This window comes from Streptomyces odontomachicola, from assembly GCF_039605595.1.
In the GTDB taxonomy this organism is placed as follows: Bacteria; Actinomycetota; Actinomycetes; order Streptomycetales; family Streptomycetaceae; genus Streptomyces.
This window is the reverse complement of sequence record NZ_JBCFOK010000001.1, coordinates 390,256-446,643: the sequence shown is the minus strand read 5'-3', so window position 1 is coordinate 446,643 and position 56,388 is coordinate 390,256. Positions and strand designations below refer to the sequence as shown.

49 protein-coding genes and 1 tRNA gene (2 of these 50 cut by a window edge) are annotated in these 56,388 nt (G+C 72.7%); 25 read left to right on the top strand and 25 right to left on the bottom strand.

The window, feature by feature from the left end; all coding sequences use genetic code 11:
- The 3 genes from ABEE00_RS02125 to ABEE00_RS02115 all read right to left on the bottom strand — a co-directional run.
- A protein-coding gene (locus ABEE00_RS02125) for an SUKH-4 family immunity protein (protein WP_345743414.1) crosses the window boundary here: on the bottom strand, window positions 1-98 show its 5' portion. It extends 2,611 nt beyond the left edge of the window; 98 of the gene's 2,709 nt are visible here — the first part of the coding sequence; the start codon lies at window positions 96-98; its stop codon lies beyond the left edge, outside the window.
- 16 nt (window positions 99-114) lie between these two features.
- Complete coding sequence (locus ABEE00_RS02120; protein WP_345743413.1) at window positions 115-1,083, bottom strand: SMI1/KNR4 family protein; 969 nt, start codon at window positions 1,081-1,083, stop codon at window positions 115-117.
- A 155-nt stretch (window positions 1,084-1,238) separates the two neighbouring features.
- Window positions 1,239-2,033 carry a hypothetical protein gene (locus ABEE00_RS02115; protein ID WP_345743412.1) on the bottom strand — a complete coding sequence of 265 codons (795 nt, stop codon included), beginning with the start codon at window positions 2,031-2,033 and terminating at the stop codon, window positions 1,239-1,241.
- A 268-nt stretch (window positions 2,034-2,301) separates the two neighbouring features.
- Between ABEE00_RS02115 and ABEE00_RS02110 the strand changes: the two genes are divergently transcribed.
- Window positions 2,302-2,940 (top strand): YwqJ-related putative deaminase, encoded by a 639-nt coding sequence (locus ABEE00_RS02110; RefSeq protein ID WP_345743411.1) that lies wholly within the window; start codon window positions 2,302-2,304, stop codon window positions 2,938-2,940.
- Window positions 2,937-3,464, top strand: coding sequence for an SUKH-3 domain-containing protein (locus tag ABEE00_RS02105; protein ID WP_451918477.1), 528 nt, complete (start codon window positions 2,937-2,939; stop codon window positions 3,462-3,464). The genes ABEE00_RS02110 and ABEE00_RS02105 overlap by 4 nt, the downstream gene beginning before the upstream one ends.
- A 153-nt stretch (window positions 3,465-3,617) precedes the next feature.
- Here ABEE00_RS02105 and ABEE00_RS02100 read toward each other — a convergent pair whose 3' ends face one another.
- The gene (locus ABEE00_RS02100) at window positions 3,618-5,000 is read right to left on the bottom strand and encodes a sensor histidine kinase (protein ID WP_345743410.1); all 1,383 of its coding nucleotides are present in this window, start codon (window positions 4,998-5,000) and stop codon (window positions 3,618-3,620) included.
- Between the two features lie 310 nt (window positions 5,001-5,310).
- Here ABEE00_RS02100 and ABEE00_RS02095 point away from each other — a divergent pair.
- From ABEE00_RS02095 to ABEE00_RS02070, 6 genes are all read left to right on the top strand, one after another.
- A tRNA-Gln gene (locus tag ABEE00_RS02095) sits at window positions 5,311-5,382 on the top strand.
- 199 nt (window positions 5,383-5,581) lie between these two features.
- Complete coding sequence (gene glmU / locus ABEE00_RS02090; RefSeq protein WP_345743409.1) at window positions 5,582-7,063, top strand: bifunctional UDP-N-acetylglucosamine diphosphorylase/glucosamine-1-phosphate N-acetyltransferase GlmU; 1,482 nt, start codon at window positions 5,582-5,584, stop codon at window positions 7,061-7,063.
- Between the two features lie 97 nt (window positions 7,064-7,160).
- The gene (locus tag ABEE00_RS02085; RefSeq protein ID WP_345743408.1) at window positions 7,161-8,138 is read left to right on the top strand and encodes a ribose-phosphate diphosphokinase; all 978 of its coding nucleotides are present in this window, start codon (window positions 7,161-7,163) and stop codon (window positions 8,136-8,138) included.
- Between the two features lie 229 nt (window positions 8,139-8,367).
- Complete coding sequence (locus tag ABEE00_RS02080) at window positions 8,368-8,946, top strand: 50S ribosomal protein L25/general stress protein Ctc (protein WP_345743407.1); 579 nt, start codon at window positions 8,368-8,370, stop codon at window positions 8,944-8,946.
- A gap of 124 nt (window positions 8,947-9,070) precedes the next feature.
- Entirely contained in the window at window positions 9,071-9,679 is a 609-nt protein-coding gene (pth, locus tag ABEE00_RS02075) for an aminoacyl-tRNA hydrolase (RefSeq protein WP_345743406.1), read from the top strand.
- A gap of 135 nt (window positions 9,680-9,814) precedes the next feature.
- A complete protein-coding gene (locus ABEE00_RS02070) occupies window positions 9,815-10,339 on the top strand; it encodes a hypothetical protein (protein ID WP_345743405.1) in 525 nt (174 codons plus the stop codon).
- A 31-nt stretch (window positions 10,340-10,370) separates the two neighbouring features.
- Here ABEE00_RS02070 and ppc read toward each other — a convergent pair whose 3' ends face one another.
- The gene (ppc, locus tag ABEE00_RS02065) at window positions 10,371-13,058 is read right to left on the bottom strand and encodes a phosphoenolpyruvate carboxylase (RefSeq protein ID WP_345743545.1); all 2,688 of its coding nucleotides are present in this window, start codon (window positions 13,056-13,058) and stop codon (window positions 10,371-10,373) included.
- 449 nt (window positions 13,059-13,507) lie between these two features.
- Between ppc and ABEE00_RS02060 the strand changes: the two genes are divergently transcribed.
- Together ABEE00_RS02060 and ABEE00_RS02055 are read left to right on the top strand one after the other, a co-directional pair.
- Window positions 13,508-14,536, top strand: a complete 1,029-nt coding sequence (locus ABEE00_RS02060; RefSeq protein ID WP_451918476.1) for an acyl-CoA desaturase — start codon at window positions 13,508-13,510, stop codon at window positions 14,534-14,536.
- Window positions 14,533-15,201, top strand: a complete 669-nt coding sequence (locus ABEE00_RS02055; protein WP_345743404.1) for a TetR/AcrR family transcriptional regulator — start codon at window positions 14,533-14,535, stop codon at window positions 15,199-15,201. The genes ABEE00_RS02060 and ABEE00_RS02055 overlap by 4 nt, the downstream gene beginning before the upstream one ends.
- Before the next feature lie 72 nt (window positions 15,202-15,273).
- On the opposite strand, the gene ABEE00_RS02050 is transcribed toward ABEE00_RS02055, so the two are convergent.
- The 3 genes from ABEE00_RS02050 to ABEE00_RS02040 all read right to left on the bottom strand — a co-directional run bounded on the left by ABEE00_RS02050 (window position 15,274) and on the right by ABEE00_RS02040 (window position 17,227).
- Window positions 15,274-15,675 carry an RNHCP domain-containing protein gene (locus ABEE00_RS02050; RefSeq protein WP_345743403.1) on the bottom strand — a complete coding sequence of 134 codons (402 nt, stop codon included), beginning with the start codon at window positions 15,673-15,675 and terminating at the stop codon, window positions 15,274-15,276.
- 251 nt (window positions 15,676-15,926) lie between these two features.
- Window positions 15,927-16,337: a VOC family protein gene (locus ABEE00_RS02045; protein WP_345743402.1), complete on the bottom strand. Its 411-nt coding sequence runs from the start codon at window positions 16,335-16,337 to the stop codon at window positions 15,927-15,929.
- Between the two features lie 11 nt (window positions 16,338-16,348).
- On the bottom strand, window positions 16,349-17,227 hold the full coding sequence (locus ABEE00_RS02040) for a trans-aconitate 2-methyltransferase (RefSeq protein WP_345743401.1): 879 nt from the start codon (window positions 17,225-17,227) through the stop codon (window positions 16,349-16,351).
- Window positions 17,228-17,301: 74 nt separating this feature from the next.
- On the opposite strand from ABEE00_RS02040, the gene ABEE00_RS02035 reads away from it, so the two are divergent.
- From ABEE00_RS02035 to ABEE00_RS02020, 4 genes are all read left to right on the top strand, one after another.
- Complete coding sequence (locus tag ABEE00_RS02035) at window positions 17,302-17,799, top strand: MarR family winged helix-turn-helix transcriptional regulator (protein WP_345743400.1); 498 nt, start codon at window positions 17,302-17,304, stop codon at window positions 17,797-17,799.
- A gap of 123 nt (window positions 17,800-17,922) precedes the next feature.
- On the top strand, window positions 17,923-18,690 hold the full coding sequence (locus tag ABEE00_RS02030; protein WP_345743399.1) for an SDR family NAD(P)-dependent oxidoreductase: 768 nt from the start codon (window positions 17,923-17,925) through the stop codon (window positions 18,688-18,690).
- A gap of 57 nt (window positions 18,691-18,747) precedes the next feature.
- On the top strand, window positions 18,748-19,893 hold the full coding sequence (gene dgoD / locus ABEE00_RS02025) for a galactonate dehydratase (RefSeq protein WP_345743398.1): 1,146 nt from the start codon (window positions 18,748-18,750) through the stop codon (window positions 19,891-19,893).
- A gap of 105 nt (window positions 19,894-19,998) precedes the next feature.
- Window positions 19,999-22,050 carry a beta-galactosidase gene (locus ABEE00_RS02020; protein WP_345743397.1) on the top strand — a complete coding sequence of 684 codons (2,052 nt, stop codon included), beginning with the start codon at window positions 19,999-20,001 and terminating at the stop codon, window positions 22,048-22,050.
- 109 nt (window positions 22,051-22,159) lie between these two features.
- Here ABEE00_RS02020 and ABEE00_RS02015 read toward each other — a convergent pair whose 3' ends face one another.
- The 4 genes from ABEE00_RS02015 to galT all read right to left on the bottom strand — a co-directional run bounded on the left by ABEE00_RS02015 (window position 22,160) and on the right by galT (window position 26,664).
- Entirely contained in the window at window positions 22,160-23,089 is a 930-nt protein-coding gene (locus tag ABEE00_RS02015) for a LuxR C-terminal-related transcriptional regulator (protein WP_345743396.1), read from the bottom strand.
- 274 nt (window positions 23,090-23,363) lie between these two features.
- Window positions 23,364-24,551 carry a galactokinase gene (gene galK, locus ABEE00_RS02010; RefSeq protein WP_345743395.1) on the bottom strand — a complete coding sequence of 396 codons (1,188 nt, stop codon included), beginning with the start codon at window positions 24,549-24,551 and terminating at the stop codon, window positions 23,364-23,366.
- The gene (galE, locus tag ABEE00_RS02005; protein WP_345743394.1) at window positions 24,548-25,510 is read right to left on the bottom strand and encodes a UDP-glucose 4-epimerase GalE; all 963 of its coding nucleotides are present in this window, start codon (window positions 25,508-25,510) and stop codon (window positions 24,548-24,550) included. Before galE ends, galK begins: the two co-directional genes overlap by 4 nt.
- Window positions 25,507-26,664: a galactose-1-phosphate uridylyltransferase gene (gene galT / locus ABEE00_RS02000; RefSeq protein WP_345743393.1), complete on the bottom strand. Its 1,158-nt coding sequence runs from the start codon at window positions 26,662-26,664 to the stop codon at window positions 25,507-25,509. Before galT ends, galE begins: the two co-directional genes overlap by 4 nt.
- A gap of 290 nt (window positions 26,665-26,954) precedes the next feature.
- On the opposite strand from galT, the gene ABEE00_RS01995 reads away from it, so the two are divergent.
- Both ABEE00_RS01995 and ABEE00_RS01990 read left to right on the top strand, forming a co-directional pair.
- Window positions 26,955-28,625 (top strand): sodium:solute symporter family protein, encoded by a 1,671-nt coding sequence (locus ABEE00_RS01995; RefSeq protein WP_345743392.1) that lies wholly within the window; start codon window positions 26,955-26,957, stop codon window positions 28,623-28,625.
- 31 nt (window positions 28,626-28,656) lie between these two features.
- Window positions 28,657-29,010 carry a DMT family transporter gene (locus ABEE00_RS01990; RefSeq protein WP_345743391.1) on the top strand — a complete coding sequence of 118 codons (354 nt, stop codon included), beginning with the start codon at window positions 28,657-28,659 and terminating at the stop codon, window positions 29,008-29,010.
- Window positions 29,011-29,068: 58 nt separating this feature from the next.
- On the opposite strand, the gene ABEE00_RS01985 is transcribed toward ABEE00_RS01990, so the two are convergent.
- The 7 genes from ABEE00_RS01985 to ABEE00_RS01955 all read right to left on the bottom strand — a co-directional run bounded on the left by ABEE00_RS01985 (window position 29,069) and on the right by ABEE00_RS01955 (window position 39,295).
- Window positions 29,069-29,782 carry a response regulator transcription factor gene (locus tag ABEE00_RS01985; RefSeq protein ID WP_345743390.1) on the bottom strand — a complete coding sequence of 238 codons (714 nt, stop codon included), beginning with the start codon at window positions 29,780-29,782 and terminating at the stop codon, window positions 29,069-29,071.
- A 284-nt stretch (window positions 29,783-30,066) separates the two neighbouring features.
- Window positions 30,067-31,860, bottom strand: a complete 1,794-nt coding sequence (locus tag ABEE00_RS01980) for a hypothetical protein (protein WP_345743389.1) — start codon at window positions 31,858-31,860, stop codon at window positions 30,067-30,069.
- Between the two features lie 215 nt (window positions 31,861-32,075).
- Entirely contained in the window at window positions 32,076-33,923 is a 1,848-nt protein-coding gene (locus ABEE00_RS01975; RefSeq protein ID WP_345743388.1) for an ABC-F family ATP-binding cassette domain-containing protein, read from the bottom strand.
- A gap of 98 nt (window positions 33,924-34,021) precedes the next feature.
- The gene (locus ABEE00_RS01970; RefSeq protein WP_345743387.1) at window positions 34,022-34,876 is read right to left on the bottom strand and encodes a DMT family transporter; all 855 of its coding nucleotides are present in this window, start codon (window positions 34,874-34,876) and stop codon (window positions 34,022-34,024) included.
- Window positions 34,873-35,349 (bottom strand): YbaK/EbsC family protein, encoded by a 477-nt coding sequence (locus tag ABEE00_RS01965; protein WP_345743386.1) that lies wholly within the window; start codon window positions 35,347-35,349, stop codon window positions 34,873-34,875. The genes ABEE00_RS01970 and ABEE00_RS01965 overlap by 4 nt, the downstream gene beginning before the upstream one ends.
- A gap of 182 nt (window positions 35,350-35,531) precedes the next feature.
- On the bottom strand, window positions 35,532-37,190 hold the full coding sequence (locus ABEE00_RS01960) for a penicillin-binding transpeptidase domain-containing protein (RefSeq protein WP_345743385.1): 1,659 nt from the start codon (window positions 37,188-37,190) through the stop codon (window positions 35,532-35,534).
- 368 nt (window positions 37,191-37,558) lie between these two features.
- The gene (locus ABEE00_RS01955) at window positions 37,559-39,295 is read right to left on the bottom strand and encodes a dolichyl-phosphate-mannose--protein mannosyltransferase (RefSeq protein WP_451918475.1); all 1,737 of its coding nucleotides are present in this window, start codon (window positions 39,293-39,295) and stop codon (window positions 37,559-37,561) included.
- 79 nt (window positions 39,296-39,374) lie between these two features.
- Between ABEE00_RS01955 and rsmI the strand changes: the two genes are divergently transcribed.
- The 6 genes from rsmI to ABEE00_RS01925 all read left to right on the top strand — a co-directional run bounded on the left by rsmI (window position 39,375) and on the right by ABEE00_RS01925 (window position 45,427).
- The gene (gene rsmI, locus ABEE00_RS01950; protein ID WP_345743384.1) at window positions 39,375-40,241 is read left to right on the top strand and encodes a 16S rRNA (cytidine(1402)-2'-O)-methyltransferase; all 867 of its coding nucleotides are present in this window, start codon (window positions 39,375-39,377) and stop codon (window positions 40,239-40,241) included.
- Window positions 40,242-40,419: 178 nt separating this feature from the next.
- Complete coding sequence (locus tag ABEE00_RS01945) at window positions 40,420-40,746, top strand: hypothetical protein (RefSeq protein WP_451918474.1); 327 nt, start codon at window positions 40,420-40,422, stop codon at window positions 40,744-40,746.
- Between the two features lie 82 nt (window positions 40,747-40,828).
- Window positions 40,829-41,680, top strand: a complete 852-nt coding sequence (locus tag ABEE00_RS01940; RefSeq protein ID WP_345743383.1) for a TatD family hydrolase — start codon at window positions 40,829-40,831, stop codon at window positions 41,678-41,680.
- Between the two features lie 200 nt (window positions 41,681-41,880).
- Window positions 41,881-43,455, top strand: coding sequence for a ubiquitin-like domain-containing protein (locus ABEE00_RS01935; RefSeq protein ID WP_345743382.1), 1,575 nt, complete (start codon window positions 41,881-41,883; stop codon window positions 43,453-43,455).
- 104 nt (window positions 43,456-43,559) lie between these two features.
- Entirely contained in the window at window positions 43,560-44,417 is an 858-nt protein-coding gene (gene rsmA, locus ABEE00_RS01930) for a 16S rRNA (adenine(1518)-N(6)/adenine(1519)-N(6))-dimethyltransferase RsmA (protein ID WP_345743542.1), read from the top strand.
- Window positions 44,414-45,427 (top strand): 4-(cytidine 5'-diphospho)-2-C-methyl-D-erythritol kinase, encoded by a 1,014-nt coding sequence (locus ABEE00_RS01925; protein ID WP_345743381.1) that lies wholly within the window; start codon window positions 44,414-44,416, stop codon window positions 45,425-45,427. Before rsmA ends, ABEE00_RS01925 begins: the two co-directional genes overlap by 4 nt.
- Before the next feature lie 43 nt (window positions 45,428-45,470).
- Here the strand turns inward: ABEE00_RS01925 and ABEE00_RS01920 are convergent, their stop codons facing one another.
- Entirely contained in the window at window positions 45,471-46,259 is a 789-nt protein-coding gene (locus ABEE00_RS01920; protein ID WP_345743380.1) for an SDR family NAD(P)-dependent oxidoreductase, read from the bottom strand.
- 121 nt (window positions 46,260-46,380) lie between these two features.
- Between ABEE00_RS01920 and ABEE00_RS01915 the strand changes: the two genes are divergently transcribed.
- Entirely contained in the window at window positions 46,381-47,232 is an 852-nt protein-coding gene (locus ABEE00_RS01915; protein ID WP_345743379.1) for an arylamine N-acetyltransferase family protein, read from the top strand.
- Window positions 47,233-47,271: 39 nt separating this feature from the next.
- Here the strand turns inward: ABEE00_RS01915 and ABEE00_RS01910 are convergent, their stop codons facing one another.
- Both ABEE00_RS01910 and ABEE00_RS01905 read right to left on the bottom strand, forming a co-directional pair.
- Window positions 47,272-48,462 carry a serine hydrolase domain-containing protein gene (locus ABEE00_RS01910; protein WP_345743378.1) on the bottom strand — a complete coding sequence of 397 codons (1,191 nt, stop codon included), beginning with the start codon at window positions 48,460-48,462 and terminating at the stop codon, window positions 47,272-47,274.
- A 307-nt stretch (window positions 48,463-48,769) separates the two neighbouring features.
- Window positions 48,770-48,943: a hypothetical protein gene (locus ABEE00_RS01905; protein WP_345743377.1), complete on the bottom strand. Its 174-nt coding sequence runs from the start codon at window positions 48,941-48,943 to the stop codon at window positions 48,770-48,772.
- A gap of 206 nt (window positions 48,944-49,149) precedes the next feature.
- Between ABEE00_RS01905 and ABEE00_RS01900 the strand changes: the two genes are divergently transcribed.
- Together ABEE00_RS01900 and ABEE00_RS01895 are read left to right on the top strand one after the other, a co-directional pair.
- The gene (locus ABEE00_RS01900; RefSeq protein ID WP_345743376.1) at window positions 49,150-49,563 is read left to right on the top strand and encodes an SsgA family sporulation/cell division regulator; all 414 of its coding nucleotides are present in this window, start codon (window positions 49,150-49,152) and stop codon (window positions 49,561-49,563) included.
- 180 nt (window positions 49,564-49,743) lie between these two features.
- Window positions 49,744-53,208 (top strand): S41 family peptidase, encoded by a 3,465-nt coding sequence (locus ABEE00_RS01895; RefSeq protein WP_345743375.1) that lies wholly within the window; start codon window positions 49,744-49,746, stop codon window positions 53,206-53,208.
- Between the two features lie 201 nt (window positions 53,209-53,409).
- Here ABEE00_RS01895 and ABEE00_RS01890 read toward each other — a convergent pair whose 3' ends face one another.
- The 3 genes in view from ABEE00_RS01890 to ABEE00_RS01880 are tightly spaced (each overlapping or abutting the next) and all read right to left on the bottom strand, a layout consistent with a single transcriptional unit that may run on beyond the window.
- Complete coding sequence (locus ABEE00_RS01890) at window positions 53,410-54,294, bottom strand: SDR family oxidoreductase (RefSeq protein WP_345743374.1); 885 nt, start codon at window positions 54,292-54,294, stop codon at window positions 53,410-53,412.
- Entirely contained in the window at window positions 54,291-55,346 is a 1,056-nt protein-coding gene (locus ABEE00_RS01885) for an alpha/beta fold hydrolase (protein ID WP_345743373.1), read from the bottom strand. Before ABEE00_RS01885 ends, ABEE00_RS01890 begins: the two co-directional genes overlap by 4 nt.
- Window positions 55,346-56,388, bottom strand: the 3' portion of a protein-coding gene (locus ABEE00_RS01880) for a flavin-containing monooxygenase (protein ID WP_345743541.1). 529 nt of this gene lie beyond the right edge of the window; the window shows 1,043 of its 1,572 coding nt (coding positions 530-1,572); its start codon lies beyond the right edge, outside the window — the gene reads right to left on this strand; it ends in the stop codon at window positions 55,346-55,348. Before ABEE00_RS01880 ends, ABEE00_RS01885 begins: the two co-directional genes overlap by 1 nt.

Here is a 56,388-nt window from a genome sequence, read left to right as displayed (position 1 = left end):
TCGAACTCCCGCACCCGCACCTCGCGCTGCTGGTATCCGGGAACGTCCGCGTTCACCCAGCGCTCCGCGCGCTCCTGCGCCTGTGCGAAGGTCACCATCGCGGCCTCAGCCCCCTCAAACCCGGACGGCGCGTGCGAAGCCGCCGTCCACCATCAGGTTCGCCACGGTCTCCAGCTCGGGCGGGCTGCCCGCGAGCCGCAGCAGAAAGTCGTCGAAGTCGGCGCCGCAGGGCCGCAGGAACCGCTGCACCCGCTCCTGCACGCCGAGCCCGTCCTGGTCCCGTACGTCGTCGTACGCGCAGAACCACACCGAACCCGTGCCCTCGCCGCGCACCTTCACCGCGACCAGGCCGCCCTGCACGAAGGCGACGCCGAGGTAGTCCTTGGTGAGGTGGTCGCGCAGGCACTTGTTGATGTAGACGAGGTCGTTGACCGCCGCGTCCTCGCGCACGGTGAAGAACGGCTGGTCCACCAGCAGTCCCAGCTCCGGGTCGAGCGCGACGCCGCGCGGCGCGCAGCCGCCGGCCGCCTTGAGGAAGGCGCGGTAGGCGCCGGGCAGCCGGTACCCCAGCTTCTCCTCGACCTCGGCGAGCTGGCCCTCGCTCACCGGCGGCTCGTGCGGCACCTCGAAGTGCGCGGGCTTGGTCTCCTGGAGCGGCCTGGTGCCGTTCTTGGCGTGGTCGACGGAGGCCGTCGCCAGCCCGCCGTGGTGCCGCAGCAGCCCCTTGACCTCGACGGGGACCAGCTCCATGCGGCGGCTGTGCGCCACGTGGTGCCAGGTCCAGCCGTGCGGCGTCGCGGACGGCGGCAGGTCGGACCACAGCTCGTGGCCCGCGGCGTGCAGCGCCGCGTTGGCCGAGACGAAGTCGGTCAGCCGCAGCTCGTCGCCGCCGAACCCCTCGGGGGGCTCGGCGATTTCGGCGGCGGCGCGCGCGTACGGAGTGAAGACCGGGAAGCCGTGCTCGTCCACCCGCACACCCTGCGGGTGCCGCGCGGCCCTCACCGGGTCCGGGAAGTGCACGACCTGTCCCGCGTAGGCCCGGTTCGGCGGTGCGGCGGTGGTCCCGCTCCCACCTGTCGTCATGGCGGTTGCCCCCTGCTGCGTCTGGCTGACAGACGACAGCCTATGCGCACCGGTCCGGGCCAGTCACCGGCCCTCTGCGGCCCGCCGACCCGCAGGACCGCACAACCGGCGGCGGACGTTCCGCGCCGCCCACCGCCGCCCGGCGCCCGCCGGGCTCAACCGCGCGCCGCGTCCGCCAACTTGCGGTACTGCTTCTCCAGCACCTTGTCGGGCAGCGGCTCCGGCTTGCCCGAGACGCCCACGGACATGAAGGTCGCGGTGGACTCCCCGGCCCGCACCACCGTGAACACGGTCGGCGAATCCTTCCCCTTCACGTCCTTCATCGTGAAACGCACCGCCTCGTCCCCCACCCGCGGCGAGGTGTTGGGCTCGACGGAAAGACGGGCCTTCTCCCCCGACTTCCCCGAGGCCGCCTTCCCCGTGGTCCCCGTGAACCGGCCGCAGCTCTCGACCGCGCGCTTCAGGTCGGCCAGCCACTTCTTCGCCTCACCCTGCTTGTACGAGGCGAGCAGCACCTGCTGCACGGTGCTCCCGGTCCCCAGGTCGCCCTTCAGCACGGTGCCGCTCACATACGCGGAGCGGGCGCGCTCGGGGCGCGAGTCCACGGTGTCCGTCACGGGAGCGCACTCCGGCTTGTCGGCGGAGATCGTGTTGCGCTCGGGCAGCGCGTCCTGCTGGTTGCGCTGCGCCCGGTACCCCCGCACGTCCCCGTCCTTGAGGAGCGCGGCGGCCAACTGCCCCTTGGCCAGCGGGCGTACGGAGGCCCCGCCGCCGCCCTGCTGCCCGCCGTTCTTCCCTCCGGTGGCGGTGCCCGCGCCACCGCCGTCGCCGCCACCTTGGCTACCGGCGCCGTCCCCGCCGCCCCCGCAGGCCGCGGCCGACATCGCCAGGAACGGCACCGCCACGGCGGCGGTGACCGCCCGGCGGAACCGGAAGGAGGTCCTTCGCATTGCGCAACTCCCGTCTCACGAGGACGCCGACGCCCACTGGGACGTGGACGCCCCGGAGCTCGTTCCGTACCACATCCGTCCACCACCCCCGTAGCACGGTGCGTGGAATTCCCTCACCCACCCGTGACACGACGGTCGGCATGATCGACTCTCCGGGCACACTGCATACTTGGCGCGGCCCCCCCGACGGCACACACGGCAAGCAGGACAGACCAGCAGGACGGGAACAACGCACCGCACAGGGGCCGCCCGGGGAGGAAACACGCACATGCAGCACACCGCACCACCACCAGACACGGAAGCCGCCGCCCCCGAGGGGAGCGCGGGCACGCACGCCGCCGGGGCCGGCACGGGGCCGGACGACGGCGCGGAAGCCGGTGCCCCGACCGGTTCCCCGGCCGGCGCCTCGGACCCGCGCGCGGCGTGGTTCAGCGCGCCCGCCGACACGGCGCCGGTGCCGCGGCACCGCAGGGACGGCATTCTCCCCGCCGTCGCGGCCGCGCTCTCGGTGCGCGGCGAGACCCTGACCTGCACCGGCAGCAAGAGCGACCGGCCGCCCGAACTGCATCCCCTGGTGCAGGACTTCCTGGACACCCTCACCACCGAGCACCGCGAGCGCTGGACCGGGCGGTGCCCGGAGACCGTGCTGCTCTCCCGCCACCTGACCGCGGCCGAGGCGGCGCGCGCCGGGAAGCGCTCGGGGCGCAAGCAGGGCAAGGCGCCCAAGCCGCTCACCCATACGGAGGCGAAGAAGGCGCTGAAACACGCCAAACTCACCGCCCGGCACATCCGCGAGGACGGCGATCCGCTGCACGGCGGCTACTCCCCGCCCTGCCGTAGCTGCACCGCGCTCCTCACCCACTTCGGCGTGCGGGCCGTCGTTCCCACGCAGGAGGAGTCCCGTTGAGCGTGCCGCGCGACCGCAGCGCCGCGACCACCACCCGCTTCCCCGTCGCCGTCGACGACGCGCTGCACGCCGCCGGATGGCAGCCGGGCCGCTGGGACATGCGGCAGGCCGAGCACTGGGCCGACACCCTGCGCGGGCACACCACCGCCGCCGGGCACCTGCACACCGTGCTGCCCTCGGCCGTCGAGGTATGGGCCGAGTTCGGCGCGCTCACCATCGAACCCACGGGCCCCGGGCGGCACATCGCGCCCACCGCGCTGCGCATCGACCCGCTCTCGGGGCTGCACAGCGCGCGCACCCTCACCGACCTGGGCCGCGCCCTGGACACCGAGGTCTGCCCGCTGGGCACCGAACTCGCCGCCGAGGACGGCTCGGACGCCGCGCTGCTCGCCGTGGACCGCGACGGCCGCGTCTACGGCCTCGACCACACCGGCGACTGGTACCTCGGCCCGGACTTCGACAGCGCGCTCTCCGCCCTGATCACCGGCACCAGACCCCAGCGCCTCACCCCGTACGAGGACTGAGCGCGACCCCGTACGAGGACTGAGCGCGGCACCCCTCCGTACGGGACCTGCGCCCCCTCCGTACGGGACAGACGCCCGCTCCGTAAGGGACCTGCGCCCGCTCCGTACGGGACAGGCGCCCGCTCGTGCGCGACAGGTGTCCGGTCGATCCGCTCAGTGCGTCTCCGCCGCCTTGCCGTCCGGGATCACGGCCGACACCCGGAAGCCGCCGTCCTCCGTGGGGCCCGAGACGAAGCCGCCGCCCAGCGCCGAGATCCGCTCCCGCATGCCGAGGAGCCCGTTGCCGCCGCTGGGCAGCCCCGCGTCGGCCGCGGCGCTGTCGGCCGGCGGCTCGTTCTCCACCCGCACCGCGACCTCCTCCTCGCGCAGGGCCAGCCGCACCCGCGTACGCGAGCCCGCCGCGTGCTTGTGCACGTTGGTCAGCGCCTCCTGCACCACCCGGAACGCGGCGCGCTCCACCTGCGGCGCATACCCCCGCCGCTCCCCCTCGACGGACAGCTCGACGGTCATGCCCGCGGCCCTGGACTGCTCGACCAGCCCGTCGAGTTCGCCGAGCGAGGCCCCGTCGCCCGCGCTCTCCTCTTCGTACGCGGCATCGCCCGGGGCTGCCCCGTCGGAGTCGGAGACGGGGCGCGCCCCGTCGGAAGAGGGGGACGGCGAGGCGTCGCGCTGCGGCGTCTGCGCGTGTCCGTCGGACGCGGCGGCGGGCTCCGAGCGCAGCACCCCCAGCATCGTGCGCAGCTCCGTGAGCGCCTGCCGGCCCATGTCGCCGACGAGCCCGGCGTTCTTCGCCGCCTTGGAGATGTCCTCGCGGGTCTCCGCCTTGGAGGTCACCGCCTGGAGCGCGGCCGCGTGCACCACCATGAGGCTCACCCGGTGCGCCACCACGTCGTGCATCTCCCGCGCGATGCGGGTCCGCTCCTCGTTGCGCGCCCACTCGGCGCGCTCCTCCGCGCGGTCGGCGAGCAGCGCCAGCTCGCGCTCCAGGCCGTCGGCGCGCTCGCGCAGCGACACCACGAGCCTGCGCCGGGCGCCCACGTACAGCCCGAGCAGCGTCGGCGGGGCCGTCATGCCCAGCGCCATCGACACCGAGACCAGCGGGATGAACCACGTGGGCGGGTTGAAGTCCGGGTCCTGCCCGATGCTCTGGTGCACCCGCACCAGCACGATGATCAGAGCGCCCAGCGCCTGCATCCCGGTGAGCAGCGCGATGATGCGGCGCGGCACGTCGGAGACCGCCAGCGAATACAGCCCCACGAGGCCCAGCAGCATGCCCATCTCGGTCGGCGTCACCGCGATCGACACCAGCACGACGGCGATCGGCCAGCGCCGCCGCAGCACCAGCGTCGCGCCGGCGAGCACGCCCAGCGCGATCCCGAAGGCCACCGGCACCCCGGCCTGCCGCGCGAAGCCGACCCCCTGCGCCGCGCACTCGGCGGCCGAGAGCACCGCCAGCGTCACGTCCAGCACCATGCCCCGCGGCCGTTCCCACCACCACGGCCCCGACGCGGCAGGCTTGTCCCCCGTCACGGTCATAGGGCCCAGCGTACGACCGCTGTCGACCGCTTATCCGGGAGAGCTCCGGAAGGTCCGATACCGCCGCTACGCGCGCTTCGGCCCCCGTACGGTCCGGCCCGCGCACCGCTCCGCACCCCGTACGGGAACGGGAGCCCACCCCCTGCGGGAACGCGGGCGCGCGTCACGGAGGTTGCCCTGCGGGCGGCCCGTCGGCGGCCCGCCGGCGGAAGCTGATCATTACCGTCGCATCGGGGGCAGGTGGTGCGGCATAGTATGGGGAGCCACCTCGGACCGGCGGGCGTCTTGTCCGGTTTGGGGTTGCTTGCTATCCCCTGTGGTGTAATTGGCAACACTGCGGTTTTTGGTACCGTCATTCCAGGTTCGAGTCCTGGCGGGGGAGCCCTTCCTGGCGGGGAGCCTTCGATTCCCCTTCTCCCGCGCTCCGCGCGCACCGGGGCCGCTTTCACACAGAGCCCCTGACCGGCACCTTCCCGGCGCGCCGGCGGCCCCTTCGACGGCGCCGCCCCCAACTCCCCCCATACCCCCCGGTATCCTGCGGGTGTCATCCCCCGGAACCCCAGTAGCCGAAGGGCACCCCCGTGAGCGCCAATCGCCCGGCAGCCGTCGTCGTCCTCGCAGCGGGTGAGGGCACCCGCATGAAGTCGGCGACCCCCAAGGTCCTGCACGAGATCTGCGGCCGTTCCCTGGTCGGCCATGTCGTCGCCGCCTCCCGCGCCCTGCGCCCCGAGCACCTGGTGGTGGTCGTCGGGCACGCGCGCGAGCAGGTGGCCGAGCACCTCGCCGACGCCGACTCCGGTGTGCGCACCGCCGTGCAGCACGAGCAGAACGGCACCGGGCACGCCGTGCGCACCGCGCTGGAGTCGCTGACGGAGGAGGGGATCACGCTGGACGGCACCGTGCTGGTGACCGTCGGCGACGCGCCGCTGCTGCGCGCCGAGACCCTCCAGGCGCTGGCCGACACGCACGCGGCCGACGGCAACGCGGTCACGGTGCTCTCCGCCGAGGTGCCGGACGCCACCGGGTACGGCCGCATCGTGCGGGACCCCGAGACCGGCGAGGTCACCGAGATCGTCGAGCACAAGGACGCCACCGAGGCGCAGCGGCACGCCATCCGGGAGATCAACTCCGGCGTCTTCGCCTTCGACGCGCGGCTGCTGGACGAGGCGCTGGGCAAGGTGCGCACGGACAACAGCCAGGGCGAGGAGTACCTCACCGACGTGCTCGGCATCCTGCGCGGCGACGGCCACAGGGTCGGCGCCTCGGTCGCCGGGGACCACCGCGAGATCGCCGGGATCAACAACCGCGTGCAGCTCGCCGAGGCGCGCCGCGCGCTGAACGAGCGGCTGCTGGAGGACGCCATGCTGGCCGGCGTCACGGTGGTGGACCCCGCCGCCGTATGGCTGGACGTCTCGGTGACGTACGAGCCGGACGCCGTCGTGCACCCCGGCACCCAGCTCCTCGGCGAGACCCACCTCGGCGAGGGCAGCGAGGTCGGCCCCAACACCCGGCTCACCGGCACCGCCGTGGGCGCGGGCGCCATGGTGAGCAACACCGTCGCCGACCACGCGGAGATCGGCCCGGGCGCCAAGGTCGGTCCGTACACCTACCTGCGCCCCGGCACCCGGCTGGGCTCGCGCACCAAGGCCGGCAGCTATGTGGAGATCAAGAACGCCGAGCTCGGCGAGGGCACGAAGGTGCCGCATCTCTCGTATGTGGGGGACGCCACGATCGGCGAGCAGAGCAACATCGGCGCGGCCTCCGTGTTCGTCAACTACGACGGGGTCAACAAGCACCGCACGTCGATCGGTTCGCACTGCCGGACCGGCGCGGACAACATGTTCGTGGCGCCCGTCACGGTGGGGGACGGCGCCTACACCGCCGCCGGCTCGGTCATCACCAAGGACGTGCCGGCCGGATCGCTGGCCGTCGCCCGCGGCCAGCAGCGCAACATCGCAGGCTGGGTGGCACGCAAGCGCCCCGGCAGCGCCGCGGCGCAGGCGGCCGAGGCCGCCGAGGCGGCGGACGCGGCGGACGGGCGGCAGGATCAGAGCGGCGCCTGAGCCGACTGCATCACAGCGGACCGGGTACGCCTCCGTGTGGAGCGGGGCGTACGGTTAAGTGGCAGGCACGCGCAGCGGAACTCAAGGAGACAGTGCAGTGACCGGGATCAAGACGACCGGCGAGAAGAAGCTGATGCTCTTCTCCGGCCGCGCCCACCCTGAGCTCGCGGAGGAGGTCGCGAAGCAGCTGGGTATCGGTGTGGTCCCGACCAAGGCCTTCGACTTCGCGAACGGCGAGATCTATGTCCGCTTCCAGGAGTCCGCGCGCGGCGCCGACTGCTTCCTGATGCAGAGCCACACGGCTCCCATCAACAAGTGGATCATGGAGCAGATCATCATGATCGACGCGCTGAAGCGGGCTTCGGCGCGGAGCATCACGGTGATCGTTCCGTTCTACGGGTACGCGCGCCAGGACAAGAAGCACCGCGGCCGCGAGCCCATCTCGGCCCGCCTGATGGCCGACCTACTCAAGACCGCGGGCGCCGACCGCATCCTCACCGTGGATCTGCACACCGACCAGATCCAGGGCTTCTTCGACGGCCCGGTGGACCACCTCTTCGCGCTGCCGCTGCTCGCGGACTACGTGGGCGCCAAGGTCGACCAGGACAAGCTCACCATCGTCTCGCCGGACGCGGGCCGCGTGCGCGTCGCCGACCGCTGGGCGGACCGCCTCGGCGCCCCGCTGGCGATCGTGCACAAGCGCCGCGACCCCGACGTGGCGAACCAGGTCACCGTGCACGAGGTCGTCGGCGACGTGGAGGGCCGGATCTGCGTGCTGGTGGACGACATGATCGACACCGGCGGCACGATCTGCGCCGCCGCCGACGCGCTGTTCGCGAACGGCGCGGAGGACGTCATCGTCACCGCCACGCACGGCGTGCTCTCCGGCCCCGCGGCCGACCGGCTCAAGAACTCCAAGGTCAGCGAGTTCGTGTTCACCAACACGCTGCCGACCCCGGGCGAGCTGGAGCTCGACAAGATCACCGTGCTGTCGATGGCGCCGACGATCGCGCGCGCCGTGCAGGAGGTCTTCGAGGACGGCTCGGTCACCAGCCTCTTCGACGAGCAGGCCTGACCCCCGCCGCACCGGGTCCCGCACCCGAGATCGATTTCCGGACGGCCTCCTTCGCCGCGTAGACTCTCCGAGTCGCTCGGCGAGGGAGGCCGTTTCCGTGTCGGCGGACATGTTCCGCAGGGGTACGGAAGGGCTCATCCGTTATCGACGCGCGCTCCTCGTAGCCGCTGGTCCGTGAACGGACCGAGTGACACCGCACGTTGACACCACGACTACGAAGGAGCGGGACATGGCTGACGTCAACCTCACCGCCCAGGTCCGCACCGAGTTCGGCAAGGGCGCCGCCCGCCGTCTGCGCCGCGAGGAGAAGATCCCCGCGGTCATCTACGGCCACGGCCAGGAGCCGGTCCACGTCGAGCTGCCCAGCTACGACATGATGATGGCCCTCAAGACCCCGAACGTCCTGATCAACCTGGACATCGAGGGCAAGAAGGAGCTGGTCATCCCCAAGGCCGTCCAGCGCGAGGCCATCCGCCAGTTCCTGATCCACGTCGACCTGCTCACCGTGAAGAAGGGCGAGCAGGTCTCGGTCGAGGTCCCGATCCACACCGAGGGCGACCTCGGCCCGGGCCAGAACCTGCTGGAGAACGTGTACGTGGCCCTCCCGGTCGAGGCCGAGGCCACCCACATCCCCGAGTCGATCGCCGTCTCCATCGAGGGCCTCGTCGCCGGCGACAGCGTCCTGGCCAAGGACGTGAAGCTGCCGAAGGGCACCTCGCTGGCCATCGACGGCGAGGAGCCGGTCATCCACGTGCTCGCCGCCAAGGCCGACGAGAGCGAGGAGGGCGAGGGCGAGACCGCCGAGTAACGGCGCCCGCTCTTCGCAGCATCCGACGACTGCCGCCGCGCGCCGCTGCCGCGCGGCGGCAGTCGTGTATGTGTGTACGGAAACCCGCAGAGACCATCCGACAGAGACCGTCAGAGGACCGGAGATGACGAGCAACGCGACCGCCCCTTCACCGTCCGACCCCTGGCTGGTGCTCGGCCTCGGCAATCCGGGGCCCGGCTACGCGGGCAACCGGCACAACGTGGGCTTCATGGTCGCCGACCTCCTCGCGCGGCGGATGGGCGGGAAGTTCAAGTCGCACAAGTCGCGGGCCCAGGTCGTCGAGGGCCGGCTCGGGACGCCCGGGGTGTCCAGCCACCGCGTCGTGGTGGCCAAGCCGATGACGTACATGAACCTCTCCGGCGGTCCGGCCACGGCGCTCCGCGACTTCTACAAGCTCCCGACCGAGCGGCTGATCGCGGTGCACGACGAGCTGGACATCGACTACGGGGTGCTGCGGCTCAAGCTGGGCGGCGGCGACAACGGGCACAACGGGCTGAAGTCGATCACCAAGTCGCTGGGCCGCGACTACCACCGCGTGCGCTTCGGCGTGGGCAGGCCGCCCGGCCGCATGCAGGTGGCCGACTACGTGCTCAAGGACTTCTCCGGCGCCGAGCGCAAGGAGCTCGACTACTTCGTGGACCGCGCGGCCGACGCGGTGGAGGCCCTGATCGTGGACGGCCTGGAGCGCGCGCAGACCACGTACAACACGTGAGGCGGGCGCGGACGGTGCCCGAGGCGCGGGGCACATAGCGCCTAAGCAGGGGTAAGTCCCGTAAGCCCGGGTATTGCGGGCCAAGCGGGATCCGGAGGTTGACCGTCCACACGTCCTTCACGAATGATCCCGTGCATGCCAAGGACCAAAACAGCCAAGCGCAGCAGGACCCGCCGTGCCGGGGAGAGCGCGTGGGGGCTGTTGCTGCTGCTCAAGCAGCTCTTCATGGCGCTGGTCGCGCTGCTGTTGATAGGCACGGGCGTCTGGTCGTCCTGGGGGACGGCGATGGCCGCGATGAACGGCGAGGAGCGCGGCACGCTCCAGGTCTCCAAGTGCGGCGAGGACGACTGCTGGGGCCGCTTCTCCCCCGAGCCCGGCAAGGGCGAGCCCCGCGAGAAGATCGTCATCTCCGGCACGGTCTCCGGCAAGCCCGGCGAGACCCTGAACGTGGCGGTGCGCAAGGACGAGGACGGCAAGACCCGTGCCGTGCGCACCGGGCCGGCCGGGATCCTGTACGCCTGGGTGCCGTTGGCAGGGTCGCTGCTGTTGTCGGCGCTGGTGGTCGCCGGGGGCCTGCGGATGCGGCGTACGGCCTGGGGGCTCGGCGCGGTGGGCGCCCTCATGATGGCGGGGGCGTGGGCGCTCCTGCATTTCGCGTGAGCACCCACGCCCCCGTAGAACCACCTGGGCGTCAGCCCGTGTTGCGCAGCCCCGCCGCGACGCCGTTGACCGTGAGCAGCAGCGCGCGGCCCAGCGTCTCGTCCGGCTCCTCGCCCTTCTCGGCCGCGGTGCGCTGGCGGTCGAGCAGCGCGACCTGGAGGTAGGAGATCGGGTCCAGATAGGCGTCCCGGATCTTGAGGGTCTGCTTCAGCACCGGGTTGGATTCGAGCAGTTCGCTCTCCCCGGTCACCCGCAGCACCTCGCGCACGGTCAGCGCGTGCTCCTCCTTGATGGTCTCGAAGACGTGCTTGAGCTCGTCGGGGACCAGCGTGTCCACGTAGTGCTGGGCGATCCGCAGATCCGTCTTGGCCAGCGTCATCTCGACGTTGGAGAGGAAGTTGCGGAAGAAGTGCCAGTGCTCGTGCGCCTCGGCGAGCACCGGGTCGAGCCCGGCCTCGCGGGCCGCCTTCAGCCCCGTACCCACGCCGAACCAGCCCGGGACGATCTGGCGGGACTGGGTCCAGCCGAACACCCACGGGATCGCCCGCAGCCCGTCCAGGCCCTTGCCGCTGTCCGGGCGGCGCGAGGGGCGCGAGCCCAGGTGCAGCTCGGCGAGCTGGTCGACGGGCGTGGAGGCGAAGAAGTACGCGGGCACGTCGGGGTCCTCGACGAAGCGCCGGTAGGCGCCGTGCGCCGCGTCCGAGACGGTGTCCATCGCGGCGTCCCAGCGGGCCAGCGCCTCGTCGGACTGGCGGGGCGCGGTGTGCAGCGCGGACGCCTGGAGGGTGGCGGCGACGGTGAGCTCCAGGTTTTCCCTGGCCAGTGACGGCACCAGGTACTTGTCGGAGATGACCTCGCCCTGCTCGGTCACCTTGATCTCGCCCTCCAGGGTGCCCCAGGGCTGGGCGAGGATCGCGTCGTGCGTGGGGCCGCCGCCCCGGCCGACGGTGCCGCCCCGGCCGTGGAAGAGCCGGAGCCGCACGCCGTGCCGGTGGGCCACGTCGCGGAGGCGGCGCTGGGCGCGGTGGATCTCCCACTGACTCGTCGTGATGCCGCCGAACTTGGAGGAGTCGGAGTACCCGAGCATGACCTCCTGGAGGTCGCCGCGGAGCGAGACCAGGCGCCGGTAGGAGGGGTCGGAGAGCATCGCGTCGAGCAGCTCGTCCGCGATCTTCAGCTCGTCGGTGGTCTCCAGCAGCGGCACGATGCCGATCTTCGCCCAGCCCGCGTGCAGGTCGATGAGACCGGCCTCGCGGGCCAGCACGGCGGCGGCGAACACGTCGTCCGCGCCCTGGCACATGGAGATGATGTAGGACTCGACGACCTCGGGCCCGAAGGTGTCCAGGGCCTTGCGCACGGTCTCGAACACGCCCAGCGTCTTGGCGCCCGCCGCGTCCAGCGGCGCGGGCGCAGGCGAGAGCGGGCGGCGCGAGCGCAGCTCCTTCGCGAGCAGCCGCTGCCGGTAGTCGCGGGGCATGTCCACGTACCGCCAGGACTCCTCGCCGAGCCGGTCGAAGAGCTGGCCCAGCGCGTGGTGGTGCGCGTCGGCGTGCTCGCGCACGTCCATCGTGGCGAGCTGGAGCCCGAACGCCGCGAGGGTCCGCAGCACCCGCTCCAGGCGCCCGTCGGCGACCAGCTCGCCGCGGTGCGCGCGCAGCGACTCCTGGAGCAGGGTCAGGTCCTCGACCAGCTCGCCCGTGCCCAGGTAGTCGCGGCCCGGCGCGTGCGGGATGCCCTCGGCCAGGCGCTCGCGGGTGTTGAGCAGCTTCTGCCGTACGCAGGTGGCCTTGAGGCGGTAGGGCTCCTCGGAGTTCAGCCGCTTGTAGCGCGGGCTGATCTCGGGGAGCCGCTCCAGGTCGCGCTCCAGCGAGTCGAGCAGCTCCTGCGAGGCGCCGCTGTTGCGGATGGAGTTGGAGAGCGCGCCGCGCAGCTCGTCGACCTGCTTGAGCGCCTCGGTGATGCCGTGCTCGTGCTGGAGCAGCAGGACGTCCCAGGTCACGGCCGGGGTCACATTGGGGTTGCCGTCCCGGTCGCCGCCGATCCAGCTCCCGAAGGTGAGCGGGCGGGTGCCCTGCGGGAGGGGCGCGCCCGCGCGCTCCAGCTCGGCGGCCAGGTCCTCCAGCACGTCGCCGACGGCGCCGCTGTAGAGCTCGTCCAGGTAGTAGACCGCGTTACGCGCCTCGTCCGCCGGCTCGGGACGGGCCACGCGCAGCTCGTCGGTCTGCCATACGAGGTCGATGTTCTCCGCGAGCCGCAGATCCGTGCGGCGGCGCTCCGCCGGGTCGGTGCTCTCCAGCAGCTCTGCGATCTTGCGGAGCTTGGTGAGCACCGAGCGGCGCGCGGCCTCGGTGGGGTGCGCGGTGAAGACGGGCCGCACCCCGAGGTTGCGCACCGTCTCCTTCAGGTGCTCGGGGTCGGCGTCCTTGAGCATGTCCGCGGTGCGCGAGAGGTTCCCGCCGTCCTCGGCCCGGCGCTGCCGCAGCTCGTGCCCGCGGTGCACCTGCTCGGTCACGTTCGCCAGGTGGAAGTACGTGGAGAAGGCGCGCACCAGCTTGGTGGCTGTGGGCAGGTCGGTCTGCCCGAGAAGGGCAGCCGCCGCCTCTCCGTCGCTGCGGGTCAACGCGCGCACGCGCTCCACCAGGTCGAGGAGCTCGGGGCCCTCCTGGCGCACCAGGGTCTCGCCGAGCAGGTCGCCGAGCCGTCGGATGTCGGCTCGCAGCGCGGTCGTCCCGTCGGCGGTGTTTCCTTCCTCGCGGGCGGCGTCGGCGACGCCGTTCCCCCCGGACTGCGCGCCCGGTCCGTTCTGGCGCTGAGGGCTGTCGGCACTGCTCACAGGTGCGGCTCCTTGCAGCTTTTCCTTGCGGCTTCGCTTCTGACAGGTCGCGGACCGCGCTGTCCGGCGCGCACCCAGGATATGCGGCGGGCTTCAGCGCGCCGCCGGGCGTCCGCTGTGTGGTCACGGGTACGCCGCCGCGGCCGTGCGGCGCCGCTGGACCGCACGGCGCCGTGTGGTCATGCGGGTGAGGCGGGTACCCGCCGCGCACCTCCCCAGGTGCTCCGCGGGTACGCATCCCCACCGCACCCCTTGATACGCCTGTAAGGGCTGCCATACTTACGACTCCGTAGGTTACGGCACCGTAGCCTGCCCCGGTCTGAAGAGGGACACCTATGGCCACTAGTCCGGAGCTGCTCGACAGCGCCCCGAACTCCGACACCGCTGACGCGAAGGGAGCGCCCGGTGCGGCGTCGCCCGGCGCCCCGGACGGCGCGATGCCGTCCGCGACCCTGGGCGGCGAGAAGCGCCGCTCCGTCGAACAGATCACCCTGCTGCTGTTCATCACCGTCCCGTTCGTCGCCCTGCTCGCGGCGGTGCCGCTGGCCTGGGGCTGGGGGGTGAGCTGGCTCGATCTCGGTCTGCTCGTCTTCATGTACTACCTGGGCTGCCACGGCATCACCATCGGCTTCCACCGGTACTTCACGCACGGCTCCTTCAAGGCGAAGCGGCCGCTGCGGATCGCGCTGGCGATCATGGGCTCGATGGCGGTCGAGGGCCCGCTGGTGCGCTGGGTGGCCGACCACCGCAAGCACCACAAGTTCTCCGACGCCGAGGGCGACCCGCACTCGCCGTGGCGCTACGGCGAGGACATCCCGGCCCTGATGAAGGGCCTGTGGTGGGCGCACGTGGGCTGGATGTTCGACGAGGAGCAGACCCCGCAGCACAAGTACGCGCCCGACCTGATCAAGGACCCGGCGATCCGCCGCGTCTCCCGCCAGTTCGTGCTGTGGACGGTCGTCTCGCTGCTGATCCCGCCGCTGGTCGGCGGCCTGGTCACGATGTCCTGGTGGGGCGCGCTGACCGCGTTCTTCTGGGGCTCCCTGGTACGCGTCGCGCTGCTGCACCACGTGACCTGGTCGATCAACTCCATCTGCCACGCGGTCGGCAAGCGGCCCTTCAAGTCCCGCGACAAGTCCGGCAACGTGTGGTGGCTCGCGGTCCTGTCCTGCGGCGAGTCCTGGCACAACCTGCACCACGCGGACCCGACCTGCGCGCGGCACGGCGTGATGCGCGGCCAGATCGACTCCAGCGCCCGGCTGATCCGCTGGGCCGAGCAGGCGGGCTGGGCGTACGACGTGCGCTGGCCGAAGGCGAACCGTATCGACTCCCGCCGCAAGGAGACGACGGCCGAAGCGGCATGATGGAACCCGTGCCGACCGACGAGACCAGCACCCCCGCACCGAAGAAGCGCACCCGCCGACGCATGACCGGCAAGGAGCGCCGCGAGCAGTTGCTGGACATCGGCCGGAAGCTCTTCGCCGAGCGCGGGTTCGAGGGGACCTCGGTGGAGGAGATCGCGGCCAAGGCCGGGGTCTCCAAGCCGGTGGTCTACGAGCACTTCGGAGGCAAGGAGGGCCTGTACGCGGTCGTCGTCGACCGCGAGATGCGGGCCCTCCTGGACATGGTGACGGGGGCGCTCACCGGGGGTCATCCGCGTGAGCTGCTGGAACAGGCGGCGTTCGCCCTCCTCGACTACATCGAGCAGGACACCGACGGCTTCCGCATCCTGGTCCGCGACTCCCCCGTGGCCCAGTCCACGGGCAACTTCGCCTCGCTCATCTCGGACATCGCCACGCAGGTCGAGGACATCCTCGGCCGCGAGTTCAAGTCCCGCGGCTTCGACCCGAAGCTCTCGCCGCTGTACGCGCAGGCGCTGGTGGGCATGGTCGCGCTCACCGGCCAGTGGTGGCTGAACGCCCGCAAGCCGAAGAAGGCCGAGGTGGCCGCGCATCTGGTCAACCTGGCCTGGCACGGCCTCGACGGCCTGGAGCAGAAACCGCGCCTGATAGGCCACAGGAAGAGCTGAGCGCTCCTCCGCAGAACGACCGCGAACGCCCCGGCGCCGATGGCACCGGGGCGTTCTTCATGCGCGTGAGGCCTACAGGCTGCCCAGCCTCTCCAAGGGGAACGGCGGCTGGGCCAAGGGCCGGACCGCCAGTCTCGTCAGGGGCAGGGCGTTGTCGTCCGCCGCCGTGCGGTTGGCGTGCAGGACGCCGCAGTGGGTGCAGCGGTGCACGAGGACCCACTCGCCGTCGCCGCGTACGGAGATGGCCAGCGGCTCCATGCGGGCGTCGCAGTCCGCCGCCCTGTCGCCCGGCGTGGAGTCGACGTGCCGGCTCCACAGGCAGGTCGGGCAGTGGTTGCGGTGGCTCGTGCCGGGCGCGGACATCGGGACGTCCAGGCCGCAGTTGAGGCACCGGAAACTGGTGGCGCGCGCCTCGCCGCGTGCGCGCCGCGAGGTGTTGCGCGCGGAAGCGCGCGAGGTGTTGCGGGTGGTCATCGGAGTACGACTCCTGGTGGATGTGGAGGGCCATGGCGGTGAGTGCCATCCCGCACCGAGGAGTTCGTGCCGGCGGGTGCCGTCAGCGGGTGCTGCGCGGCACCGTCGCGGAGCGCCTTCCTCGGATACGGGAACGGGTCCGCGGGGCCCTGGGCATACAACTCCACCTCGTCCTGCAGTCGGGATGCCGTACGGGACGCCCGTACGGCTGCCTCGATGAAAGCCCGGCGCACAGGGCCGGGGCAACCGAATTACGGGCGCCCGGGCGCCGGTCCCGCCAGAGGCTCCAGGAACTCCAGCCGGTTGCCCACCGGGTCCTCCGCGTAGAAGCGGCGCTGCCCCGGGAGCGCGTCGTCCCAGGTGACCGGCACACCGGCGGCCGCCAGGCACCCGGCCAGCGCGTCCAGGCCCGCGGCCCTGATGCCCGGGTGCGCCTTGCGCGCGGGACGGAACGGCGCCTCCACCCCCAGGTGCAGCACCACGTCGCCCGCCGCGAACCAGCAGCCTCCGCGCGCCGCGAGCACCGGTGGCTTCGGCAGCTCGGTCATGCCCAGCACGTCCGCGTAGAAGGCCCGCAGCAGGGGCTCCGCGCCTTCGGGAGCCGCCAGTTGCACGTGGTCGAGGCCGAGCAGCGCCCAGCCGCCCCGGTCGGCCCCGCTCATCCCCGTACCGCTCATCCCCGTACCGCCACCACGAAGATCCGGCGGAACGGGAACGGGGTGCCGTACGGGCGGCGCGGATAGGCCTCGCGCAGCAGCTCCGCGTACTCGGCGACGAACTCCTCGCGCGCCTCCGGGTCGTCCTCCAGCGCCGTGAACACCGGGCGCAGGGCCGTGCCGCGCACCCAGTCGAGCACCGCGTCCTCGCCCGGCAGCAGGTGCAGGTACGTGGTCTCCCAGGCGTCCACCTCGCAGCCGAGCGGGGCCAGCGCGGCGCAGTACCCCTCGGGGCCGAGCACGGGCTCACCGCGTACGCAGCCGCCCAGGCGGTCGCGCCAGCGCGGGCTCGTGCACAGGCCGGCCAGCAGCGTGTGGCTCGGCGCACCGAAGTTGCCCGGCACCTGGAAGGCGAGCACGCCGCCCGGCGCGAGGGAGTCCACCCACGCGGGGAAGAGGCCGGTGTGCCCCGGCACCCACTGGAAGGCGGCGTTGGAGAAGAGCAGGTCGAAGCGCTCGCCGGGGCCCGGCTTCCAGGCCGCCAAATCGGCCTGCCGGAAGTCGAGTTCGCCGCCGCCCGCCGTGCGCCCCGCGTGCTCCGCCGCCTCCGCGAGCATGGCGGGCGAGCTGTCGTACCCGGTCAGCCGCACCCCCGGCCAGCGCTCCGCGAGCGGCAGGCTCGGTCCTCCGGGTCCGCAGCCCAGGTCCGCGATGCGCGGAGCGGGCTCGCCGGGCAGCTCCGGTACGCGGGCGAGCAGCTCGTGGAGGGGGCGGGCGCGCGGCGCCGCGTGCCGCAGGTACTGTTCCGGGTCCCAGGTGGCGGAGGGTGCAGGAGCGGGCGAAGACGCGGAGGCTGATCCGGACGGGGGCCCGGACCCGGCCCGTGATGTGGTCATGGAAGCCAGCCTGATACCCGATTTCCCTTGACGTCAAGAGACTTCACGTCGACACAACTACTACACTGCTCCTCATGGAGGACGAGGTCGATCGACTGGTGGCGGCTTGGCGCCGGGAGCGCCCTGACCTCGACGTGGAACCGCTCGAGGTCCTGAGCCGCGTCAGCAGGCTCGCGCGCCATCTGGACCGTGCGCGCCGCATCGCCTTCTCCGAGCACGAACTGGAGCCCTGGGAGTTCGACGTGCTGACCGCGCTGCGCAGGGCCGGTACGCCGTACCAGCTCTCGCCCGGCCAGCTCCTCACCCAGACCCTGGTGACCTCGGGGACGATGACGAACCGCATCGACCGGCTGGCGAAGAAGGGCTTCGTGGAGCGGCTGCCCGATCCCAGCGACAGACGCGGCGTGCTGGTGCGGCTGACCGCCGAGGGCAGGGACAGGGCCGACAGCGCGCTGGCCGGACTGCTCGCGCAGGAGCGCGCGATCCTCGCCGAGCTCTCCACCGCGCAGCGTGCCGAACTCGCGGGGCTGCTGCGCCAGCTCACGGCCCCGTTCGACAACATCCCGACCTGAGTCGCGAGCGGCGGGTCCGCGGCCGCCCGGCGTGACCGGCGCATACCGGCGCTCCGGCGCACATCGCGGACACCCCGGACGAGTCATGGTCATGCGCTGTGCCCGGCGCTTAGCATGCGGCGCATGGGTGGACGCGCTGGGCGCTTCGAGGACCGGACCGTCATCGTCACCGGAGGAGGCGCCGGGATCGGCGCCGCCGTGGCGCACCGGATCGCCGAGGAGGGCGGCGCGGTCGTCATCCTCGACAACGAGGAGGAGGGCGGCCACCGCACGGCCCGCGAGATCACCGCCTCCGGCGCCCGCGCCGCCTTCGTGCTCGGCGACGTGACCGACGAGCCCGCGTGGGAGCGGGCGGTGGGCACCGCGCACGAGGGCTTCCAGCGGCCGGTCGACGGCCTGGTCAGCAACGCGGCGCTGATGCGCCCCGGCACGGCCGAGACACTCTCGCTCGCCGACTGGGAGGCCCAGCTCGGCGTCAACCTCACCGGCGCCTTCCTCGGCGTGCGCGCCTGCCTGGACGACCTGCGCGAGCGGCGCGGCTCCGTGGTGCTCACCTCCTCGGTGCACGCGCAGTTCGGGCTCCCGGGCCGGCCCGCCTACGCCGCGACCAAGGCCGGGCTCACCGGCCTGGGCCGCCAGCTCGCCGTGGAGTACGGGCCCGAGGTGCGGGTCAACTGCGTGCTGCCCGGCCCCATCTGGACCCGCGCCTGGGACAAGGTCGGCGAGGAGGACAGGCGGCGCACCGTGGAGCAGACGGTCGCGGGGCGGCACGGGAGCCCGGACGAGGTGGCCGCGACCGTGGCCTTCCTGCTCTCCGAGGACGCCTCGTACGTCACCGGGCAGAGCCTGTTCGTGGACGGCGGCTGGAGCATCTACAAGACGTCCGCGTAAGACCGGGTCCCTGAGCCGCCCGAGCCCCCTTGAGCCCCCACCCGAGGAGGAACTCCCTTGCGCATCGCCCGCGTCGAGACCTTCGCCGTGCCGCCGCGCTGGCTGCTCTGCCGCATCGAGACCGACGAGGGGCACGTGGGCTGGGGTGAGCCGGTCGTCGAGGGCCGGGCCGCCACGGTGCGCGCCGCGGTGCGGGAGCTGGCGGAACAGTTCCTGGTGGGCGCCGACCCCCTGCGGATCGAGGACCACTGGCAGCTCATGACCAAGGGGTCCTTCTACCGGGGCGGCCCGGTCCTCTCCAGCGCCGTCGCCGGGCTCGACCAGGCGCTCTGGGACATCGCCGGCAAGCACTACGGGGCGCCGGTGCACCGGCTGCTGGGCGGCCCCGTGAGGGACTGGGTGCGGGCTTACTGCTGGGTCGGCGGTGACGAGCCGTCGGAGCTGCGGGACGCGGTCGCGGCGCAGGTGGAGGCCGGGTTCACGGCGGTGAAGATGAACGCGAGCGGCCGCGTGAGCCCGCTGCCCACCGTGGCCGAGCTGCGCGGGGTGGCCGAGCGCGCCGCGGTCGCCCGCGAAGTGCTCGGCGAGGAGCGGGACTTCGGGGTGGACTTCCACGGGCGGTTCACCGTGGCGGGGGCGCGCCGCGCGGCTGAGGTGCTGGAGCCGTACGGGCCGATGTTCGTGGAGGAGCCCGTGCTGCCCGAGCACACCGCACTGCTGGAGCGGGTGACCTCCTCCACCACGCTGCCGGTGGCGACGGGCGAGCGGCTGTACTCGCGCACCGACGTGCTGCCCGCGCTCCAGGCGGGCATCGGGGTGCTCCAGCCGGACCTCTCGCACGCCGGGGGGATCTCGGAGGTGCGGCGGATCGCGGCGCTCGCCGAGACCTTCGGTGTACAGATCGCGCCGCACTGCCCGCTGGGCCCGGTCACCCTGGCCGCCAGCCTCCAGGTGGCCTGCTGCACCCCGAACTTCCTGATCCAGGAGCAGAGCATCGGCATCCACTACAACACCGGCGCCGAGCTGCTCGACTACGTCGCCGACCGGGAGCCGTTCCGCTTCCACGACGGTCATCTGCGCAGGCCGGAGGGGCCAGGGCTCGGCGTGGAGATCGACGAGAAGGCCGTGCGCGCTGCGGACGGCGCCGACGGCTGGCACAACCCCGTGTGGCGGCACGCCGACGGGTCCTTCGCCGAATGGTGATCCGGTAGCACGCTGGGACGGGCGTCTCCGTACCGGCAGCCGGGACGGGCCGCGCCCCGACCCGGACCTGACAGGGAAGACCCTTACTGGGAGAGGCGGTTGACCATGTCCGACCCCGCACAGCCCGACTCCGCACAGCCCGACCCCGTACGCCCCCAGGGCGCGCGGCGCATCAACTTCGGCGGCGACTACAACCCCGAGCAGTGGCCCGAGGAGGTGTGGACCGAGGACCTCCAGCTCATGAAGGAGGCCGGGGTCACCATGATCACGGCCGGGATCTTCTCCTGGGCGAAGGTCGAACCGCGCCCGGACGAGTGGGACTTCGGCTGGTTCGACCGCGTCATGGGCAACATGGCGGACGCCGGCATCGACGTCTGCCTGGCCACCATGACGGCCTCGCCGCCGCCCTGGCTCTCGCACCGGCACCCGGAGATCCTGCCGGTCACCGCCGAGGGCCGGCTGATGCACCCGGGCTCACGGCAGCACTACTGCCCCTCCAGCCCCGTCTACCGCAAGTACGCGCGCCGCCTGGTGGAGAAGCTGGCCACCCGGTACGCGGACCATCCGGCCCTCGCGATGTGGCACATCGGCAACGAGTACGGCTGCCACACCCGGCAGTGCTTCTGCGAGGTCTCGGCCGCCGACTTCCGGCGCTGGCTGAAGGACCGGTACGGCGCGGTGGAGGCGCTCAACGACGCCTGGTCCACGGCCTTCTGGGCGCAGGCGTACTCCACCTTCGACGAGGTGCTGCCCCCGCGCTCCTCGCCCACCATCCCCAACCCCGCGCAGCAGCTCGACTACTGGAGGTTCAGCAGCGACGCGCTGCTCGGCTGCCACCTGATGGAGAAGGAGGTGGTCAACGAGGTCACCCCGGGGATCCCGATCACCACCAACTTCATGGCGCACCACAAGCCGGTGGACCAGTTCGAGTGGGCACGCCACGAGGACGTCGTGTCGCTGGACTTCTACCAGGACCCGCACGACCCGACGACCCACCTCAGCGCCGCGCTCACCTTCGACCTGATGCGCTCGGCCAAGGGCGGCGAACCCTGGATGCTGCTGGAGCAGGCGCCGAGCGCGGTCAACTGGCGGCAGCGGAACGCGCCGAAGCCGCCCGGCGCGATGCGGCTGTGGTCCTGGCAGGCCGTCGCGCAGGGCTCGGACTCGGTCATCTACTTCCAGTGGCGGCAGTCCCGCGGCGGCGCCGAGAAGTTCCACTCCGCGATGGTCCCGCACGGCGGCACCGACACCCGTACCTTCCGCGAGGTGTGCGAACTGGGCCGCGAGCTGGGCTCGGTCTCCGAGATCGCGGGCAGCCGCGTGAAGCAGCCCGAGGTGGCGCTGCTCCAGGACTGGAACAGCCGCTGGGCCCTGGAGCAGGGCGCGCGCCCGGTCGCCGACCTGCCGCAGCCCGACCTGATGCAGGCGCACCACACACCGCTGTGGGAGGCGGGCGTGCCCACCGACGTGGTGCCCCCGGACCGCGACCTCTCCCCGTACAAGCTGGTCGTGGTGCCGAACCTCTATCTGATGTCGGAGGAGACGGCACAGCGGCTGACCGCTTACGTGCGAGGCGGCGGACACCTGCTGGTGTCCTTCTTCACCGGGATCGTGGACGAGTCCGACCGCGTGCACCTGGGCGGCTATCCGGCGCCGCTGCGCGAGGTGCTGGGGCTGCGGATCGAGGAGTTCTGGCCGCTGGCGCCGCGCACCACGATCCCCGTACGGGGCGGCCCGTCGGGGGAGGCCGAGGGCGACCTGTGGTCCGAGGTCATCCACCTGGAGGGCGCCGAGACGGTGGCGGCCTTCGGCGGCGGCGAGCTGGAGGGCCTGCCCGCCGTGACGCGGCACGAGTTCGGGGCCGGGGTCGCCTGGTACGCGGGCACCCGGCTGCGCCCCGCCGCGATGCGCGCCCTGCTGGACTCCGTACGGGAGGACGCGGGCGCCCTGCCGGTGCTCCCCGGGCTGCCCGAGGGCGTGCAGGCGAGCGTGCGGGAGTCGGCCGACGGCGACTCCTACCTGTTCCTGCTCAACCACGGCACGGCCGAGCGCGAGGTCCAACTCCCCACGCCGGCCCGCGACATGCTGACGGGCGAGCACACGGGAGATTCGGCCCGCGTACGCCTGGAGCCGCGCGGGGTGGCCGTACTCCGCTAGCGGTTGCTCCTGTCCGCCGCGGCGGACAGCGCGCACGGCGGCAGCCGTCGGCGGTCTGAGCGCAGCTCGCACTCAGACCGCCGGCACACGGCCGCAGGACCGCAGGGAGTCAGCGGGCCTGCGCCACCGCGGTGGAAGGCTCCAGCTCCACGGGGCCGACCCCTGCGCGACGGGCCAGCGCAACCGCGGCCAACGTGGAGTGCACGCCCAGCTTCCCCAGCACGTTCTGCATGTGGGTGCGGACCGTGTGCGGGGACAGATACAGCCGCTCGGCGACCGCCTTGCGGCCGAGGCCCGCTACCATGCAGCGCAGCACCTCGCGCTCGCGCGGGGTCAGCGACTCCACCAGCCGCTCGCTCTCCGTACGGTGCTTGCGCGAAGCCGTCAGCTCGCGCAGGACGCCGGTGAGCAGCGAGGGCGAGAGGTGCGTCTCGTCCTTCAGCACGCCCCGGATCACCTGGAGCAGCCGGGAGAGCGAGCAGTCCTTGGCCACCCAGCCGCCCGCGCCCGCCTGGAGCGCCGCGGCCGCGTGCCGCGGATCGTCCCGCTCGGCGAGCACCACCGTGCGAAGCTGCGGGTGCTCCTGGCGCACCCGGCTGACCAGCGCGATGCCGCCCACCGCCGGGTGTTCGGCCGAGGAGCCGTCGGCGACGGCCAGCCCGGCCGTCATGTCGCCGTTGCCCCGGCTCACCGGTGCCGGAGCGGGCGCGGGCCCCGGCATCCGCTCGTGCGGGTGCGCCGCGTGCGCCTGGGGCACCTGCGGCAGTTGCGCGGGCTGCACCCGCGCGTGCTGCGGCTGCGCCGCGTGCTGCTGTGCGGCGTGCGCGGACTGCGGCTGGGCCGGGGAGCCCAGGTCGGCGTCCACCAGCACCACATCGAAGCGGCGCCCTTCCGCGTTTCCGCGCTCTATGGAGCGCAGCGCGGCGGGACCGCTGCCCGCCGCCGCGACCTCGACGTCCTGTTCCGCCGCGAGCGCGGCGGCCAGGGACTCGGCGAATATGCGATGGTCGTCGACCACCAGCACACGAATCCGTTGCATGACACCCCCTGGCAGTGCGGGCACGACACCCGTCGCGGGCAGAGACGCGAAGGCGGCACGGCCGCCGCCGTGCTGCTGCGCTGACACTGCCCCACCCCGGGTGCCGTACCCGGCTGTCTCGCCCCCTGATCAGCACCGGCCCCCACCGGTGCGCATGCACTAAGAGTACGGGCGACTGCGCACAACGGAAGGAGGTTGACACAACTCCTTGCGCCACCGGGCCAAGCCGATGGGACTGTTCCGTTTCGTTCAGGACCGGTGCCGTGGCGCGGTTTCACGCCATCCGGCGTGCCCCCTGGGCAGGGGTGGCGCCGAAGACGCGGGGCGCCGCGTGGCCCGCGGCGGCGAAGGCGGCGCGCACCGCGTCCGCGACGGATTCCGCCGCCGGCTCCTCGGCCAGCACGATCGCCGAGCCGCCGAAGCCGCCGCCGGTCATGCGCGCGCCCAGCGCCCCGGCCTCCAGCGCGGTGTCCACCACGAGGTCCAGCTCGGCGCAGGAAATGGCGAAATCGTCGCGCAGCGAGGCGTGCCCCGCGGTGAGCACGGGCCCCATCGCGCGGGTCTCCCCCGCGTCCAGCAGCCTGATCGCCTCGCGCACCCGCTCGTTCTCGGTGACGATGTGCCGGACCAGCGGCACCAGTTCGGGGTCGGCGAGCTGCTTGAGCGCCGTCTCCAGCTCGCCGTGCGGTACGTCGCGCAGCGCGGCCACCCCCAGCGCCGCCGCTGCCGCCTCGCAGCCCGCGCGGCGCTTGGCGTACTCGCCGTCGCCCAGGGCGTGCTTGACCCGGGTGTCCACGACCAGCAGCCGGAGCCCCTGCGCCGCGAGGTCGAAGGGGACCTGGCGCTGGGCGAGGTCGCGGGTGTCGAGGTACAGCGCGTGGCCCTCCGTACAGCAGGCCGCGGCCATCTGGTCCATGATCCCGCAGGGCACGCCGACGAAGGCGTTCTCCGCGCGCTGGCAGAGCCGGGCCGCGCGCTCGGCGTCCAGACCCAGCCCGTACAGCCCGTCGAGCGCCACCGCGGTGGAGACCTCCAGGGCCGCGGAGGAGGAGAGCCCGGCGCCGGTCGGCACGGTGCTGGTGAAGTGCAGGTCGGCGCCGCCCACTTCGAGGCCCGCCTCGCGCAGCGCCCAGACCACGCCCGCGGGGTAGGCGGCCCAGCCGCCGCGGTCGCCGACGGCGCCCTGCGCCGCCAGCTCGTCCACCCGCAGCTCGACCACGCCGCCCGGGGCCTCGGCCGAGTGCAGCCGCAGCACCCCGTCGTCCCGCCGGGCCGCCTCGGCCCGGCAGGCGTGCGGCAGCGCGAGCGGCATCACGAACCCGTCGTTGTAGTCGGTGTGTTCGCCGATGAGGTTGACCCGCCCCGGCGCCTCCCAGGCGCCCTCGGGTGCGTGCCCGTACACCTCGGCGAAGCCGCCCGCGACCGGGGTGACGTCCTCCGCCGCGCTGCCGCCCGTGCTCATTCCGATGCCACCTTCTTCGCGAACTGCCATGCGTCCTCGACGATTCCGGCCAGGTCTGCGCGCGAGGGCTTCCAGCCGAGCCGCTCCTTCGCCCGCTCGGCCGAGGCCACCAGCACGGCCGGGTCGCCGCCGCGGCGCGGGGCCACCACCTCGGGGATCGGGTGCCCGGTGACCTTGCGGACGGTCTCGATGACCTCGCGTACGGAGAAGCCGTTGCCGTTGCCGAGGTTGCAGATCAGGTGCTCGCCGGTGACCGCCTGGTCCATGGCGAGGAGGTGCGCCTCGGCGAGGTCCGCGACGTGGATGTAGTCGCGTACGCAGGTGCCGTCCTCGGTCGGGTAGTCGTCGCCGAACACCGAGATGTGCTCGCGGCGGCCCTGCGCGACCTGGAGCACGAGCGGGATGAGGTGCGACTCGGGGTCGTGCCGCTCGCCGTAATTCCCGTACGCGCCCGCCACGTTGAAGTACCGCAGCGAGGCCGCGGCCAGCCCGTGCGCCGCGCACTCGCCGGTGATCATGTGGTCCACGGCGAGCTTGGAGGCCCCGTAGGGGTTGGTCGGCGCCGCGGCCTCGGTCTCCTTGATGGGGGTGTTCTCCGGCTCGCCGTAGGTGGCCGCCGTGGAGGAGAACACCAGGCGGCGCACGCCCGCCTCGCGCATGGCGCCGAGCAGCTCGGTGGTGCCGCCGACGTTGTTGCGCCAGTACTTGTCCGGGTCGACGACCGACTCGCCGACCTGGGAGTGCGCGGCGAAGTGCAGCACGCCGTCGTACGAGGCGTCGAGCCAGCGGGACGCCTCCTGGATGCGGCCCTCGATGAACTCCGCGCCCTCGGGGACCGCCTCGCGGAAGCCCGTGGACAGATCGTCCAGGACCGTGACCGTGTGCCCCGCCTCCAGAAGGTGGGCCGCGACCACGCTGCCCACGTAGCCTGCTCCGCCCGTCACCAGGTACTTACTCACGTGCTCGCTACCTCTCGCAGTCGCTGGGCCGCGGCCTCCGGCGGCACATCGTTGATGAACACGTTCATGCCGGACTCGGAACCCGCGAGGAACTTCAGCTTGCCGGAAGTACGGCGGATGGTGAAAAGCTCGAGGTGAAGCGCGTATTCATCGCGCACGCCACCGCGCTCGCCACCCCGCAGGCCGCGCACCGGGGCCTGGTGCCAGGCGGAGATGTACGGGGTCGGCGGCTCGTCGGGGCCGAAGATCCTGTCGAACGCCCGCAACACTCGCAGGTAGAGCTGTGGGAACTCTGTGCGCTGCGCCTCGTCCAGCTCGGTGAGGTCGCGCACCCGCCGCCGCGGGTAGAGGTGCACCTCGTACGGCCAGTGCGCGGCGTGCGGCACGAACGCCACCCAGTGCTCGGTCTCGGCCACCACGCGCCGCCCGTCGGCGAGTTCGGCCGCGACCACGTCGTCGAAGAGGTTGCGCCCGGTCTCCTCCTTGTGCCGGGCCACCGAGGCCAGCATCCGCTCGGTGCGCGGGGTCACGAAGGGGTAGCCGTAGATCTGGCCGTGCGGGTGCTGGAGGGTCACGCCGATCTCCCGCCCCCTGTTCTCGAAGCAGAAGACCTGCTCGATGCCGGGGTGCTGGGACAGCTCGGCCGTGCGGTCGGTCCACGCCTCCAGCACCAGCCGCGCCTGGTCCTCGCTGAGGTCCGCGAACGAGGATTCGTGGTCCGAGGTGAAGCAGACCACCTCGCAGCGCCCCGCGCCGGTCCCGTGCGCGAACAGCCCGTGCGGCCCGTCGGCGGCGACCGGGCCCGGCTCGCCCGCGAAGGAGGGGAAGCGGTTCTCGAAGACGACCACGTCGTAGTCGGGTTCGGGGATCTCGCTGTGGTTGCCCTCGCGGGACGGGCACAGCGGGCACTGGTCGGCCGGCGGGTGGTACGTACGCGCCTGGCGGTGCGCGGTGACCGCGGTCCACTCCGCGAGCAGCGGGTCGTAGCGGATCTCGGACGAGGTGCTGGTGACCGGGAGCGGCCGCTGGTCGGCCGCGCCGCGCACGGCGTCGTCGCGTGCGTCGTAGTAGACGATCTCGCGCCCGTCGGCGAGCCGCTGGGAGGTCTTCTTGACGTGCGGGTACGGGTCCCGGTCCGGGGTTGATCGCAGCACCGTGCAGGCTCCTCGACCGACTGTCCTAAACACTTTCCAACACAATACATCGCATCCGAACAGACCCGTCAATGTCCCGAGCGGTGTCGCCGACGGCCGCGGCGCGATGCCCCGGAGCCCTCCGTACCACCCCGCACCCGCCCCCGAATCATCACAATCAAACAAACCTCAGCAACCAAAGTCTTCAAGAAACGAAGTCTGGCGAGTAGGTTCGCGTCCGTTCCGATTCGCGCGAAGAAGCGTGTCCCGGGGGCCAGGGGCCCTCCGGGGCCCACCGGAAAAGAGTGACGATGCACTACCTCGCCGAGGGGCTACGGCTCCCCATCAACGGGCTCGACTACACACTGCTGGGCATCTACTTCGCCGTGATCCTCGGCATCGGCTTCGCCGCCCGCCGCAGTGTGAAGACCAGCCTCGACTTCTTCCTCTCCGGCCGGTCGCTCCCCGCGTGGATCACCGGCCTCGCCTTCGTCGCCGCCAACCTGGGCGCCACCGAGATCCTCGGCATGGCCGCCAACGGCGCGCAGTACGGCGTCTACACCGTGCACTGGTACTGGGTCGGCGCCATCCCCGCCATGGTCTTCCTCGGCCTGGTGATGATGCCCTTCTACTACGGCTCGAAGGTGCGCTCCGTACCGGAGTTCCTGCTGCACCGCTTCGGCCCGTCCTCGCACCTGCTGAGCTCGGTCATCTTCGCGGTCTCCGCGGTGCTGATCGCGGGCGTGAACCTCTACGCGCTGGCGATCGTGCTGGAGGCGCTGCTCGGGTGGGAGACCTGGGTGGCGATCGTGGTCGCCGGGTTCTTCGTGCTGGCCTACATCACGCTGGGCGGGCTCTCCTCGGCGATCTACACCGAGGTGCTGCAGTTCTTCGTGATCCTCGCGGCGCTGATCCCGCTGACAGTGCTCGGCCTGAAGAAGGTCGGCGGCTGGGACGGACTCAGCGACAAGCTGACCAGCTCGCACGGCGGCTCCTTCATGACCGCGTGGGAGGGCACCGGGATCGGCCAGGCCAACCCGCTGGGCGCCAACTGGCTCACCATCGTGCTCGGCCTCGGCTTCGTGATGAGCTTCGGCTACTGGACCACCAACTTCGCCGAGGTGCAGCGCGCGCTCTCCGCCAAGAACCTCTCCGCGGCCCGGCGCACCCCGCTGATCGGCGCCTTCCCGAAGATCCTGATCCCCGCGGTCGTCGTGATCCCCGGCCTGATCGCGCTGGTCATGGAGCCGAACCTGGGCAAGCCCGGCAGCGACCTGACCTACAACGACGCGATCCCCGTGCTCATGCGGGACCTGCTGCCGAACGGCGTGCTGGGCATCGCGGTGACCGGTCTGCTCGCGGCGTTCATGGCCGGCATGGCGGCGAACATCTCGTCCTTCAACACCGTCTTCACGAACGACATCTGGGCCGCGTACCTGAAGAAGGACAAGCCCGACGCGTACTACGTGAAGACGGCACGCTGGGTCACCGTGATCGGCGTGCTGATCGGGATGGGCACCGCGTTCATCGCGGCCTCCTTCGAGAACATCATGAACTACCTGCAGACGCTGTTCTCCTTCTTCAACGTGCCGCTCTTCGTGGTCTTCATCATCGGCATGTTCTGGAAGCGGACCACGGCGGCCGCCGGGTTCTGGGGCCTGCTGAGCGGCACCCTCGCGGCGATGGTCAACTACTTCTGGCTCTACAAGCAGGGCGTCATCGCCATCCCCAGCGAGCAGGGCGCCAACTTCGTGTCCTCGATCGTCGCCTTCGTGGTCGGCGCCGTGGTGATGCTCGCCGTCACGCTCTTCACGAAGCCGAAGCCGGTGGAGCAGCTCCAGGGCCTGGTGTACGGGACGGTCTCGCCCGGCGCCGAGGAGCCCCCGGCCGAGGGCGACGACGCCTGGTACCGCAAGCCCGCGCTGCTGGGCTGGGGCGCCGTCGTGCTGGCCGCGCTCTGCTACATCCCCTTCTCCTTCTGAGCCGCCCCGCTGAACCGAGGACCGATCCATCATGAGCGACAGCAACGGCAACACCCCGCAGAATCCGGGCACTTCACAGGACCCCGGCGCCGTGGCCCAGGAGGTCGAGGAGCTGGAGCGCAGGTCGCAGACCGCCGCGCGGCTCTTCGACGTGCGCCGCATCATCGGCGGCCTGTTCGTGGTCTACGGCGTGATCATCACGGTCGCCGGGATCTTCGCCACCGAGGCGGACATCAAGAAGGCCGAGAACGTCAACATCAACCTGTGGACGGGCCTCGCGATGCTCGTCCTGGGCCTGGCCTTCCTCGTATGGCTCCGGGTCAGCCCGACGATCCCGCCGCCGGCGGCGACGGAGGAGGCCGAGGAGGGGACCCCGTCCTCCTGAGGGAGCACTCCCCCACGTCCCGAGGGAGGCCCCCTCCTCCCTCGGGACGCCTCTGCCGCTAAGGCTCGGCGGGCGCCGCCCCCTCCTCCTGCTCGCCGCGGTTGACCGGGCGCGCGGCGCGGTCCAGCAGCCCCGTACGCGCCGCCAGGGCCGCCGCCTCCAGGCGCGAGCCCACCCCCAGCTTCATCAGGACCCGCTGCACATGGGTGCGCGCGGTGCTGGGCGCGATGCCCATGCCGACCGCGATCAGGCGGGTGTCCTCGCCCTCGGCGACCCGCACCAGCACCTCCACCTCCCGCGGGGTGAGCAGCCTCAGCAGCCGCGCCCCCTCGTCGTCGGGCTCGGCCGCGGGGTTCAGCAGCTCGGCGAAGGAGTCCTGGAGAAGCTGCGGCGCCACCGCCGACTCCCCCGCCCTGGCCTTCATCATGGCCCGCTCCACCCCCTCGATGCGCTCATCGTGCCGCACATAGCCGGACGCCCCCGCCGCGAAGGCGGAGGCGATTCCGCGCGGGCTGGGAACGGGGCCGAGCACCACCACCGCGATCTGCGGTTTCTCTCTCTTGATGCGCACCACGGGGTCGAACACCCCCGGCTCAGCCGGCGTCGCGGTGCCCAGCAGGCACACCTCGGGCGCGCGGCTCACCACGAGATCCGCCGCGCCGCTGCTCGGCGCGGCCGCGGCCAGCACACGGTGGCCGCGCAATTTCAATGCCGAGGCCAGTGCCTCGGCGAGCAGCCGGTGGTCATCAACCACCATCAGCCGAACGCTCATCGAGCTCTACCCCCCACAATCGCGGAATCCCTCGCTTCCGTTTCCCCCACCTGACATTTCGCGGCGGTCCCACCCCCAGGCCCCGCCTCTTTGCCTCTTTCTTGTTCCCGGAAGCTACACGGTTGTCCGGCTTTCCGCCCCCCTTACCGCGCAGAATGGCGCGGCAACAGACGGCGACGGCCCGCCGGATGCGCCGGCGGGCCGTCGTGGTGGTGCGCTGCGATGCTGCGGCGCGGGGGCCGTGCGGCGCCGGAGGCGCCGAGGGCCGCACGCGCGGCGGGAGTTCAGCCGTTGCCGAAACCGATCGCCATGTACTTGCCGTAGTCGTCGCCGCCCATCGGCTTGGAGAGCAGCGAGTTGTACAGGAAGAGGCGGCCGTTCTCGAAGAGCGGCGGGTCACCGAACGAGCCGCGCGCGAAGGGAGCTTCGGAGCGCGCGCTGGAGACCGGGTTCTTCAGATAGAGCTCTTCCTTTTTGCTCGAAGGGTCGATCGCCACGACCTCGCCGCCCTGCGATCCGTAGGTCGGCTGCCGGTACGCGAGGAGCTTGTCGCCCTCCATGCGCATCGGGCTGATTTCCCGCCCGTCCTTGGCGCCGGCCTTCCAGCGCGGGGTCCCGCCCTCGAAGGAGAACGCCATGACCTCGTTGCTCGTGCTGTACCCGGAGTCGCCCTGGTGCGGCCTGCTGGGCATGTAGACCGTGTCGTCGTCCGCGACGATCTTGGTGCAGCCCTCGGTGCCGTCGCCGTCGCAGCCCGGGTTGTACTTCTGGCCCGCGCCCTCGCCCAGCGAGATCTTGCCCTTCAGCTTGGCGTCCTCACCGACGGTCATCACGTCGGTGACGGAGGCGCTGCCCGCGCCGACCGCCAGCACCATCGGGTCGGTCGAGACGACCTTGATGTTCTTCAGGCCGCGCGGGAGCTCGAACTCCCACTTCTCCTTGCCCGAACGCGGCTCCAGCTTCTGCACCTTGTACCGCTCGGTGCCGGTCTCGCCGCCGCACTTCACGACCGCGACCAGCTCCTCGCCGCCGGCGAAGCCGTCGTCGCTGCACCCCGAGGAGACGAAGTCGGTCTTGCTCTTCCACAGCGGCTTGGCTGGCTTGGCGTCCTGGACCGGGTACGCGGCCGAGCCGCCGGTCCACTGGACGGCCGCCACCCCCTTGCCGATCGCCACGTCGAAGTCGTGGCTGATGGACGTGTCGGTGCCCGGGATCGGGGCGTCCCACAGCAGCTTGCCCTTGTCCAGATCGACGATGCCGAACTGGGAGCAGGGCGCGTCGGAGGACCGGGTCTGGGCGAACACGATCGCCGCCTTGTGGTCCTTCGTCTGCTCCCTGGAGGCGCCGCACACATTGCCGTCCAGCGGGATGGACCACTTCTCGCCGCCGCCGGCCGCGTCGTACCCCTTGATGCTGCGGATGTCGGACTTGGCGAACACCTTGTCGGTGGCCCAGCCGCCGGGCAGCCGCAGCGTGGACTCGCCGCCCAGGTCGGGCGTCTTGAGCTTGAGGATCTGCCGGCCCTTGGTGCTGGCGGGCTTGTCGCCGCCGCCCTGCGAGCCGCCGTTGGCCGTGGTGTCCTCGCTCCCGCCGTTCAGCAGGAAGTAGCCGCCGACGCCGGCGACCAGCACCACGGCGACCACGGCGGCGATGATCGCGACCAGCGTGCGATTGCCGCCGCCACCGCTGCCGCCGCCCGGACCGCCGCCGAAGCCGGGGCCGTTCGGCGGCACGGTCGGATACTGGCCGGGTCCGGGTCCGTACGGTCCCGGCTGCCCCGGTCCGTACGGACCCGGCTGCTGCGGCGCGTACGGGCCGGGCTGCTGCGGCGCATAGGGACCGGGCTGGCCGGGCTGACCTGTCGGCCCCGGCTGACCCGTCGGTCCCGGCGGCGGCGCGGGGCTCCCGAATCCGCCACCCTGCGGCGGCTGTTGGGGCTGCTGCGGCTGTTGCTGGGGCTGCTGGGGGTAGCCGTACCCGCCGCCCTCACCCTGCGGGTACCCGTATCCGCCGCCCTGCGGGGGCTGTCCCGGCGGCGGTGGCTGGTTCGGCGGTGGAGGCGGAGGCGGCTGCGACATGGAACATTCCCTCGTTAACGGACGGACCGGTCCGTCCGGCCCCCGAGTCCCCTCAAGAGCCCCCGAACCGGGCATCTTCCCCGCCCGCCGCGGCCCCCTGAGCGACGTACTTTCTATCACCGGCCACCGACACCGAACGGCCCGGTTCCCGTCCCTGGAACCGGGCCGTTATACGTCTCCTCCGGCCCTTCACGGGGCCGTTCGCGCCGCCGTGCTCACTCCCCCTCGGCGAGCTCCAGCCAGCGCATCTCCAACTCCTCGCGCTGCTCGGCGAGTTCGCGCGCCCGGGTGTCCAGGCCCGCGACGCGCTCGAAGTCGGTGGCGTGCTCGGCCATCTCGGCGTGCAGCGCGCGCTCCTCCTTCTCGACCTTGTCGAGCTGCCGCTCGATGCGCTGCATCTCCTTCTGCGCGGCCCGCGAGGCCGCCGCCGGCTTGGCCTTCGGCTCCGCGGCAGCGGCGGACGGCGCACCGGAAGCGGAGGCGCCGCCCGAGGCGGGCGCGCCGGCCGTCGCGTTCTCCCGCTGCCGCTCGCGGCGCTCCAGGTACTCGTCGATGCCGCGCGGCAGCATCCGCATGGTGCCGTCGCCCATCAGGGCCTGCACGCGGTCGGTGGTGCGCTCGACGAAGTACCGGTCGTGGGAGATCACGATCAGCGATCCTGGCCAGCCGTCGAGCAGGTCCTCGAGCTGGGTCAGGGTCTCGATGTCCAGGTCGTTGGTGGGCTCGTCGAGGAAGAGCACGTTGGGCTCGTCCATCAGCAGCCGCAGGATCTGGAGCCGCCGCCGCTCGCCGCCGGAGAGGTCGCCGACCGGCGTCCACTGCTTCTCCTTGCCGAAGCCGAAGCGCTCGCAGAGCTGGGAGGCGGTCATCTCGCGCCCCTTGCCGAGGTCCACCCGGCCGCGCACCTGCTCGACGGCCTCCAGGACACGCCAGGTGGGGTCGAGTTCGGCCACCTCCTGCGAGAGGTACGCCAGCTTCACGGTCTTGCCGACCTTGATGTGCCCGCCGGTGACCAGCGGCGAGGGCTCCTCGCCCATGGTGCGCGCGGTGTCCGCGAGGGCACGCAGCAGGGAGGTCTTGCCCGCGCCGTTGACGCCGACCAGGCCGACGCGGTCGCCCGGGCCGAGCTGCCAGGTCAGGTGCTTGAGCAGCACCTTCGGGCCGGCCTGGATGGAGACGTCCTCCAGCTCGAAGACGGTCTTGCCCAGGCGGGAGTTGGCGAACTTCATCAGCTCGGCGGTGTCCCGGGCCGGCGGCTCGTCGGCGATCAGCGCGTTGGCGGCCTCGACGCGGAAGCGGGGCTTGCTCGTGCGCGCCTGGGGCCCGCGGCGCAGCCAGGCCAGCTCCTTGCGCATGAGGTTCTGCCGCTTGGCCTCCTCCTGCGCCGCGATCCGCTCGCGCTCGGCCCGCGCGAACACGTAGTCGGAGTACCCGCCCTCGTACTCGTGCACCGCGCCGCGCTGTACGTCCCACATGCGGGTGCACACCTGGTCCAGGAACCACCTGTCGTGGGTGACGACCACGAGCGCCGAGCGCCGGGCCCGCAGGTGGCGGGCCAGCCAGGAGATGCCCTCCACGTCGAGGTGGTTGGTGGGCTCGTCGAGCACGATCATGTCCTGCTCGGAGATGAGCAGTTGGGCCAGCGCGATCCTGCGCCGCTCGCCGCCCGACAGCGGCCCGATCACGGTGTCCAGACCCTGCGGGAACCCGGGCAGGTCGAGCCCTCCGAAGAGCCCGGTCAGCACGTCGCGGACCTTGGCGTCGCCGGCCCACTCGTGGTCCTCCATGTCGCCGAGGACCTCGTGCCGCACGGTCGCCGCGGGGTCGAGGGAGTCGTGCTGGGTGAGCACGCCGAGGCGCAGCCCGGTGTTGTGGGTGACGCGCCCGTCGTCGGCCGGCTCCAGCTTGGCGAGCATCCGGATCAGGGTGGTCTTGCCGTCCCCGTTCCGGCCCACGACCCCGATCCGGTCGCCCTCGCTGACCCCCAGCGAGACGCCGTCGAGCAGCGCACGGGTGCCGTACACCTTGCCGACGGACTCCAGATTGACGAGATTGACAGCCATCTCACTCCTGTACGCAAAGGGGCCAGCCCTCCAGGGTAGTCGCCGGACGGAGCACCCCTGCCGGACCCGTGGCCCCCGGCGGAACGAGGCGGGCCCCCTCAACTGCTGTGCAGCATCAGGGCTATGCCGCCCACCATCAGTGCCGAGGCGATCACTCTGGGTGCCCCGAAGCGCTCCTTGAAGAAGAGGGCGCCGAAGGCCGCGCCGGCGATGATCGAGGACTCCCTCAGGGCGGCCACCGGGGCGAGCGGTGCCTTCGTCTGCGCCCACAGCACCAGCCCGTACGCGGCGACCGAGAGCGCGCCCCCGACGAGCCCGCGCACCGCCACCGGCCGCAGCAGCCCGGCGAGCGCGCGGCCGCGCACGGCGAAGGCGTACGCCGGGATCAGCGCGCCCTGCAGCACCATCAGCCAGGCGATGTAGCCGAGCGGGCTGCCGGACGCGCGCACCCCGACGCCGTCCACGGTGGTGTACGAGGCGATGGCGAGCCCCGTCGCGACGGCCGCGGTGAGCGCGGGCCACTGCGGCCGCTGCCCGCTCTTGCCGCGTATCCCCCACAACGCGACGCCGAGCAGCCCAGCGGAGGCCAGCGCGACACCGGCGAGCTGCCAGGCGTCCGGGAGTTCGTGCAGGAAGACCGCGGCGAGCACGGTGACCACCAGCGGGGCCGTGCCGCGCGCGATGGGGTACATCTGCCCGAAGTCGCCCAGCCCGAAGGACCGCATCAGCAGGATCTGGTAGATCACGTGCAGCACCACGGAGACCAGCAGCGCGGGCCACGCCCCGGCGGCGGGCACGGGCGCGAAGCAGACCAGCACGGCCCCGCACACCGCGCCGCCCCCGCCGACCAGGCTGAAGGCGGTCAACTGGTCGCGTATGCCGTGCGCGAGGGCGTTCCAGCTCGCGTGCGCGAGGGCGGCGGCCAGCACCGCCGCGACGACCACCGGGGTCATTTGACGTCGGCGAACGCGCCGCGCGCGTGCCCGACGAGCTCCTCGGGCCGCATCGGGAAGACGGTGTACGGGGTGCCCGCCGCCGCCCACACCGTCTCGTGCTCCAGCAGCCCCCGGTCGGCCAGCACCCGCAGCTCGGTGACGTGCCCGAAGGGCGGCACCCCGCCGATCGCGTAGCCGGTGGCCTTGCGTACGAGGTCGGCGTCGGCCCGCTTCACCTTCCGCGCGCCGAGCTCGTCGCGTACCCGGTCGGTGTCCACCCGCGACGCCCCGTCCATCAGGACCAGCACGGGGTCGCCGTCCACGGCGAAGACCAAGGACTTGACGATCTGGGCGAGTTCGCACCCGATGGCCGCTGCCGCCTCCTCGGCGGTGCGGGTGGCCTCCGGGAAGGAGCGCACCTCCAGATCCCGGACTCCCCGTGCTGCCAGGGCCTCTGCGAAGCGCGGGTGCGCTGAACTCGGCTGCGTCATGCGGCCGACGCTATCGCCGCGTGTATCGACCACGCGAAGGGTTTCCGTACGGGGCCAGTACGGGATCCCGTACCGGCACGCGCACCGGACCGCGTACGCGGCCCCGCACACGCGAAAGGGCGGGACGGGGAAGCTCCCCGTCCCGCCCCAGGCGGATCGCGTGGATCAGCGGTGCGCGTGGCTCAGCTGCCGCCGCCGGACTGCAGGATCGCGCGGACCACCGGACCCGCGTTGTCACCGCCGTGCCCGGAGGCGGGCACGATGGCGGCCGACGCGATGTCGTTGCGGTAGGCCGTGAACCAGGCGTTCGGCTTCTTCTGGCCGTCCACCTCGGCGGAACCGGTCTTCGCGCCGATGTCGCCGCTCAGACCCGCCATCGCCTTGGCGCCCGTGCCGCTCTGCGCGGTGAGCTTCATCAGCGACTTGAGGTTCTTGGCGACGCCGGGCTTCATCTGCCGGGCCTGCTTCGCGATGGCGCGGTCGTCCAGCTTGGGCGAGACCACGACCGGCTGCTTGAAGCCGCCGTTCTGCACCGTGGCGGCGACCGAGGCCATGGTCAGCGGGTTGGCGCGGACGCCGCCCTGACCGATCAGCGAGGCGGCCATCTGCGCGTCGGACTGGACCGGGACGGCGCCGTCGAAGGTGCCGGTGCCCACGTTCCAGTTCGCGCCGAGGCCGAAGACCTCCTTGGCCTCCTTCGTCAGGTCGTCGTCCTTCAGCTTCTTCGCCTGCGAGATGAAGGCGTTGTTGCAGGAGGCCGCGAAGCTCTGCGCGAAGGTGCCGTGCTTGATCTCGGACTTGTTGAGGTTCTGGAACTTCCAGCCGCCAACGGTCACGTACTTGGGGCACGGGTGCTGCTTGTTGGGCGCGGTCATGCCCTTGTCCATCAGCATCTCGGCGGTGACGATCTTCATCGTCGAGCCGGGCGCCAGGGAGCCGCGCAGCGCGGTGCTGTACCCGCCGGCGGGCTGGTCGACCGCGGCGAGGATCTCGCCGGTGCTGGGCTTGACCGCCACGGCCGAGCCCTTGCCCTTGGCCTTGACCGCCTTCTCCGCCGCGGTCTGGGTCTTGAGGTCCAGGGTCGTCTTGAGGGTGCCGGGCGTGCCCTCCGAGAGCGTGCGCAGGGTGGTGCCCGCGTCCTTGCCCTTGGCGTTCACGATGCGGGTCTCCACGCCGGGCTTGCCGTCGGTCTTGTCGCCGTACCGCCTGCGCAGGTCGTCGAGGACCGGGCCGAGCGTGGGGTGGCTCTTCTTGTCGATCTCCGAGCCGTTGCGGTCGACCGCCTTGATGGGCGGGGTGCCCGCCTCGTCGGTCTTGATCGACTGACCCGCCTGGAGCTTGGGGTGCAGCACGGAGGGCTTCCAGTGCACCACCGGCTTGCCGCTCTGCTTGTCGCGCACCACGTTCAGCGCGGAGGCGTACTGCAGCCCGGCGCGCTCCTGCTGGTAGCTGATGTTGGCGGCCACGCTGAACGGGACCTTCGTGCCGGACGCGGTGCCCGGCTTGAGGTTCACCTTCGCGATGTGGCCGCTCTGCCGGAACCCGGTGAGCGCCTTCGCCGCGGCGGCGCGGTCGTCGGTCAGACCCGCGGCCTTGGCGGTGTTCCCCGAGGCCCACGACGAGAGGAACTGCTGTGCGGTGCTCCGCACTTCGGCAGCGCTCGGCGGGCCGCTCGGAACCTCCTCTCCGGTCTTGCCCTCGGCGGCGGTGGACACGCTTCCGCCGGAGCCCTCGCCGTTCTTGTCTCCGCCGCCGACCAGTGCATACACACCGAAGCCGGTGGCGCCGACGATCGCGGCGGCGACGCCGCCGATGACCGCCATCTTCTGACTGTCACGCATCTGAGAATCTGCCCCTCCACCCCGCCTCAGCCAACTCGACCGAGGACTGTCCGACGCACCCTAGAGCACTCGCGTAACCGCCCGTGCCCCGGTATGCCCGTTCGGCGGCATATAGCGGGGATGTGGATTCGAGGATTCACCGGATCCGGGGGTTTCGGGCCCGGAGTGGAACCGAAGTCGCAGACGCGATGTGCGGAGCGCTCAGTTCCAGGACATCCCGTGATCACAGATGAACTCTGGATAACGCCGCGGTCGCATTCCGACAACGCACCGACAACGCGTCCCGGTGCGGTGTTCAACTCCCGCCGCACACCGGCCCGTTCACGGTTACACCCCTGGCACGTCCGGCCCGGCACACCCTGACGGCTTCAGATCCAGGTGTCCAGCCACATGCGGTGCCGCCAGGCCTCCAGCGGAATGGTCTGCCCCGTGTAAAGGGGCCAGAAATAGATGAAGTTCCAGACGATCAAGAGGCAGAGAACGCCGACGGTGACAATCCCCACGGTGCGCCGCTGGATGCGCACGCCCGGCGGCCCCGCGAGCGCCCCCGCCGTCATCGCCAGCGCGAGGCAGAGGAAGGGCACGAACACCACCGCGTAGAACAGGAAGATGGTCCGCTCCTGATACAGGAACCAGGGCAGATATCCCGCCGCCACCCCGCACAGCACCGCGCCCGCGCGCCAGTCGCGGCGGAAGAGCCAGCGGTAGAGCACATACAGCAGGGCCAGGCACGCGGCCCACCACAGCAACGGCGTACCGAGTGCGAGGACTTCGCGCGCGCAGCCCTCGGCGGTGTCCGTGCAGCCGTCGTGGCCCGCCTTCGGCGACTCGTAGAAGTACGAGACGGGGCGGCCCAGCACGAGCCAGCTCCACGGGTTGGACTGGTAGGTGTGCCCCGAGGTGAGGCCGACGTGGAAGTCGTACACCTCGGCCTCGTAGTGCCACAGGCTGCGCAGCGGGTCGGGGAGCCAGCCCCAGGGGCCCGCGGCGCCCTGCCCGTTCGCCCAGTCCCGGAAGTAGCCGCCGGAGGTGGCGAACCAGCCGGACCAGGACGCGATGTACGTGGCGACCGAGAGCACCACGGTGCTGAGGAACGCGGGGACCGCGTCCTTGCGGAGCATCGCCTTCACGGGGTGCGCGGCGCCCGCGGTGCGGCGTGCGCCCACGTCCCACAGCACCGCCAGCACGCCGAAGGCGGCCAGCACATAGGCGCCGTTCCACTTGCTCGCGCAGGCCAGGCCCAGGCACAGGCCGGCCGCCAGGCGCCAGGGGCGCCAGCCGAAGCGGAGCCCGTCGCCGACCCCGGGGTCGGGGCGCACTCCGCCCTCGCCGTCCTCGGGCAGTGCTCTGACCAGCCGTTCCCGCGTTCTGTCCCGGTCCACCAGCAGGCAGCCGAACGCGGCGAGCACCCAGAACATGACCATCAGGTCGAGCAGCGCGGTGCGGCTCATCACGAAGTGCAGGCCGTCGACCGCCATCAGCGCGCCGGCGAGGCAGCCCAGCGCGGTGGAGCGGAACAGGCGGCGCCCGATCCGGCAGAGCATCAGCACCGAGAGCGTGCCGAGCAGCGCGGTCATGAAGCGCCAGCCGAAGGGGTCGAGCCCGAAGAGCCATTCGCCGACCGCGATGATCCACTTCCCCATCGGGGGGTGGACGACGTACGAGCCCTCGGGGGAGAGCGGGATGTGCTGCGGGTTGGCGAGGATCTGGTCGTTGGCCTTGTCCGGCCAGGTGCCCTCGTACCCGAAGTGCAGCAGCGCCCAGGCGTCCTTGGCGTAGTACGTCTCGTCGAATATCACCGCGTGCGGCGAGCCGAGCTGCCAGAACCGCAGCAGTCCCGCGACGAGCGCGATCAGCAGCGGTCCTCCCCAGGCCGACCAGCGCGCCAGCCGGGCCGCGACGACCGGCGAGAAGCCGAACAGCGCCCCGATGCGCACATCGGGCTCCGGCCACGGCGGCACCAGGCGCTCCCTGGTGCCCGGCCGCGGGCCGCCGCCGTGGCGTCCCGGGTATCCGAACCGGCGCATTCTGTCCCGCCAGTTGGACAGACCCCCGCCCGGAGGCTCCTCGCGCCTGACGTCTGCGGCGGTGTCACTGGTCGTCACCGGGCCATCGTAGGGAACCCCTCCCGGCACCGTGCAGCGGACGCCGCCGGTGCCGGACGGGCGCGGCGCCGATGCGAGGATGGGGCCCGTGACAGGCACCCTCGTACTCGCAGGCACCCCCATCGGCGACGTGGCGGACGCACCGCCGCGGCTGGCAGCGGAGCTGCGGGAAGCCGACATCGTCGCCGCCGAGGACACCAGGCGGCTGCGGCGGCTGGCCCAGGAGCTGGACGCGGTGCCGGGCGGCCGGATCGTCTCCTACTTCGAGGGCAACGAGGCCGCGCGCACCCCCGAGCTCGCCGAGGCGCTGGCCGCAGGCTCCCGGGTGCTGCTGGTCACCGACGCGGGGATGCCCTCGGTCTCCGACCCCGGGTACCGGCTGGTCGCCGCGGCCGTGGAGAGGGACGTGCGGGTCACCGCCGTGCCGGGGCCCTCGGCCGTGCTGACCGCGCTGGCGCTGTCCGGGCTGCCCGTCGACCGGTTCTGCTTCGAGGGCTTCCCGCCGCGCAAGCAGGGCGAGCGGCTCTCGCGGCTGCGCGAGTCGGAGAAGGAGCGCCGCACCCTGGTGTACTTCGAGTCGCCGCACCGCCTGGCGGCCACGCTCTCCGCGATGGCCGAGGTCTTCGGCGCCGAGCGCAGGGCCGCGGTGTGCCGGGAGCTGACCAAGACGTACGAGGAGGTCAAGCGCGGCTCCCTGGGCTCGCTCGCGGAGTGGGCGGCGGATGGCGTGCGCGGCGAGATCACGGTGGTGGTCGAGGGCGCGCCGGAGACCGGTCCAGGCGAGCTGGACGCCGCCGAGCTGGTCGGCCGGGTCACGGCGCGCGAGGAGGCGGGCGAGCGGCGCAAGGAGGCCATCGCCGCCGTCGCGCAGGAGGCGGGCATTCCCAAGCGCGAGGTCTTCGACGCGGTGGTGGCGGCGAAAAAGGCGTCGCAGGCGGACCGATAAACGCGACCCGACCGAAACACTCCGCAAAGCTTCCCCGGTAAACGGCAAAACGCGGGCGCCCCGCGGGCGCGCGGATCCCGCCGGGCCCAAATCTGTCCCAATACTGCGAAAGACTGCTGCGCAACTCTCCCCCGAGGAGTCCACTGGAATGTGGACAACCGCTCGGAGAGGAGCTGCCATGCGGGACACCAGCACTGGCACGGACGCCGCCGGTACACCCGCCGGGGCACCCGGCGGCAGCCGCGGGGACGCGGTGCACGAGGCGTATTCCTTCGCCTGCATGCGCTGCGGACACGGCTGGGAGCAGGAGTACGAGATCGTGCATCTCGAATACACCGACGGCCGGCCGATGGTGGTGTATTACGCGGAAGGAAAACGCGTTCCCTCGCCGCTCAAGCACCCCAGCTGCCTCAATTGCGAGAACAACGTCATACGCATCATGCGGGCCGGCCGCGTTTCCGAGGCGGAGGCCGCGCATATGCACATGCCGCCGATGCCCATGTGACCGGTGCGCAGGTGAGCGGGGGACCGTGACAGGGGGGACCTGAGCGAGGGGACGGCATACCCGCCGATTTATCATCGCGGGCATGTCGTCCCCCGCTGATTCCGCCTCCGCAGAACGCAACGCGCGCTCCGCGCCGCCGCTGCCCACGCCCCTCCGGGTGGCGGTCGCCGACTCGCACACCCACCTGGACATGCAGGAGCCCGCCGTCGCCGAGGCGCTCTCCGCCGCCGCCTCGGTGGGCGTGACCACGGTGATCCAGGTCGGCTGCGACGTGGAGCGCTCGCGGTGGGCAGCGGAGGTCGCCGCCGAGCACCCCTCGGTGCACGCCGCCGTGGCGCTGCACCCCAACGAGGCGCCGCGGCTGGCGGAGGCCGGCGGGCTGGACGCGGCGCTGGCCGAGATCGCGGAGCTGGCGGCGCTGCCGCAGGTGCTCGCGGTCGGCGAGACCGGGCTCGACTACTTCCGCACCGGCGAGGACGGCGTGGCCGCGCAGCAGCGCTCGTTCCGCGAGCACATCGCGCTCGCCAAGCGGCTCGGCAAGGCCCTGGTGATTCACGACCGGGAGGCGCACGAGGACGTGCTGCGCATCCTGGACGAGGAGGGCGCCCCCGAGCGCACCGTCTTCCACTGCTACTCGGGCGACGCGGCGATGGCCGAAGTCTGCGCGGAGAAGGGCTACTTCATGTCCTTCGCCGGGAACGTCACCTTCAAGAACGCCCAGCAGCTCCGCGACGCGGTCGCCGTCGCGCCGCCCGAGCTGCTGCTGGTCGAGACCGACGCCCCGTTCCTCACCCCGGCGCCGTACCGCGGACGGCCCAACGCGCCCTATCTGATTCCGGTCACCCTGCGCGCGATGGCCGAGGCGAAGGGCATCCCGGAGGACGCGCTGGCCGCGCACGTGGCGGCCAACACGGCCCGCGCCTTCGGCTACTGAGGCACCGGGAGATACCGGGGAAGCACCGGGGAGACGCCGGGAGGCACCGGGGCGCGACGCCGCGGGATTCCCTCGCGGGATACCCCGGGCACGCTGAGTGGTCAAGTCGCTTTGGAGGGTGAGCGGCGCGGCGGCTACAGTCCTTCGGCCCGCACAGCAGGACCGGGACCACAGGACCGCAGCACGCTTGGAGTGCGCCAGTGAGCCAGTCGCAGGGTCTGCACGAGCAGCCGCTGTACGCGTTCCCCTACGGGGACGGGGACGCGAACGCCGAGGGGGAGCCCGGGGGCCTTCCGTCCCAACGGCCGCAGGGGGCACCGGCGTTCGCCGCCCCGTACGAGCCGCTCCCGTACGACCCGGCCCCCTACGACCCGGTCGCGTACGCCTCCCTCCCGTACGGCGCCGACACCTACGCGCCGGGCTACGAGTACGCCGCGCACTCCCCTCACACCCCGTACGCCCCCGACGCCCCCGAGAGCGCCCCGGACTCCCCCTACGGGTACGGGCCGGTCTCCCCGTACGGATACGGCGCGGACTCCCCGTACGCGGAGGAGCCCGGCCCGCACGCGGAGGAGCCCGGCGCCCAGGCGCCCCCGGAGGCCGCGGTCGCCGCCCCCTCCGCCGGGCCCGGCGGGCGGGCCGCCGCGCGCAAGGCCGAGCGGCAGCGGCGCTCGGCCGCCCGGCCCGAGTCGGGGAAGGGGCTGGTGCCCCAGGCGCTGGTGGTTGCCTGCCTCGCGGGCGGCACCTCGGCGTTCGTCGCGCACGACAAGCAGATCGAGCTCAACGTCGACGGCCACACCCGCACCGTGCACACCTACGCGGACAACGTCGGCGAACTGCTGGACAACGAGGCGCTGCGCGCCGGCCACCACGACGCCGTCGACCCCTCACCGGGCCACCGGCTCGCCAACGGCGAGGAGATCGCGCTCCGTTACGGCCGCCCGCTCACCCTCACCCTGGACGGGCAGCGGCGCAGGGTGTGGACGACGGCCCGCACCGTGGACGAGGCTCTGCGGCAGCTCGGGGTGCGCGCGGAGGGCGCGCACCTGTCCGCGCCGCGCTCCGCGGAGATCGGCCGGCAGGGCAGGGAGCTGGAGGTGCGCACCGAGCGCAGCGTGACCTTCGTCGCCGACGGGCGGGAGCACACGGTGCGCACCAACGCGGCCACCGTGGCCGAGGCCGTGGAGCAGGCGGGCATCGAGCTGCGCGGGTACGACACCACCTCGGTGCCGCCCGAGAGCTTCCCGCGCGACGGGCAGACCATCAACGTCATGCGGATCACCGGCAGCCAGAAGGTGCAGGAGGAGCCGGTCCGCTTCGACACGGTGCGCCGCGAGGACCCGGACCTGGCCAAGGGCACCGAGGTGGTGGTGCACGAGGGCAAGCAGGGCGTGAAGCGGGTCACGTACCAGCTTCGCACCGTGAACGGGGTGAAGCGGAAGCCCAGGAAGATCGGCCAGGAGCTGGTCAGCAAGCCGCAGACCCGGGTCGTGAAGGTCGGCACCAAGGAGCTGCCCGACTCGGTGCAGGGCGCCGACGGGCTGAACTGGGACGGGCTGGCGGACTGCGAGTCGGGCGGCGATCCGGGCAAGACGGACCCCTCCGGCACCTATGGCGGGCTGTACCAGTTCGACACCCAGACCTGGCACGCGCTGGGCGGCAGCGGCAGCGCGCAGGAGGCGCCGGCGGAGGAGCAGACGTTCCGGGCGAAGAAGCTGTATGTGGACAGGGGGTCGAGTCCGTGGCCGGTGTGCGGCCGTAAACTGTCGCAGTGAGCGCTGCGAACCACCGGGACGACCCGGACGACCGGGACGGCCGGAACGCCCAGGACGACCGGGACGCCCAGGACGACCAGAACGCCCGGGACACGGACGGCGGGATCACCGATGACGCGCTGCTCGGCGCCGCCGACGTGCGCGAGCTGGCCGCGGCCCTCGGTGTCCGGCCCACCAAGCAGCGCGGGCAGAACTTCGTCATCGACGCCAACACCGTGCGCCGCATCGTGCGCACCGCCGGCGTGCGCCCGGACGACACCGTGCTGGAGGTCGGCCCGGGCCTGGGCTCGCTGACCCTGGCGCTGCTGGAGACCGCGGAGCGGGTCACGGCCGTGGAGATCGACGACCAGCTCGCCGGCGGGCTGCCCGCGACCGTGCGGACCAGGCTGCCGGAGCGGGCCGGGCGCTTCGAGCTGGTGCACGCGGACGCGATGCAGGTGACCGAGCTGCCGGGCGGCGCGCCGACGGCGCTGGTCGCCAACCTGCCGTACAACGTGGCCGTTCCGGTGCTGCTGCACCTGCTGGCCACGTTCCCCAGCATCGAGCGCACGCTGGTCATGGTGCAGTCCGAGGTCGCCGACAGGCTGGCGGCCGGGCCCGGGTCGAAGGTGTACGGAGTGCCCTCGGTGAAGGCCGCCTGGTACTGCGAGGTGCGGCGGGCCGGCGCGATCGGGCGGAACGTGTTCTGGCCCGCGCCCAACGTCGACTCCGGCCTGGTGTCCCTGGTGCGCAGGGACCCGCCCAGCACCACGGCGAGCAGGGACGAGGTGTTCGCGGTCGTGGACGCCGCGTTCGCACAGCGCCGCAAGACGCTGCGCGCCGCGCTCGCCGGCTGGGCGGGCTCGGCGCCGGCGGCCGAGGCGGCGCTGCGTGCCGCCGGGGTCGACCCGTCGGCGCGCGGAGAGGCGCTGACGGTCGAGGAGTTCGCGGCCGTAGCGGAACAGAAAGGGAAGGCTGCATGAACGGGTTCACGGAGGCGGCGGGCACCCCCCGCGCGGCGGCGGCAGCGGCGGCAGCGGTGGACGGGGCGGCGTCGGACGACCCGGCGGGCGTCACCGTGCGCGTGCCGGCGAAGGTCAACGTCCAGCTCGCGGTGGGCGGCAGGCGCGCCGACGGCTTCCACGGCCTGGCCAACGTCTTCCTCGCCGTGGGCCTCTACGACCACGTGACCGCCTTCCCCGCGGAGAAGCTGGAGCTGGAGGTCGCCGGCGCCGACGCCGACGCGGTCCCGGCCGACGCGAGCAACCTCGCCTGGAAGGCCGCCGAGCTGCTGGCCGCGCGGCACGGCATCGAGCCGCGCGTGCGGCTGCGCATCGATAAGGACATCCCCGTCGCCGGTGGCATGGCGGGCGGCAGCGCGGACGCCGCGGGTGCCCTGGTCGCCTGCGACGAGCTGTGGGGCACCGGCGCGTCCAGCGCCGACCTCATGGACATCTGCGCCGAGCTGGGCTCCGACGTGCCGTTCAGCCTGCTGGGCGGCGCCGCGCTGGGCCGCGGCCGCGGCGATCTGCTGACCCCGCTGGAGACCGGCGGCAGCTTCCACTGGGTGTTCGCGGTCGCCGAGGGCGGCCTGTCCACGCCCGAGGTGTACGCCGAGTGCGACCGCCTCAGGGACGCGGCGGGCACAGGGTCCGGCGAGGCCGACGTCCCCGAACCCGAGCCCACCGAGGCCCTGTTGGACGCGCTGGCCACCGGCGACGCCGTGGCCCTCGCGGGCGCGCTCTCCAACGACCTCCAGGACGCGGCGCTCTCGCTGCGCCCCGCGCTGAACGACACGCTCCGCGCCGGCCTCGCCGCGGGCGCGCTGGCCTCGCTGGTGTCGGGTTCCGGCCCGACCTGCGCGTTCCTGGCCAACGACCCGGAGGCGGCCACGGAGATCGCCGGCGCGCTGCTCGCCTCGGGCACCTGCCGCGCCACGCGGATCGCGACGGGTCCCGCGGAAGGTGCGGTACGGGTGGACGCCGGGGAGTAAGCGGTACGGGGCGACGCAGGGCAGTGGTGCGCGCTGCCCCGGTTCAGTCCTCGCCGCGCAGCGCCCGGCGCAGCCCCAGGTTGGCCGAGCCGAGGCCGCCGTCGACGGGCAGGGTCAGGCCGGTGATCCACGACGCGTCGGCCGAGGCGAGGAAGGCGACGGCGGAGGCGATGTCGTCGGGGCGGCCCACGCGGCCGAGCGGATAGTGCCGCGCGGCCCGCTCCAGCGCGTCCTCCCTCCCGTCCCAGCCGGGCGTGTGCACCGTGCCGGGCGCCACCAGGTTGACCCGCACGCCGCGCTCGGCCGCGTGCCCCGCGAGGGTGCGGGTGAGCGAGCCGAGCCCGGCCTTGGCGGCGCTGTAGCCGTGGTTGCCGAAGTCCTGGAGGCCGTTGACCGAGCCGATGCTCACGATCGCGCCGCGCGCCCCGGGAGCGGCCGCGAGGTGCGGCAGCGCGGCGCGGGCGCAGCGGTAGGCGCCGGTGAGCGTCACGTCGAGGTCCAGCAGCCAGTCCTCGTCCCGCTCCTCCTCGAAGAGCGGGGCGTCGGGCGTGCAGGCGAACGCGTTGTTCACCAGCACGTCCAGGCCGCCGAACCGCTCCACGGCGTGCGCGACCGCCGCCTTCACCGACCCGTTGTCCGCCACGTCGCACGCCAGCGGCTCCGCCGTGCCCCCGGCCTCGCGCACCCGCCGCGCCGCCTCCGCGGCACGTTCCCCGTCCCGGTCGGTGACCAGCACCCGCGCGCCCTCGTCCGCCAGGCGCCGGGCCACCGCCTCGCCGATGCCGCGCCCCGCGCCGGTGACCAGTGCCGCGTACCCCTCGAATCTCCGCATCGGGCGAGGATAGGCGGCCGCCCCCGGCACCGGAACCACGCAGGTGGCGGCCGGGATGTGACCCCCGCCCCTGAGCACGCGGGCGGGAATGCGCGGCCGGGCGGCCGACGCTGTCCCGTACATGCAGCATCTCTGGAGCGGCGAAGAGCTCGACCTCGGCACCTATCTGGCCCGCATCGGGTACGAGGGCGAGCACCGCCCCACCCTCGCGGCACTGCGCGCCCTGCACCGCGCGCACGTGCTCTCCCTCCCGTTCGAGAACCTGAACCCGGTGCTGAGCCGCGCCGTGCCGCTCGACCTCCCCTCGCTCCAGGCCAAGATGGTGACCGGCACGCGCGGCGGCTACTGCTACGAGCACGTGACCCTGTTCGCCGCCGCCCTCGAGCGGTTCGGCTTCGGGCTCACCGGGCTGCACGGCCGCGTACGGATGGGCCAGGACAAGGTGCTGCCCACCACCCACGCGATGCTGCGGGTGGAGACGGCGGACTCGGAGCGTCCGTGGCTGTGCGACGTGGGCTTCGGGTCGAGCCCGCTGACGCCGCTGCCGCTGGAGGACGGCGCCGAGGAGAGCGCGGGCGACTGGCGCTACCGCCTGGAGCGGCACACGGTCCCGCCGGAGCCGGGCGCCGACGGCTGGATCCTGTACGAGTGGGACCCGGCCGGCGGGCGCTGGTTCGACCGGCACGCCTTCGTCACGGTCCCGCAGCACCCCGTGGACTACGTCGTGGGCAGCCACTTCGTGGCCTCGCACGAGCGCTCGCCGTTCGTGGCGCGCCCCTACATCCAGCGCGTGCACGACGACCGGCTGCACGTGCTGGACGGGCTCACGCTGCGCACCTACCGCCCCGGCGACGGGAGTGCGCAGGAGCGCGCCGTGGAGCCGCACGAGGCGGTCAAGGTGCTGGAGGACACCTTCGGCGTCGGCCTCGACGACCGTACGGCGGACGAGCTGACGGCGAAGCTGAGCGCCTGAGCGGAAACCGGCGCCCCACCCTCGGACCCGTCCCCCGGCTCAGAGGCAGCCGCGCAGTGCGCGGATCAGCGCCTGGGGCCGGGGGTCCGAGGTGACCGAGGTCTGCACGCGGCGGGTCGCGTAGCCGAAGGCGACGCCGTTCTCCGGGTCGGCGAAGGCCAGCGAGCCGCCGCGGCCCGGATGCCCGAAGGAGCCCGGGCCGAGCATCGGGGACGCGCCGCCGTGCAGCATGAAGCCGAGCCCGAAGCGGGTGTCGACCACCAGCACGCGGTCGGGGCCGGCCGACTCCTCGGAGCGCGCCTGGGTCATCGTGGCCGGCGCGAACAGCCGCCGCGCGTCCGGCAGCGGTCCCGTCAGCGAGGCGTAGAAGCGGGACAGCGAACGCGCGGTGGCGACCCCCGCCTGCCCCGGCAGCCCGGCCGCCAGAAAGGCCGGATCGTTCTCGTCGGGGGCGGGGTCGATCGCGCCGAAGGCACGCCGGGTGAGCGAGCGCGGATCCGCGTACGCCTCGGCCACGGCCTTCTTGGGCCGGGTACGCAGCCCCCGCGCGGAACCACTGCCGGAACCGCCCTGCTCGGGAGGGGCCACAGGCTCCAGCCGTGCGAGGCGCCCCGGCGCTGCCGCCGCCCGGCCCGATATGCCGAACCGCAGGTCGAGCCCGAGCGGCCCGGCGACCTCCTCGTCGAACCAGCGCCCGAGCCCGCGCCCGGTCGCGCGCGCGACGAGCTCGGAGAGCAGCCAGCTATAGGTCTGCGCGTGATAGCCGTGCGCGGTGCCGGGCTCCCACGCGGGCGCCTGCGCGGCGAGCGCGCGCGGCCCGCTGACGCCGTCGACGGCCTCGGCGGGGCTGAGCGGGGTGTCGATGGCGGGGAGTCCGGCGCGGTGCGTCAGCAGGTGCCTGACCAGCACGCGTTCCTTGCCCCTGGCCTTGAACTCCGGCCAGTAGGTGCCGACCGGCGCGTCCAGGTCGAGCTGGCCGCGCTGGTGGAGCAGGTGCAGCACGGCGGCCGCGGGGCCTTTCCCGGCCGAGCGGACCAGCACGGCGGTGCCCTCGGACCACGGGGTGCCGTGCGCGTCGCCGGTGTCGCCGGCCCACAGGTCGACGACGGGGCGCCCGTCGCGGTGCACACACACCGCGGCGCCGGTGTCGCCGCGCTCAGCGAAGTTCCGTACGAATGCGTCCCGGACCGGTTCGAAACCGTCCGCCACCGTGCCCTGGACGTCGACCACGCCTGCCTTCTCTCCCGCCGTTTCCTTCTGCCGTGCCCCATCTATGGTGCAACGGCTCACAGGCACGGCCGTCCACGGGATGCGGCTCGGGGTATGCCCGTACGGGGTCGGGCGGGGGCGGCGGGAGCCCGGCACGAGCGGCACGGCAGGGGTCAACTCCGTAGCGCACGGCCCCTTGTGAGCCGTCGGCGCGCGCGGCGTGGCGGGCCCCGGAGGGGTGCGGCGGCGGACGCGCGGCGGGCGGGGCGTGACCATCAGCACACTCGCGGTGCGCGGGGCACGCCGGCGCCGGGCGGCCGAAGTGGCTTCAGCGGCGGCGGGATTCGCCGTGCGGGCGGCCGAACCGCAGCGGGCCGAGCACGACTTGGGAGGACTTGCGCGCGTCCCGCGCGTCCTCGGCGGCGCGCGGAACGGTGCGGGCGGTCTTCTGCGTCTCCTCGACGGACGAGTTGCTGGGCGCGGTGCTCGGTGCGGTGCTCATGACGAACTCCCCTGAACGACGGATTCACACCCTAAGAGCCACATGTCCGTTTTATCTGTGCCTTGTGTCACATCGCTGGCACCTGTGGCGGACCTCACCCCGGTTTCCGGGTGACTACCGGCCCCGCCGAGGCGTCTGACAGTGCGAAGGGGCAACACGGAGCTGTGCGGCTCCGGCGCGCGCCCCCGACCACAGAGGAGCAGACGATGCCCACAGTCATCGATCACGCCGTCCAGGCCCGCCTGATCGTCCAGTCCCCGGAAGCGCGGGAGCTCACCGCAGCGCTCCGCTACGACGCCGGCGATCCCTTCGCCGTCCGTATCGTCTTCCCGTCCGACGCCTCGCTGGACGGGACCGAGGTCACCTGGACCTTCGCGCGGGAATTGCTGGACGCCGGGCTGCGCGGCCCGGCAGGGCACGGCGACGTACGGATATGGCCGGCCGGCCTGGGCAAGTCCGTCGTCGAGCTGCACTCCTCGGAGGGTGTGGCCGTCCTGGAGTTCCAGGGCTCGGACCTGCGGGAGTTCCTGCGCTGCTCGTACGGGGAGGTCCCCGCCGACCAGGCGGTCTCCCAGCTCGACGTGGACGCGGGCCTGGAGGCTTTGCTGCGCGGCGTGTGAGGGTTCGCGTGGCGTGACCGCCGCCGTTCTGCAGGGCGGAGTCTCGCTCAGGGCGTCCCGCTGCGGCGGGGAGGAGATCGCGGGTCCGTCCGGCGGAAGGGCGTACGCCCCGTCGCACTGCGGTGGGGAACACCCCCGTATCGGTTGCCGGAGGTACGGGGCCCGCGAACCATGGCAATCATGGACCGGCAAGGCAATGGCGCGGCACACGGCTATCTCCGCTTCCCCCACCTGCACGGCGACACCGTCTGCTTCGTCGCCGAGGACGATCTGTGGCTCGCTCCCCTGGACGGCGGCCGGGCCACCCGGCTGACCGTCGACCGCACCCGCGTCGGCCCGCCCCGCTTCTCCCCCGACGGCACCCGCGTCGCCTTCACCTCCTGGCGCAGCCTGGACTCCGAGGTGCACCTGTGCCCCGTCGAGGGCGGCGCCCCCGCGCGCCAGCTCACCCACTGGGGCTCCCCCTACACGCGGGTGTGCGGCTGGACGCCCGAGGGCGATGTGCTCGCGGTGTCCGCGCACAGCATGCCGTTCTCCCACCTGACCTGGTCCTACCGGCTGCCCTGCGAGGGCGGGCCCGGGGTGCGGCTGCCCTGGGGCCCGGTCGCCGACATCGCGGTCGCCGAGCAGGAGGGCGAGCGGCGCACCCTCCTGCTGACCGGCAAGCCTCCGCACGAGCCGGCGTCCTGGAAGCGCTACAGGGGCGGGGCCACCGGACGGCTGTGGCTGCACGGTGAACGCCTCGCGCCGGGCGGCGGCGAGGGGGTCGCGGGCCATCTGGAGTCGGCGATGTTCGTGGGCGAGCGGATCGCGTTCCTCTCCGACCACGAGGGCACGGGCAACCTCTACTCCTGCCTCCAGGACGGCTCCGACCTGCGCCGCCACACCGACCACGACGGCTTCTACGCACGGCACGCCGCGACCGACGGGCGCCGGGTCGTGTACGAGTGCGCCGGGCAGTTGTGGCTGGTCGACGACTTCTCGTACGCCGGCGAGCCCCGGCCGCTGGACGTGCGCACCGGAGGCCCGCGCACCGGGCGCCGCCGCTACCAGGTGCCCGCCGCCTCGCATCTGGACGGGCTCGCCGTGGACGCCACGGGACGGGCCAGCGCCGTCTGCGTACGCGGCTCCCTGTACTGGCTCACGCACCGGGACGGGCCGGCCCGCGCGCTCACCGATACGCCCGGGGTGCGGGTGCGGCTGCCGGAGATGCTGGGGAACACGGGGCGGATCGCGTACGTCACCGACGCGGAGGGCGAGGACGCGATCGAGATCCTGGACCTCCCGCAGATGCCGCTGAACCGCCCGCCGCTGCGCATCGGCGCAGGTCAGCTCGGCCGCGTACGGGAGCTGGTGTCCTCGCCGGACGGCGCGACGATGGCCGTCGCGGCGCACGACGGGCGGCTGCTGCTGGTGCGGATCAAGGACACCGAGATCGTGATCTCGGAGCTGATCCGCTCGCTGAACGGGCCGGTCGGCGACCTCGCGTTCGCGCCCGACTCGCGTTGGATCACCTGGGCGCACCCCGGCATCGGGCGCTCGCTCAGCCAGATCAAGATCGCCCGGATCGCGGGCGAGGAACGCCTGGTCATCGACGTGACCGACGGCCGCTTCGAGGACGAGCAGCCGGTGTTCACGCGGGACGGCCGCTATCTGGCGTTCCTGTCCTGGCGCGGCTTCGACCCGGTGTACGACGTGCACACCGGGGACCTGTCGTTCCCGGTGGGCTGCCGCCCCTATCTGGTGCCGCTGTCGGCCTCCACGCCCTCGCCGTTCGCGCTGGACCCGGACGGCAGGACGGCGGCGGGCGGCCTGGACCCGGTGGACGAGGCCGGCGGCGACGGCTCGGTGCGGGTCGAGCCGGAGGGGCTGCCCAGCAGGGTGACCCCGTTCCCGGTGACGGCGTCCAAGTACAGCGCGCTGCAGCCGGTGGCGGGCGGCGGGCTGATCTGGCTGCGCTTCCCCATCGCGGGCGCGCTGGGCGAGACCTTCGCCGACCCCGACGACACCTCGGGGCAGCCCGCGCTGGAGCACTTCGACCTCCGGAAGGCGCGGCGTACGGAACTCACCGACGACATCGACTGGTTCGAGCTCAGCGGCGACGGCGCGCGGCTCGTGCTCAACGACGAGGGCGACCTGCGCGCCGTGCCCTCGGACGAGCCCGCCGAGTCCAGCACCACCACGCACATCGACCTGCGCCGCATCCTGCACACCGTGGACCCGGCCGCCGAGTGGCGGCAGGGCTTCGAGGAGGCGGGGCGGCTGATCAGGCAGCACTTCTGGGACCCGGGGATGTGCGGGATCGACTGGGACGAGGTGCTGGAGCGGTACCGCCCGCTGGTCGAACGGGTCGCCTCCCCCGACGACTTCGCCGACCTGCTGCGCGAGGTGCTGGGCGAACTGGGCACCTCGCACGCGTACGTGAGCGCCGCGCGGCGCGACGAGGGTCCCGCGCACTACCAGCGCGCCATCGGCCTGCTGGGCACCGACTTCGCGCGCACGCCCGACGGCCGCTGGCTGGTCTCCCGCATCCTGCCGGGCGACTCCTCCGACTCCAAGGCCCGCTCCCCGCTGGCCGGTTCGGGAGTACGGGAGGGTGCGGTGCTGACCCATGTCGACGGACGGCCCGTGGACCCGGTGGAGGGTCCCACGCCGCTGCTGGCCGGCGCCGGCGGCACGACGGTCGAGCTGACCTTCAGCGAACCGGAGCCGGAGCCGGGGTTGGAGCCGGGATCCGGGGCGGTGTCGGGGCCGGGATCCGGGTCGGAGTCGGGGCCGGGCTCGGGTTCCGGCTCGGGTTCGGAGTCCGGCTCGGGCTCGGAGGGCGGCTCGGGCTCGGAGGGCGCGGCCGATATCGAGACGGGCGGTGCGGCCGCCGCCTCCGCGCCGCACCGCGTCGCCGTCGTACCGCTCGTCGACGACCGCCAACTGCGGTACCAGGACTGGGTGGTACGGCGCCGTGAGGTCGTACGGGAGCTGAGCGGCGGGCGGTGCGGCTATCTGCACATCCCGGACATGGGCGGCTCGGGGTGGGCCCAGTTCAACCGCGACCTGCGGCGGGAGGTCTCGCGGCCCGCGCTGATCGTGGACGTGCGGGGCAACGCGGGCGGGCACATCAGCGAGCTGGTGATCGAGAAGCTGACCCGCGCGATCCTCGGCTGGGACCTGACCCGGCACGCGCAGCCGGTGAGTTACGCGAGCAGCGCGCCGCGCGGGCCCGTGGTCGCGGTCACCGACGAGATGACCGCCTCCGACGGCGACATGATCACCGCCGCGTTCCGGCTGCTCGGGATCGGCCCCGTGGTGGGGGCCCGCACCTGGGGCGGCGTGGTCGGCATGACCGGGCGGCACCGCCTCGTGGACGGCACGGCGATCACGGTGCCGATGAACGCCGCGTGGTTCGACGCGGAGGGCTGGGGCTGGTCGGTCGAGAACCACGGCGTCGAGCCCGACATCGAGGCCGTGAGGGCCCCCTTGGACTGGGCGGAGGGCCACCACCCCCCTCTGGAGACAGCGGTACGCGAGGCGCTCTCTTTGCTCGCCGAGCACCCGGCGGCGACCCCGCCGGAGAGCGAGAGGGCAACGCCCCCGGACCGCCGACGGCCGCTGTTGCCACCGCGAGGCGGAAAACCCCGCAGCGAATAGCACCCCTCCCGCCGCAGCGGAAGCAGCCCGGCGGCAGCGGTCGGCGGTCGGAGCGCAATCCGCGCTCACGACCGCCGACCGCGTCCGCTGTGGTCACCCACCGCCGCGGCGGATCAAGGGGGCTGGGCACCCCTTTGCGGGCAAGGCAGCGCGGGGTTGCTCAACCCCGTGCGCGCAGGGCCCCGCGCGGCAGCGCGGTACTCAGCCGGACACCCGGGACTTCTCGTCCGCTTCGCCACCCGCGCCGACCAGCCCCGTCGGCACGCCGTTCTCGGCCAGCCGCGGAGCGAACCGCTTCATCTCGCGCTGCCCCACCGTGCCGATCAGCGCGGGCAGGTAGCCGCGGATGCCCTGCATGCCGCGGAGCCACCACTGCCCGTACACGTGCGCGGAGCGCCGCTCGATGCCGTCGACGATCCGGTCAACGGCGGGACCCAGCGGGTACGTCTTGTTGGCCGGCCACGGAAGCTGCTGCCGCAACTCGCGCATCACGTCGTCCTGGTCCGCGCCGCGCACCATGTCGGTGTCCGTCCAGGACAGGTAGCCCACCCCGACCCGTACGCCCTTGTACCCGACCTCCGCGCGCAGGCTGTGCGCGAACGCCTCGACGCCCGACTTGGACGCGCAGTACGCCGACATCATCGGCGCCGGCGTGATCGCCGCCAGCGAGGCGATCTGCAGGAAGTACCCGCGCGACTCGCACAGCACCGGCAGGAACGCGCGCCCCGTCACCGCGCCGCCGATCAGGTTGACCTCGATCACGCGCCGCCAGGCCACCGGGTCGGAGTCCATGAACGGACCGCCCGCCGCGACACCGGCGTTGGCCACCGCCACGTCGACCTTGCCGAACCGCTCCCTGACCTCCGCCGCGACCCGGGCCATCGCCTCGTGGTCGGTGACGTCCGCGTGCCAGTAGTCGGACTCGGTGGCCAGCCGCTCGCTGACCTGCTTCAGCTCGTCCGGCTCCAGGCCGACCAGCGCCAGCTTCGCGCCGCGCGCCGCCAGCTTGCGCGCGAGGAGTTCGCCCACTCCGCGCGCGGCGCCGGTGACGACGACGACCTGACCCTCAAGGCTCCTGCGGCTCACGACGCTGCCCCTCCTCCGGTTGCCTTCCGCTGCTGCTTCGTGCCCTTGGCGTTCTTCGCGGCGCTCTTGCCTGACGAGCGCTTCGCCGCCCCGGAGTCGGATCCCGCGCCCACCGGCTCCGGCACCAGGTGCTCGCGCACCAGCCCCCGCAGCACCCCGGCCACCGCCTCCGGCGCCTCGATGGGCGTCATGTGGCCGAGCCCGGCGAGTTCGTGCAGGCCCACGCAGTCGGGCAGCGCCTCGGCGAGCCCGCGCGCGTGCGGGTACGGGGTGAGCCTGTCGGCCGTCCCCGAGATCACCGCGGTCGGCAGCCTCAAGTCCCGTACGCGGGCGTGCAGGTCGAGGTCGGCCAGCACCCCGCCCCAGGCGGCGCGCACCCCGGTCGGGCAGGCGTGCACGATGCGCGCCACCACCTCGGTCTGCTCGCGGGTGGCCCCGGGGCCGAGCGTCCCGTACTTGAGCGCCGCCCTGCTGACCGGCGTCACGGGACCCAGCGGCGCGCGGGCGCCCAGCACCAGCCGGTGCGCCGCGGTCCTGGCACGCGCCGAGCGCAGCGGGATCACGCGGGACTCGGCCAGCAGCCGGTGCGAGCCCGTGCTGCACAGCATGAGCGCCGCCGCGCGCTCGTTGAGCTGGCGGGTGCGGGCCGCGGCCATCAGCGTCATGCCGCCCATGGAGTGCCCGCCGAGCACGGCCTTCTCGCCGGGTTCCAGTACGGCGTCCAGCACCGCGCACAGGTCGTCGGCGAGGGTCGCCGGGGTGTACGCGTGCGGAACGGCGGCCGGCGAACGCCCGTGCCCCCGCTGGTCGTAGACGATCACGCGGTGCCCGTCGGCGGTGAGCTCGCGGATGACCGCGGCCCAGAACAGCGTGGAACACGTCCACCCGTGCGCGAGGACCACCGCGGGATCGCCGTCCCTGCCGTGCACCTCGATGTGCAGCCGGGAGCCGTCGGCCGAGGTCGCGGTCAGCTCGCGCGCGGCGGCGGGCGGCGCGTAACGGCCGGTCAGGCCACGGGCATTGGCGCTCTCTGTCTGCGTGATGCGGCCCATCACTGGTCCTCCCCTGCGTGGAAGGCGGAGGTGGACGCGCCGCGCCCGGCAGCGACGGTCACGGCGGGCGCCGCACCGCCGCGCGGCCCGCGGATCACGTCGTACTCCTCCAGCCTGACTTCCTGCGTCACCTTGCGGAACTCGGCGGTGGTGCCCGGCCACACGGTGGTGTTGCGCCCGTTGGCGTCCAGGTACCAGCTGTCGCAGCCGGTGTTCCACACCGTGCGCTTCATGCGGTCCTGCATGTGCGCGTTCCAGGACTCGACCGACTCGGTACGGGCGTTGAGCGCGACCTTCTCCCCGCCGCCGCCCAGCACGTCCAGCTTGGACAGGTAGTCGATCATGTAGTTGAGCTGCGCCTCGATGATGAGGATCATCGAGCTGTTCCCCAGCCCGGTGTTGGGCCCGATGATCGTCATGAAGTTGGGGAAGCCGTTGGCGGTGCAGCCGCGCAGACCCTTCATGCCGTCCCGCCACTCCTCGGCGAGCGTGGTGCCGTTGGCGCCCTTGATCCGGTGCGAGATCGGCATGTCCGTCACATGGAAGCCGGTGCCGAAGACGATCGCGTCGACCTCGGCCTCCGTACCGTCGGACCCGACCAGGGTGTTCCCGCGGACCTCGGAGAGCCCGGCGGCGACCACGTCCACGTTGGGCTGCGCGAGCGCCGGGTAGTAGCTGTTGGACAGCAGGATGCGCTTGCAGCCGATCCGGTAGTCGGGGCTCAGCTTGGCGCGCAGCTCCGGGTCCTTCACCGCGCGCTTCATGTGCGCGCCGGCCAGCTTCTCCACCATGCCGAGCTCGTTCGGCCGCTTGGTGAACGCGCTGACCTGCAGCTCGCGGATGGTCCACAGCGCCTGGCGGCGGATCGCGCGGGTCGCGGGGAGCTTGGTGTGCAGCCACCGCTCCAGACCGGTGATCTTCCGGTCGAGGCGCGGCATCACCCAGGCCGGGGTGCGCTGGAAGAGCGTCAGCTTCGCGACCTCGGGCTGGATCGCCGGTACGACCTGGATCGCGGAGGCGCCGGTGCCGATCACGGCGACCC

Coding starts and splice junctions, on each gene's coding strand:
- ABEE00_RS01995 (WP_345743392.1), top strand. CDS start 26,955: ATGCACTACCTCGCCGAGGGGCTACGGCTCCCCATCAACGGGCTCGAC.
- galK (WP_345743395.1), bottom strand. CDS start 24,551: ATGAGCACGGGCGGCAGCGCGGCGGAGGACGTCACCCCGGTCGCGGGC.
- ABEE00_RS02055 (WP_345743404.1), top strand. CDS start 14,533: ATGATGGAACCCGTGCCGACCGACGAGACCAGCACCCCCGCACCGAAG.
- pth (WP_345743406.1), top strand. CDS start 9,071: ATGACGAGCAACGCGACCGCCCCTTCACCGTCCGACCCCTGGCTGGTG.
- ABEE00_RS01885 (WP_345743373.1), bottom strand. CDS start 55,346: ATGGGCCGCATCACGCAGACAGAGAGCGCCAATGCCCGTGGCCTGACC.
- ABEE00_RS01920 (WP_345743380.1), bottom strand. CDS start 46,259: ATGCGGAGATTCGAGGGGTACGCGGCACTGGTCACCGGCGCGGGGCGC.
- ABEE00_RS02030 (WP_345743399.1), top strand. CDS start 17,923: ATGGGTGGACGCGCTGGGCGCTTCGAGGACCGGACCGTCATCGTCACC.
- ABEE00_RS02120 (WP_345743413.1), bottom strand. CDS start 1,083: ATGACGACAGGTGGGAGCGGGACCACCGCCGCACCGCCGAACCGGGCC.
- ABEE00_RS02060 (WP_451918476.1), top strand. CDS start 13,508: ATGGCCACTAGTCCGGAGCTGCTCGACAGCGCCCCGAACTCCGACACC.
- ABEE00_RS02035 (WP_345743400.1), top strand. CDS start 17,302: ATGGAGGACGAGGTCGATCGACTGGTGGCGGCTTGGCGCCGGGAGCGC.
- rsmI (WP_345743384.1), top strand. CDS start 39,375: ATGGGGCCCGTGACAGGCACCCTCGTACTCGCAGGCACCCCCATCGGC.
- ABEE00_RS01960 (WP_345743385.1), bottom strand. CDS start 37,190: ATGCGTGACAGTCAGAAGATGGCGGTCATCGGCGGCGTCGCCGCCGCG.
- ABEE00_RS02020 (WP_345743397.1), top strand. CDS start 19,999: ATGTCCGACCCCGCACAGCCCGACTCCGCACAGCCCGACCCCGTACGC.
- ABEE00_RS02040 (WP_345743401.1), bottom strand. CDS start 17,227: ATGACCACATCACGGGCCGGGTCCGGGCCCCCGTCCGGATCAGCCTCC.
- ABEE00_RS01895 (WP_345743375.1), top strand. CDS start 49,744: ATGGACCGGCAAGGCAATGGCGCGGCACACGGCTATCTCCGCTTCCCC.
- ABEE00_RS01905 (WP_345743377.1), bottom strand. CDS start 48,943: ATGAGCACCGCACCGAGCACCGCGCCCAGCAACTCGTCCGTCGAGGAG.
- ABEE00_RS02110 (WP_345743411.1), top strand. CDS start 2,302: ATGCAGCACACCGCACCACCACCAGACACGGAAGCCGCCGCCCCCGAG.
- ABEE00_RS02045 (WP_345743402.1), bottom strand. CDS start 16,337: ATGAGCGGGGCCGACCGGGGCGGCTGGGCGCTGCTCGGCCTCGACCAC.
- ABEE00_RS01965 (WP_345743386.1), bottom strand. CDS start 35,349: ATGACGCAGCCGAGTTCAGCGCACCCGCGCTTCGCAGAGGCCCTGGCA.
- ABEE00_RS01925 (WP_345743381.1), top strand. CDS start 44,414: ATGAACGGGTTCACGGAGGCGGCGGGCACCCCCCGCGCGGCGGCGGCA.
- ABEE00_RS01985 (WP_345743390.1), bottom strand. CDS start 29,782: ATGAGCGTTCGGCTGATGGTGGTTGATGACCACCGGCTGCTCGCCGAG.
- ABEE00_RS01980 (WP_345743389.1), bottom strand. CDS start 31,860: ATGTCGCAGCCGCCTCCGCCTCCACCGCCGAACCAGCCACCGCCGCCG.
- ABEE00_RS02015 (WP_345743396.1), bottom strand. CDS start 23,089: ATGCAACGGATTCGTGTGCTGGTGGTCGACGACCATCGCATATTCGCC.
- ABEE00_RS02115 (WP_345743412.1), bottom strand. CDS start 2,033: ATGCGAAGGACCTCCTTCCGGTTCCGCCGGGCGGTCACCGCCGCCGTG.
- ABEE00_RS01945 (WP_451918474.1), top strand. CDS start 40,420: ATGCGGGACACCAGCACTGGCACGGACGCCGCCGGTACACCCGCCGGG.
- ABEE00_RS02070 (WP_345743405.1), top strand. CDS start 9,815: ATGCCAAGGACCAAAACAGCCAAGCGCAGCAGGACCCGCCGTGCCGGG.
- ABEE00_RS02050 (WP_345743403.1), bottom strand. CDS start 15,675: ATGACCACCCGCAACACCTCGCGCGCTTCCGCGCGCAACACCTCGCGG.
- ABEE00_RS02080 (WP_345743407.1), top strand. CDS start 8,368: ATGGCTGACGTCAACCTCACCGCCCAGGTCCGCACCGAGTTCGGCAAG.
- ABEE00_RS01970 (WP_345743387.1), bottom strand. CDS start 34,876: ATGACCCCGGTGGTCGTCGCGGCGGTGCTGGCCGCCGCCCTCGCGCAC.
- ABEE00_RS01975 (WP_345743388.1), bottom strand. CDS start 33,923: ATGGCTGTCAATCTCGTCAATCTGGAGTCCGTCGGCAAGGTGTACGGC.
- ABEE00_RS01940 (WP_345743383.1), top strand. CDS start 40,829: ATGTCGTCCCCCGCTGATTCCGCCTCCGCAGAACGCAACGCGCGCTCC.
- ABEE00_RS01900 (WP_345743376.1), top strand. CDS start 49,150: ATGCCCACAGTCATCGATCACGCCGTCCAGGCCCGCCTGATCGTCCAG.
- ABEE00_RS02100 (WP_345743410.1), bottom strand. CDS start 5,000: ATGACCGTGACGGGGGACAAGCCTGCCGCGTCGGGGCCGTGGTGGTGG.
- ABEE00_RS01990 (WP_345743391.1), top strand. CDS start 28,657: ATGAGCGACAGCAACGGCAACACCCCGCAGAATCCGGGCACTTCACAG.
- ABEE00_RS01915 (WP_345743379.1), top strand. CDS start 46,381: ATGCAGCATCTCTGGAGCGGCGAAGAGCTCGACCTCGGCACCTATCTG.